This is a genomic window from Polaribacter sp. IC073 (assembly GCF_007997075.1).
Taxonomy (GTDB): domain Bacteria; phylum Bacteroidota; class Bacteroidia; order Flavobacteriales; family Flavobacteriaceae; genus Polaribacter.
The window spans coordinates 57,672-115,342 of the sequence record NZ_VORS01000008.1; the positions used below are offsets into that span (position 1 = coordinate 57,672).

Below are 57,671 nucleotides of genomic sequence, written 5' to 3' on the forward strand. Positions count from 1 at the left end.
GTAGCTTCTTTCGATAATCCTCATAGCATTTGCGAGTGGGCAAGAAATCAACCATTACCGTATGGTAATATTCCAAAAGTTTCTTTGGATAAAACGCCTGAATTACCCATAAATTTTGAAAAGTCAAACACGTTTCCAGAAGCTTTAGAAATAGAACAAACAGCAAATAAAAAAGTATATCCTACTCAAAATTTCACCAAAGAAGATTGGCGAAAATACAGGTATACCTATTATCAATTAGTTGAAAAAGTAGATGCAGAGATTGGTAAAATAATTGATGCGATAGAAGCTTTAGGCTTGAGAGAGAGTACCATCATTATTTTTACAAGCGATCATGGAGATGGAAATGCTTCTCATGGCTGGAATCAGAAAACGGCGTTGTTTCAAGAAAGTATCAATGTGCCTTTTATTATCAGTTATAAAGACGAAAACTCATCCGAAGGAAAAATAAATACGTCTCTAATTTCAAGCGGATTAGACTTATTTCCAACTATTTTAGATTTTGCAGAAATTGAAATTCCGAAAGAACTATTAGGGAAATCCATCAAACCAACCATCAACAATCCACAACATAATTTTGAAAGAGATTTTGTGGTTACCGAAACAAAATTTGCAGGAAAACAAGCCTACGGAACTACAGGAAGAGCGTTAATCGGTAAGGAATACAAGTATGTTTTATACAGTTGGGGTAAAAACAGAGAACAATTTTTCGATTTACAAAAAGACCCATTAGAAATGATTAATTTAGTTGCATCCCAAAAATACCTACCTGAACTAGATCAATATCGAAAAAAATTAATAGATTGGTGCATTAAAACAAACGATACTAAATTTTTAAGAAAGATTATTTTACCAAGTAACAGCAAAATGTCGTCAAGTAAATTGTTTGACAAACCCTATTAAAATTACTATTAATCAGATAAATTATGACTTTAAAAAACAGCACTTTCTTAGTGTACATCTTAACTACTTTTGCAATAATTAGTTGTAAAAACAAGACATCAGAAGAAAACACAGCTACAAAAAAAAACCAAAAACCAAACATTGTTTTTATTTATACAGACGATTTGGGTTATGGAGATGTTAGTGCGTATGGCGCAACAGAAGTTAAAACGCCAGCTATTGATAAATTAGCAGAAGAAGGTATTTTATTTGATAATGCGTATGCAACGGCAGCAACTTGTACGCCCTCTAGATATTCTTTATTAACAGGAAATTATGCATGGCGAAAAAAAGGAACTGGCGTTGCCAATGGAGATGCAGGCCTATTAATTGATACAAAAAGCACCACGTTACCAGGTGTTTTACAAGCTGCAGGGTATACAACAGGAATTGTTGGGAAATGGCATTTAGGTTTAGGGGATAAAACGGGTCCAAAATGGAACGATAAAATTAGTCCTGGTCCTTTAGAAATTGGTTTCGATTATTCGTATTTAATTCCTGCAACTGGAGATAGAGTTCCGTGTGTTTTTGTAGAAAATCATCATATTGTAAATCTAGATCCTAATGATCCTGTAACTGTAAATTATCAAAATAAAATTGGCGATTGGCCAACAGGAAAGGAAAATCCTGAGTTGTTAACCATGAAACCCTCTCAAGGTCATAACAACACTATTGTAAACGGGGTGAGTAGAATTGGATATATGACTGGTGGAAAAGCAGCTTTGTGGGATGATGAAACGATACCAATGGAATTGGTTGATAAATCTAAAAAATTCATCAATTCAAATAAAGACAAACCTTTCTTTTTGTTGCTTTCTACTCATGATATTCACGTGCCAAGAATTGCGAATAAAATGTTTCAAGGGAAAAGTGGTTTAGGCCCAAGAGGAGATGTTATTTTACAATTAGATTGGACGGTAAACGAGATTGTAAAGACTTTAAAAGAACAAAATTTATTAGACAATACCATTATTGTTTTTTCTAGTGATAATGGCCCCGTTATAGATGATGGCTATCAAGATCAAGCAAAAGAATTGTTAGGAACTCATAAGCCAACAGCAGGTTTACGTGGCGGAAAGTACAGTGCATACAACGGTGGAACTAAAATACCTTTAATTATTCGTTGGCCAAACGGAAAAGGCAAAGGAACTGTTTCGAATGCGTTGGTTAGTCAGGTAGATTTTTTAAGTTCTTTTGCAGCGTTAACAGGTGTCGGAAAAGTAAAAGAAGATGTAATTGATAGTCAGAATGCTTTAGATGTTTTTTTAGGAGATAATAGAACCGGAAGAACCTCTATAGTACAAGAAAGTTTTATGGGACCCGTTTCTTATTTAGAAGGAGATTGGAAATTTATTGCCCCATTAGACGGACCAAAATTAGTGCCTTGGGGACCAATTATTGAAACTGGTTTTAAAACAGAACCACAATTATTCAATATTAAAAAGGACCCTAACGAACAAGAAAATGTAGCTTCAAACTATCCAGGAAAAGTAAAAGATTTAAGCGATAAGTTATCAAATATAAAGAAAGATGGTTTTACGAATCAGCATGAAGTAAATTTAAATTAAAAATAGTTCAAGTTAATAGCATTCAGAATATTACTTACAATCAAAATATTTTGATTGTAAGTATCTAGCGAATTCAACGAGGAGAAATCTCATCATAATAATTCTATTTGATGAGGTTTTTTTCTACCGCAGAAATGACACTTTAGATTCAATGTCAATTATTTTATAATAATGAACATTGGTCATTTAAAAATAAAATTTATGTTTAAAATAATTCGTTTATCAACTTTTGTATTGCTTCTTTTTTTCTTTGGATGCAATTCGTCGTCAGAAAAAATAAGCTATAAAGATGTTTTAAATACTTCTGAAAACTGGGTTGTAGAGCAACAACCAAAAGGAACATCTATCTTTAAAAATAATAAATTAGAAATTATTGATGCAAAGGGGTGTAGTATTTGGTTTAAAAATAAATTAGAAGGAAACATTAAAATTGAATATGATGTTACCATTATTGATGAAGGTGGAGAATATGATCGGGTTTCAGACATGAACTGTCTTTGGATGGCAAACGATCCTAAAAATTTAGATGATTTCTTTGCAAACTCAAAAAATAGAGCGGGTCATTTTCCTAATTATCATCATTTTACTGCCTACTATGTTGGTTATGGTGGGCATCATAATACAAAAACAAGATTCAGAAGATATAATGGAAATGTGAACAGACCGTTATTGGCAGAGCACGATTTGTCTGATAAAAAATTTATGATTACTGCTAATAAAAAAATGCATATCGAAATTGTGGTAAGAGATAACTTTACAAGTTATGCTAGAGATGGAGAAATTATCTATAAAGTAAATGACTCTGATGCTTATAAAACTGGCTATTTCGGATTTAGAACGGTGAACAATCACATGTTAATTGAAGACTTTAAGGTGATTCAACTCTAGTTAATGAATGGTTTTGGTTCTGAACGTAATTATATAAAGTATCGCTAAATATTTGTTATAATTTGTTTATTATTTTCTAATAATACTTTTTTTGCATCTTAGCCTTTGTATTCATAAAAAAGTGCTATTTTAATAGCGATGAAATTACACTTATTAGATCGTAGTAATACAACAGCTTCTATTTTCGTAAGAAAAAATAGCTATGCTAATTTTCTAAAAATTTGGCATTACCACCCAGAATTAGAATTGGTAACAGTTTTAAAAAGTAAGGGCACAAGATTTATTGGAGATAGTATCAAAAAGTTTCAACCCAAAGATGTTGTATTAATTGGTAAAAACTTGCCTCACATGTGGTTGAACGACCCAAAGTATTTTAATGAAAATAGCACGTTAAAAGCAGCAGCAATTTCTATTCATTTTAAGGAAGATTTTTTAGGAAATACTTTTCTACAGTTACCAGAAATAAAACCTATTGTGGCACTTTTTAAGAAAGCAGAACAAGGCATTCAGTTTAAGAATGTTCCAAAATCTTTACGTCAGGCGATTGTAACCTTAAATTCTGAAACAGATTTTAATAAAACACATCAATTTATAGGAATATTGCACCAGTTGGCTTTACACGATGATTTTAAATTATTGGCAAGTGCTGGTTATGTATCATCATTAAAACTAGAAGAATCGAAACTATCAAACAAAGTGATTGCTTATATTTTTAAGAATTTTAATAATGATATTAATCTTATAACTGTTGCAGATATTGCCAACATGAATCCATCAGCATTTAGCAGGTCTTTTAAACGCGTGCATCGAAAAACATTTTCAAAATACGTGAATGAAATTCGGGTTGGATTTGCTTGTAAATTATTGCAAGAAAACGAATTAAATGTTGCTGCAGTTGCGTATGAATCTGGTTTTAATAATCTTTCAAATTTTAACAGACAGTTTAAAATAATAAAGAAAATGTCACCTTCAGGGTATGTCAAAAAACATAGTAATTATACAAAATAAGTTATAATAATAAGTTAAGTGCAAAAATAGTATTAGTTTAGGTGGAATATTTAGTTGACTTCATAGAATTCTTCTCATAGATTTGTAAGGTTATGAAATGAGATGATAGGAAATCGTTCCTGATTTTAAATAGTCTCTAAACCAATACCAATTTACAAATGAAACAAACAATTACTATAACCGAAATTTTAACCAAAGATGTTCGTTTTCCAACGAGCGATTCTTTAGATGGTTCAGATGCTATGAACCCAGATCCAGATTATTCGGCAGCTTATGTCATTTTAAAAACGGATCATCCAGAATTTGAAGGTCACGGATTAACCTTTACTATTGGTAGAGGAAATGAACTATGTGTGGCTGCTATTGAATCACTTTCTCATTTATTAGTGGGAAAAACTTTAGAGTCTTTCACAGAAAATATGGGAGATTTTTGGAAGATGATTACAGGCGATAGTCAATTGCGATGGTTAGGACCAGAAAAAGGGGTTATTCATTTAGCAACGGGTGCGGTTGTAAATGCCGTTTGGGATTTATACGCTAAAGTTGAAGGGAAACCGCTTTGGAAGTTAATTGCAGACATGTCTCCAGAAGAATTTGTTAAATGTGTTGACTTTACCTACATCACAGACGCAATTACGCCAAATGAAGCTTTAGAGCTTTTAAAAAATAATGAAGCTACAAAACAAGAACGTATCAACACTTTATTAGAAAGTGGATATCCTGCTTATACTACATCAGCTGGTTGGTTAGGTTATGGCGATGATAAAATGCGTAGATTATGCCAAGAAGCGAAAGCGGATGGTTTTAAGCACATGAAAATAAAAGTGGGATCTGATTTAAAAGATGATATGCGTCGTGCGCAAATTATTCGTGAAGAAATTGGAGACGATTTACAGTTGATGATGGATGCCAACCAGAAATGGGATGTAGATGAAGCGATAGAAAATATGGCATCACTTAAGAAATTTAATCCGTATTGGATTGAAGAACCTACAAGTCCAGACGATATTTTAGGACACGCAAAAATTGCAAGAGCAGTAGCACCTATAAAAGTTGCTACCGGAGAACATTGCCAGAATAGAGTAATGTTTAAGCAATTAATTATGGCAGATGCTTTACAAATTTGCCAAATTGATAGTTGCAGAGTTGGTGGGGTAAATGAAATTATGGCTATTTTATTAATGGCTGCAAAATATAAAGTTCCAGTATGTCCGCATGCTGGTGGTGTTGGTTTGTGCGAATATGTGCAACATTTGTCTATGATCGATTATATCTGCGTAAGCGGAACAATGGAAGATAGAATTATTGAATATGTAGATCATTTACACGAACATTTCTTTGAACCAGTTGTCATTAAAAACGGTGCATACATGCCACCAAAACAACCAGGATATAGTATTACAATGAAACCAGCATCGTTGGAGAAATTCAGTTTTCCAAACGGAGAAGTTTGGACTAAAAAATCACAAAAAGCATAATATGATATTTAGTTTAAAAGGAAAAACAGCAATTATTACAGGTGGTGGAAGTGGTATAGGAAAAGCAATTTCTACCACATTTGCAAAACAAGGTGCACACGTTTGTATTTTAGATTTTAATGAAGATAATGGAAATGCAACTGTTTCTGAAATTGAAAACGACAACGGTTCGGCTAGTTTTTATAAATGTGATGTAGCAAATCAAGATAGAATGGAGGAGATTTTAGGTGAAATCTCTAAAAATAATTCTATAGATATTTTGATAAATAATGCAGGAATTGCACATGTAGGAAATATAGAAAACACGAACTCTGAAGATTTAGACCGTTTATACAACGTAAACATAAAAGGTGTTTATAACGGAATAAAAGCCGCAATTCCGTATTTTAAAAAGCAGAAGAGTGGTGTGATTATTAATATGGCTTCGATTGCATCTTCAGTTGGTATTAATGACAGATTTGCGTATTCAATGACAAAAGGAGCCGTTTTAACAATGACGTATTCTGTAGCAAAAGATTATGTTGCAGACGGAATTCGCTGTAATTGCATTTCGCCAGCAAGAGTTCATACACCTTTTGTAGACGGATTTATCAAAAATAATTATCCAGACAATCAAGAAGAAATGTTTGGAAAACTTTCAAAAACACAACCGATCGGGCGTATGGGAAAACCTGTAGAAATAGCAAATCTTGCATTGTATTTATGTAGTGATGAAGCCTCTTTTATCACAGGATCAAATTTTCCAATTGATGGAGGTTTTGTCACGTTGAATGGAAATTAATTAAAACACTTTTTATGAAAAATATTTTTTACGCTGTCTTTTTAATAGGATTAACAGTTTCTTGTTCCAATACAAATGGGCAATTGATGCAAACAAATTCTACGATTAAAATAGACGTGGATGATACCAAAGATTCCATTATTGTAAAAGCGGCGCATGTGGTTCCTACAAAAAATCAATATGAAGCTTTAAAAGATGAATTTATTGCATTTATCCATTTTGGTCCAAATACATTTACTAGAATGGAGTGGGGTAATGGTTTTGAAGATCCTAGTGTTTTTGATCTAAAAAACATAGATACAGACCAATGGTGTAAGGCGATGAAGGCTGCTAACATGAAAAAGGTAATCTTAACGGTAAAGCATCACGATGGTTTTGTACTTTGGCAAAGTCGCTATACAAAACAAGGTATCATGTCTACCGATTTTCAAGACGGAAAAGGTGATATTTTAAAAGATTTAGCTGCTTCTTGTCAAAAATATGGCTTAAAGTTAGGCGTATATTTATCACCAGCAGATTTATTTCAAATTGAAAATAAAGAAGGTTTGTATGGTAATTTAAGTAGTTATTCAGACCGCGTTATTCCGAGACCAATTGAAGGAAGACCTTTTGAAAATAAAACAACATTTACTTTTAATGTTGATGATTATAATGAATATTTTTTAAATCAGTTATTCGAATTATTAACAGAGTACGGGCCAATTCACGAAGTTTGGTTTGATGGTGCGCACCCAAAACGTAAAGGCGGACAAAAATATAATTATTTAGCATGGAAAGAGTTAATATCTGCGCTTGCACCAGAAGCTGTTGTTTTTGGAAAGCAAGATATTAGATGGGGTGGTAATGAAGCTGGTGCAACAAGAGCTACAGAATGGAATGTGATTCCGTATAAAAATAATCCACTTGAAATGAACAGTTTTGCCGATATTACAGGTGAAGATATTGGTAGCAGAGAGAAACTATACAAGGCAGATTATTTACATTATCAGCAAGCAGAAATTAATACCTCTATTCGAGAAGGATGGTTTTATAGAGACGATACTTCGCAAAAAGTACGAAGTGTTGATGATGTTTTTGATATGTACGAACGTTCGGTAGGAGGGAATACGACGTTTTTGCTAAATATTCCACCAAATAGAGAAGGTTTGTTTTCACCAGAAGATGTGCGTGTTTTAGAGGAAGTAGGACAACGAATTAATGAAACTTATACCACCAATTTATTTGCGAATGCATCTGGAGCTAAAAATGTATTAGATGCTGATGTTGCTACTTTTCAATTATTGAATGCTGACGTAAAAGAATTGGTTATTGAAACTGAAAAACCTGTAACAATTAATAGATTAATCCTTCAAGAAGCCATTGCAACACATAGTGAACGTGTTGAAAAACATGCGGTAGATGCCTGGATAAATAATACTTGGAAAGAAATAGCGTCTGCAACAAATATTGGTTATAAACGTATTTTACGTTTTCCAGAAACGACGTCAAATAAATTTAGAATCCGTGTTTTAGAATCTCGACTTATGCCTGCAATAGCAAACATTACAGCGCATTTTTATAAAACGAGACCTCCACAGTTAAGTATTATAAGAAATATTGATGGGTACGTAACGATTCAACCAAAGAAACACGATTTTGGATGGAAACCTCATGGAGAAGATAGTGCAGGTAATATCAATTCTGGTGTAGAAATTCGCTACACAACAGACGGTAGTACCCCAACAAAAGACTCGAAACTATTTGAGGAATCTTTTAAAATAGAATCTGGTGAAATTAAAGCGAAAGCTTTTTCTAAAAATAGTATCGGAAGTGAAGTGTCAAGAAAAGTAGGGATTCTAAAAAAAGATTGGAAAATTACACAACAAGATAGTTGGACGCTTACTAATAAAAGTGATTTAGCTATTGACGAAAATCCAGATACATATTGGCTATCTAATGACAAAAGGAATTTACATTATTTAGAAGTAGATTTAGGAAAATTATATACGTTAAAAGCTTTTGCTTACACGCCGCAAAAAGAAAATGGAAACGGTATGATAGAAGAAGGTGTTTTAAAAGGAAGTAAGGATGGTAGAAACTGGTCAACTATTAGTAACTTCAAATTTGGAAACTTAATAAACGATCCAGTAACTAGAAACCACCAATTTGAGAAAGCAATTACTACAAGGTATATTCGTTTAGAGGCGAAAGTAATTGCAGGTGGAAACAAAGCAGCAGCGATTGCTGAATTAGATTTTTTTGAATAATTAAATAATATAAAATGAAACTTATAAGATTCGGAACAGAAGGCCAAGAAAAACCAGGACTTCAATTAGAAAATAAACGTATAGATGTTAGTGTTTTTGGTGAAGACTATAATGAAAAATTCTTCGAAACGAATGGATTGAACCGTTTAAAAGATTGGTTGAAATCTAATGAAGCAAAGTGCCCAACGGTTGCTAATTCGGTGCGCTTAGGTTCGCCAATTGGTAGGCCATCAAAATTGGTTTGCGTTGGTTTAAACTACGCAAAACATGCTGCTGAAGCAGGAATGAAAGTACCAACAGAACCTGTGTTATTCTTTAAATCTACGACTGCTATTGTAGGACCTAATGATGATGTTATTATTCCGAAGAATAGTGAGAAAACCGATTGGGAAGTAGAGTTGGCAATTGTTATTGGTAAAAAAGCTTCGTATATTACATTAGAAGAAGCAGATGATTATATTGCAGGTTATGTTTTACATAACGATGTTTCTGAACGCGCTTTTCAAATTGAAAAAGAAGGACAATGGTGTAAAGGAAAAGGGTGTGATACATTCGCTCCTTTAGGACCTTTTTTAGCAACAAAAGAAGAAATTAAAGATCCAAATAACCTAGAACTTTGGCTAGAAGTTAATGGCGAAAAATTACAAGATTCTTCAACATCAGATTTTATCTTCAACGTACAAGAATGTGTGTCTTATATCAGTCAGTTTATGACGTTATTACCTGGAGACGTTATTTCTACAGGAACACCATTTGGTGTAGGTTTAGGGTTTAAACCAGCAAGATATTTAAAGCCAGGAGATACCATGCGTTTAGGTATTGAAGGTTTAGGTGTTTCAGAACAAAAAGCGGTAGCATATTCAAAGTAATTTAGATGAAAATAGACGCACATCAACATTTTTGGCAATTTAATCCGCAAAGAGATGCGTGGATTAATGAGGAAATGGCTGTGCTAAAAAGAGATTTTTTACCTGAAGATTTACAGCCAATTTTAAAAACCAACAATATTGATGGTTGCATCGCTGTTCAAGCAGATCAATCAGAAAAAGAAACGGAATTTTTATTGGGTTTAGCAAAAGACAACAGCTTTATAAAAGGTGTTGTCGGTTGGTTAGATTTGTGCAGTGATACTATTGATGAGCGTTTAGCTTATTATTCAAAATATGAAAAATTAAAAGGATTGCGGCATATTGTACAAGCAGAACCAGCTGGTTTTATGCTTCGTAAAGATTTTCAACGAGGAATTAAAGCATTAGAAAAATACAATTTAACGTATGATATTTTGGTGCACTATAATCAGCTAGAAGAGGTGGTTGAGTTCGTTCGGGAATTTCCAAATCAGAAATTTGTGTTAGACCATATTGGAAAGCCCTCAATAAAAGTAGGTGAAATTGATACTTGGAAAATACAAATTGAAGCTTTAGCAACATTTCCGAATGTGTATTGTAAAGCATCAGGGTTAGTGACAGAAACATCCTTTAATAATTGGAGTTATACTGATTTCGTTCCCTATTTAGAGGTGGTTTTTAATTCCTTTGGAGTGGATAGAGTTCTATTCGGATCCGATTGGCCTGTGTGTTTATTATCTGGGAATTATGAGAAAGTATTAGCCATTATTGAGCGTTATATTTTAAAATTTTCAGTAACTGAAAAAGAACTAATCATGGGCAAGAATGCAGTCGCATTTTATAATCTTAAATACTATAAAAATGAATAAATATCTAATTTTAATACTCGTTGTTTTTGTATTTAATTCTTGTGGTTCATCAAAGGTAGAAACTAAACAAAAACAACCTTTAGCAAAGCACGTAATTCTTATTGGTTCAGATGGTTTTGGAGCTTATGCATTTGAAAAAGCAAAAATTCCTACCATAAGAAAAATGATGAATGCTGGCGCATATTCGTTAAAAGCGAGGTCGGTTTTACCATCATCAAGTGCAGTAAATTGGGCTTCAATTCTTATGGGCTCAGGTTCAGAATTACACGGTTATACAGAATGGGGAAGTAAAGTTCCAGAATTACCTTCTCGAGTGCTTGGGGAAGAAGGAATATATCCAACTATTTTTAGTTTAATTAACAATCAAATGCCAAATGCTAAAATGGGGGTTTCTTATACTTGGGGCGGCATTGGTTCTCTTTTTGAAAAGAAATTAGTAGATTTAGATTTTAATGGTAAAGAAGATCCAGAAACAATAGAAAAAGCATTGAATTTTATTGTAGATGAAAAACCGGTATTTACATTTATTCACTTAACGCATCCAGATAATGAAGGTCATGAAGTTGGACACGATACTCCAGCATATTATGCAGCTGTTGAAAAGGTTGATGACTTGGTGGCTAATTTATTAAAAAAATTAGAAAAAGAAAAAATGATGGATGATACAATTATTATTTTCACTTCTGATCATGGTGGAATAGGTAAAGGCCATGGTGGAAAAACACTTTTAGAAGTTGAAATTCCTTGGATAATTTATGGAAAAGGTGTTAAAACGCAAGGAGCATTAAATACAAGTATTGTAACCTATGATACTGGGGCAACAATAGCGCACATTTTAGGACTAAACATTCCACAATTTTGGACTGGAAGACCTGTTTTAGATGCGTTTTAGAAGTAATTAAACCTACTAAATTTAATTAAATAAAGATTAAAATTATGGATTTAAAATTAAAAGATAAAGTAATTATAGTAACTGGTGGCTCAAAAGGCATTGGTTTAGGTATTGTTGAGTCTTTGATTAAAGAAGGTGCAAAACCAGTAATAATTACTAGAAATAAAGCAAGCGTTACAGATGTTGTTGCCAATTATAAAGAGCAAAATATTGAACTTTTTTATGCCATTGCAGAATTAACAGATCCAGCGCAATGTAAAGCTGCTGTGGCAAGTGTTGTTTCAAAATATGGAAAAATAGATGGTTTGGTTAATAATGCAGGTGTAAATGATAGTGTTGGTTTAGAGTCCGGTAATTATGAAGACTTCATGTTGTCTATAAAACGTAATTTGGCACACTATTATTTGATGGCGCATCATGCTTTGCCAGCACTTAAAAAGAGTAAAGGCGCTATTGTAAATATAGGTTCAAAAACCTCAGTTACGGGGCAAGGTGGAACTTCTGGATACGCTGCATCAAATGGTGGACGAAATGCATTAACAAGAGAATGGGCAGTAGAATTATTACCTTATAGTATTCGTGTGAATGCTTTAATAGTTGCAGAATGTTATACTCCATTATATGAAAAGTGGATTAGCACTTTTCCTGATAAAGAAGAAAAATTAGCAGCAATAACAAAAAATATTCCTTTTGAAAAAAGAATGACTACGGCTGAAGAAATTGCAGATACTGTGGCTTTCCTGCTTTCAGAAAAATCTGGTCATACTACTGGTCAGTTGCTTTTTGTTGATGGTGGTTATACACATTTAGATAGAGCCATAGAATAACAAAAATCAATTAAACCAACCAAGTATGAGCAATACACAAAAAACACCCATAGTTTCTAAAAGTATATTAGTCCCTTTTATTTTAATCACTTCGTTATTTGCACTTTGGGGAATTGCCAACGATTTAACAAACCCAATGGTTTCAGCATTTAAAAAAGTAATGCCAGAACTTTCGAATACAGAAGCCTCTTTGGTACAATTTGCCTTTTATTTTGGGTACTTTTTTATGGCATTGCCAGCGGCATTATTTATTAGAAAATACAGTTATAAATCTGGAATTATTGTTGGACTATCATTGTACGCAATAGGTGCGTTTTTGTTTTTTCCAGCGGCACAATTTGAAACCTTTACATTTTTCTTGATTTCACTTTGGATAATGACTTGCGGATTGGCATTTTTAGAAACCACCTCAAATCCGTTAATTTTAGCTTTAGGAGCTAAAGAAACAGCAACACAACGTTTAAATTTAGCACAAGCATTTAATCCTTTAGGGTCACTTACAGGAATGGTTGTTGCACAGGTTTTTATTATTGATGCATTGCGTTCAGATGATTATTCTGCAGAAGCTTATCAAGCATTATCCTCTCAAGAATTAGCGGTTATTCGTGAAAATGATTTAGGGATTATTAGTGTTCCATATATTGCCCTAGGTGTTTTGGTCTTGATAATTATGGCTGCCATAATTATGGTGAAATTTCCGAAGGTAGAAGGGCAAACTAAAATTGCATTGTCTGCTACTTTCAAAAAATTAGCGAAAAATAAAACATATTTAATGGGCGTTGTGGCTCAAATATTTTACGTGGGTGCACAAATTATGTGTTGGACATTCATTTTTCAATATGTAGATAATTTGAACGCAGCATTACCCGTAGCAGAACACCTTACAGCAACTTGGTTTAATGTAGCAGCAATGTTGTTATTTCTTTCAGGGAGATGGCTAGGAACTTTGTTGATGAAGCGTATCAATCCATCAAAGCTTTTATTAATTTTTGGTATTGGCGGGGTAATTACAACAGCAATTACCGTTTTTATTGGCGGTCATATCGGTTTGTATAGTTTAGTTGGAACCTCTGTTTTTATGAGTATTATGTTTCCTACCATTTATGGAATTGCGTTAAATAATATGGGAGACGAAGCCAAAATTGGTTCTGCCGGATTGGTAATGGCAATTGTTGGTGGTGCATTTTTACCCGTAATACAAGGTCGTATTTTAGATATAGGAGGTTCTGGTTTTAATGATGCAAAAATATTAGGGTACATTCCAGAAATCAATTTTTCTTTTATACTGCCATTAATATGTTTGGCAGTTGTAGCAATTTTCGGATTTAAAACCATGAAGCATGAAAACGCATAGACACTGTTTTGCACTTGATTTAATAAATGATGGTGAATTAATTTCAGGGTATAAAAAACACCATGAAAACGTTTGGCCAGAAATTTTAAAGAGTATTAAGGACAGCGGTATAGTTGCTTTGGAAATTTACTTAGTTGGAAATCGTCTGTTTATGATTATGGATGTTTCTGAGGAGTTTTCTTCGGAAGCAAAAGCGGAATCAGATGCTACTAATCCGAAAGTTCAAGAATGGGAAACCTTAATGTGGAAGTATCAACAAGCGCTTCCTACAGCCAAAAAAGGCGAAAAGTGGTTGTTGATGGAAAATATTTTTCAATTAAAAGCATCGTATTAAATTATGGAATTAACAATAAACCCGAAATATCCTTCAGTAACCGATCTAAGAAAAAGAGCAATGGTAAAAATGCCAAAGTTTGCTTTTGAGTATTTAGACGGTGGCTGTAATGAAGATATAAATCTAGATAAAAACAGAACAGACCTTCAAAAAATAGAGTTAAGACCTCAATATTTGTCGAAGTTTGATACATCTGATTTGAAAACAGAATTATTTGGTAAAACCTACGACGCACCTTTTGGTATTGCGCCCGTTGGTTTGCAAGGATTAATGTGGCCAAATGCACCAGAAATACTAGCGAAAGCAGCATTTGATCATAATGTTCCTTTTGTGCTAAGTACCGTTACAACCTCTAGTATAGAGCGTATTGCAGAAATAACAGAAGGAAAATCTTGGTTTCAACTGTACCATCCAACGGATGAACAAGTGAAAAGAGATTTACTAGATCGAGCAGCATATGCGGGTACAGATGTACTAGTAATTTTAGCAGATGTGCCTACTTTTGGTTACAGACCGCGTGATGTTAGAAATGGTTTGGCAATGCCACCAACGATGAGTGTAAAAAATATTTTAGAGGTTTTTACAAAACCAGATTGGGCAATTCAAACTTTAATTCACGGGCAACCTGCGTTTAAAACCATGGAAAAGTACATGCCAAAAGGTTTAAACTTAAAAAAGCTAGGCGAATTTATGGATGAGACTTTTTCTGGTCGATTAAATACAGATAGAATAGCAGCTTTAAGAGATCAATGGAAAGGAAAATTAGTCATAAAGGGTGTTGTAAGTGAAGAAGATACGCAAAAGGCAATTGATTTAGGTGTGGATGGTTTAATTGTTTCAAACCACGGTGGACGACAATTAGATGCGGGTCAATCTACAATTGTACCAATGACAGAGTTGGCTAAAAAATACAAGCATCAAATAAAAATTATGGTTGATTCTGGTTTGCGTGGTGGACCAGATATTGCAAGAGCCATGGCAAGTGGTGCAGAATTTACGTTTATGGGTAGAAGTTTTATGTATGGTGTTGGCGCTTTAGGAAAACAAGGTGGCGATCATACTATCTCTTTAATGAAACGTGAATTTCAGCAAGTAATGGAACAAGTTTGTTGTGAAAAGGTAGAGGATTTACATAAATTTATAGTGAAGTAAATAGGTTCTCTAGAATTTTATTATAGAGAGAAATAAGTTTAACGAATTGATAATTAATTAGTAGGTAATTTCTATTGCAATTTTAATTATATTTTTAGTATTGATTTATAGGCACATAAAATACTCATAAAATAAAGTAAATACACATGAAAATAAACTCTTTTCTTCTGCTTTTAGCAATGTCGGTTTGTCATATTTCTGCTCAAAATAAAAATGAAACGCTCTATAGTAAACTTGATTTTAAGCAAACAAAATTAAATGCTGTAGAGAAATTAATTTTAAATAATAAAGAACCTCAAGCTTTACAACGTTTACTTGATTTATACAGAGAAAAAGACAATTTATATCTACAAGTTGATAAAAAGGATGTCGCTTTCATTAAAAATAAGTATCCAGAGGATGTAGAAACAACCATTGAAGTTGCAAATCAGATTTTAGATAAGTTTTTCTTATTTCGATACGATTGGGATATGGAAAAAACAAATATTCCACATCAATTTGAGGGTGAAATTGATTGGACTGCAATTCCGAATGGAGATGAAGAATGGTGTTATATGCTAAATAGACACCGATTTTGGATAGATTTAGGGAAAGCATACTTACTAACAGAAGATGAAAAATACGCCAAAGAGTTTGTAGAGCAGGCAACACATTGGATAGATAATAATCCATTAAAGGACAGTTTAAAACGTTTGTCGTGGAGAAGAATAGAAGCTGGAATTCGTTGTGAAAACTGGATAAAATCTTTCGAGTATATTAAAAACTCGAAACATGTAACTCCTGCATTTTTATCTAAATTTTTAAATAGTTTAGAGGAACATGCTAATTATTTAAATAGCGATTTTAGTAATTTTTCTCAAACGAGTAATTGGGGTGTTTTAGAACTTCAAGGCTTGTTTAATGTTTCCCTTTTTTTAACCGAATTTAAATCGGCAAAAAAATGGCAAAAGGATGCAATAGATAAATTAACTACGTGTATAAATTTACAAATTCTACCAGACGGAACGCAATGGGAACAGTCACCAATGTATCATAATGAAGTTTTTCATTGCTATATGAATGTTAATTTGTTGGCGCAACAAAAAAACATACAACTTCCCAAAGCGATTGTGCAAAAAACCAAAGACATGGCTTATGCCAATGTAAAATGGCAGAAGCCTAATTTTCATCAACCTTTATTGGGGGATAGTGATGACACAGATATGAGAGGAATACTAACACTTGCAGCATATTTGTATTCAGATTCTGTTTTAAAATCGAGAGGGTTTAAAGAGTTAGATTATGAAACTTTCTTTTTATTGGGAAGTGAGAAAGCGAATCAATACAAGAATATTAAAAGTGTAGCTCCAGATTTTTCTACAACATTTCAACAAAGTTCTGGCGATTTATACATGAGAACTTCTTGGGAGCAAGATGCTACTTATGCTAGTTTTCATCTAAAAAAGTTAGGATGTGGGCACGGGCATGATAACCTTTTACATTTCACAATTTTTGCAAATCATACAGATTATTTGGTAGATGGAGGCAGATTTTCTTATGTAGATAATAATTGGCGTGAATTCTTTAAAAGTAATAAGAGTCATAATACTTTAGGGGTAGATGATTTACCAAATACCATTTATAAAGATTCTTGGATAAATAGTTATGAAGCGCGTTCTCAAGGAATTTACACAAAAATTACTGATGATTTTGATTATGGGGAAGCAGAAAATACGGCTTATAAAAGATTAGATAATCCTGTTTCTTTAAAAAGAAGATTGTTGTTTTTAAAACCAAATGTTTGGTTAGTTTTTGATAGTTTTTCTACCAGTGGAGAACATAAGTTTTCACAATACTTTAATTTTCCCAACAAAGAAGTTGAAGTTATAAATGATGGGTTAACGACAACCTATGCTAAAAATAACTTAAGAATTCAACCTATAAAAAAGGTAGAAATAGCATTAGAAGATTCTTGGTGGTCGCCAGAATACAACCTAAAGGAAGAAAGTAAAAGAGCAGAATTATTTAAAAAAGCGAAAGGATTTACCTCATTTATATCCGTTTTATATTTCCCCGAAGAAACTACTTTAAGCTACAAAAAAGTGCCCGTTTATAATAGAAATAACATTTTATTATCAGACGAAGTTGTAGAAGCAGTAACCCTTACTATAAGTGAAAAAGAATACACTTTTGTAGTTGTTCATAATTCGCCAGCACCAGCATCTCATTTTTTTAAAGTTCAAAATCAATTTGTTAGTGGAGAAGTTATTTTAATAGAAAAAAGTAAAAAAGACACACGTATTCATGTTATTAAGGAATAAGTGGTCATTACTACCGCTTCTTTGAACAGTATTACCCCTCTTTATTCTTTATGACATTAAGAACTTTATCATTCAATTAAATCTTTATTTTAAGTAAGGAAAACACTCGTTTTTTTTACTGAAATATCAAAATGATTTAAAAAATTTATTGAATGAAAAATATATATAAATTGATTGTGCTTGCTTTAGTTTTAATCATTTTTAATGCTTGCAATAATTTCAATCAACAAAAAACCATAAAACTAGCTCATGGTTTAGATATAAGTCATCCTGTTCACAAAGCGATGCTTTTTATGGGGAAAGAATTAGAAAAAAACTCAGAAGGAACTTTAAAATTAGAAATTTATCCGAATCAGCAATTAGGTTCAGAACGCCAATGTTTAGAATTATTGCAAATAGGAAGTTTAGATATGACTAAGGTTTCTGCAGCTGTTATGGAGAACTTTTCTCCGAACATGAAAGTTTTAGGATTGCCTTTTTTATTCAAAAATAAAGAACACACTTTTAATGTTTTAGATGGAGAAGTCGGTAAGAAATTATTAGATGGAGGTATAAAATATTGGTTAAAAGGTTTGGGCTATTATGATGCAGGAAGCAGAAGTTTTTATACAAAAGAAGCCCCTATTTTAAAACCAGAAAACTTAGAAGGTTTAAAAATTAGAGTGATGGAAAGCGTTACAGCCATGAACATGGTAAGTAACTTAGGCGGTTCTCCAACTCCAATTTCTTCAGGAGAATTATATACAGCTTTGCAACAAGGTGTTGTAGATGGTGCAGAAAATAATCCGCCAACATTTTATCTTTCAAGACACTATGAAGTTTGTAAGTACTTCTCTTTAGATGAACACACAACCATACCAGATGTATTAATTATGAGTACTCATTTGTGGGATAAATTATCGCCAAAAGAACAAGTTTGGATGCAAAGTGCAGTAGATGCTTCTGTAAAATATCAAAGAGAATTATGGGGGAAAGCAGAAACAGAAGCTTTAGAGGCTGTAGAAAAAGCTGGTGTAACAGTAGTAAGACCAGAAAAGCCTGCGTTTCAAGAGAAAGTTTCTAAGATGTATGAAGATTACAAAGACAATAAAGAAATATATGATTTAATTACAAAAATTAAAGCCGTACAATAAATAGTTTGCAGTATTCAGTAGCAGTTTATAGTTACCTAAATAATATTAAAAAATGAAATTCAGAAAAAAAATTGATAAAATACTAGGAGCTACACTTGCCATTATTATGGGAGTAATGGTTATAAATGTTTTATGGCAAGTATTTACTCGCTTTGTCATGGGAACACCAAGTTCTTTTACAGATGAACTTGCGCGTTATTTAATGATTTGGGTTGGTGTACTTGGTGCTGCATATATTTCTGGAAGAAGAATGCATGTAGCCATAGATTTGTTGCCAACAAAATTGAATAAAGAAGGACAAGTGAAATTGAAGATTTTCATTAATTGTATCATCATCTTATTTTGCTTTTTTGCTTTAGTTGGTGGCGGATTTAGATTGGTGTATATCACATTTACTTTAGGTCAGTTTTCACCAGCATTACAAATTCCTTTGTCAGTAGTTTATTTAGTAATTCCTATTAGTGGAATGTTGATTATTTACTATAAAATTTCTGATATTATATACAAACAATTATAATTATGATGGAATATTTACCCATACTCGTTTTAGTTTTTAGCTTTTTAGTTCTTTTATTAATAGGGGTTCCTGTTGCTTGGAGTATCGCGATATCATCCTTATTAACAATGATGGTGAGCATTCCTTTTGTGCCAGCATTAACTACGGTTTCTCAAAGAATAGGTACAGGTTTAGATAGTTTTGCACTACTTGCCATTCCGTTTTTTGTACTATCTGGTCAGCTCATGAACAAAGGAGGAATTGCCCATCGTTTAATAGATTTTGCCAAAACACTGGTCGGTTCACTTCCTGGAGGTTTGGCATTGATTAATGTAATTGCAGCGATGTTAATGGGATCTATTGCTGGTTCTGCAATGGCATCTGCTTCTGCAATGGGAAGTATTTTAGGTCCAGAAATGGAAAAAGAAGGATATTCTAAAGAATTCGGTGCAGCAGTAAATATTACTTCATCTACTGTGGGTTTAATTATTCCGCCAAGTAATGTGTTAATTATTTATTCTTTAGCAAGTGGAGGCGTTTCTATTGCAGCGCTTTTTATTGCTGGTTATATCCCAGGAATTCTAACAGGATTGTTGTTAATGGTTGTAGCTTCTTTTTGGGCAAAAAAGAAAGGTTATAAAGTAGGTGAAAAAAGCACACTAAAACAAGTAGGGAGTACTTTTGTGAAGGCTTTTCCTAGTTTAACATTATTGTTTGTAGTAATCGGAGGTATTGTAGGTGGTATTTTTACAGCTACAGAAGCTTCTGCAGTGGCTGTTTTATATACACTTATTTTAGGCTTTTTCTACAAAGAAATTAAGGTAAAAGATCTTCCCGAAATATTATTAGATTCTTGTGGTACAACAGCAATTGTAATGTTACTTATTGGGGCTTCTATGAGCATGTCTTGGGTAATGTCTTATGAAAATATTCCGCAAGATATTAGTAATTTATTATTGTCTTTAAGTGACAATCCGATTATTATTTTATTAATAATTAATTTAATATTGTTGTTTGTAGGTATTTTTATGGATATGACGCCTGCAGTTTTAATCTTTACACCAATATTCTTACCAATCATTGTAGCATTAGGAATGGATCCTATTCAATTCGGAATTGTAATGGTCTTAAATTTATGTGTAGGTTTGTGTACACCGCCGGTTGGCTCCGTCCTTTTTGTAGGGGTTGGCGTTGCCAATACCACCATAGAAAAAGTAATAAAACCATTATTACCGCTTTTTTTAGCCATGATTGTTTCGTTATTTTTAGTAACTTATTTTTCAGAATTAAGTCTTTGGTTGCCAAGAATGTTCGGATTGTTGTAAATTGATGATTAAAAAATGACAAACAAAATTTATCTATCGGAAGATAAAATGTCTAATCAATTAAAGGAGAAAAAAGAACCAATAACCACGTTTGACAAGTATAGTAATACCACTAAATTAATTGAGGTTACGCACCCATTAATAGAAATATTTGAACCCGAAGAAAATAACAATAACGGAAAGGCGATTTTAATTTGTCCTGGAGGCAGTTATAAAATACTCGCGATAGACAAAGAAGGAACAGAACCTGCGTTGTGGCTAAATACGTTAGGGTATACTACGTATGTTTTACAATACAGTATTCCAGATCAAAAAGAAGACGCTTTTAACGACATACAAAATGCGTTTAAAATTATAACAAAGAAGTTCGATCATACTAAAATTGGCGTGTTGGGTTTTTCTGCTGGTGCCGATTTATGTGCACAACTAAGTACTCGTTTTCTTGAAGTTTCTAAAACGTATGAAGATAAGGTGTGTCATTTTAAACCAGATTTTTTACTTTTAATTTATCCAGCGTATTTAGATTTAGGAGAAAATAAAACTATTTCACCTAATTTGTTGCAGGACAAAAATGTTCCACCTACTTTTATTTTTGGGACAGAGGATGATGCCTATTTTAATAGTGCACGTACTTTTGCAAACTATTTAAAATCATTAAAAAGTAATTTTGAATTACAGACTTTAACTTCTGGCGGTCACGGATATGGTTTAAGAAAAGGAAATAAAGCCGCAGAAACTTGGCCCGTTTTAGCAGAAAAATGGTTAAGATCTATAACAGAATAATTGATAAATATGAATAGCTACAAAGTAAATAAAATAAAAGATAAAGAAGTAATTATTTTAGGTGACGGAAATAACCCAATCTGGAAAAAAGCAAATAGTTTAACTGATTTTTCTTCTCCTTGGGATAATGAACCCGTTAAAAAAATAGAATTTAAGGCAATTCATAATTCAGAAAAGATATTTTTTCAATTTAAAGTTGATGATGATCAGACGCACATTCATCTTTCAGAAGATAAAAACGATAGTATTAATAGCTCTGATAGAGTAGAGTTGTTTTTTAGAAGTGATGCTTCTCTAGACCCCTATTATTGTTTAGAAATTGACACCACTGCTCGAATTATGGACTTTAAGGCACGACCAAATAGAAAATTAGATTTTAATTGGAATTGGCCAAGTAAAGATATTGAAGTAAAATCATCCGTAAATAAAGATTATTTTGTTGTAGAAATTGCAATTTCACTTCAATCTTTAAAAGATTTAAACTTGCTAAAAGATCGTTTTATTGAAACAGGAATTTATAGAGCAAAATACAATCAACAAAAAGATACTTCTTTCGAGCCAACTTGGATAACTTGGGTAAATCCGAATACCGAAACACCTGATTTTCATACGTCAACATCATTCGGGCTTTTAGAATTGGAAAACTAAATATTTAGATGCTGAAAATATAGACTAAAAAAAAAGGAAGCGTTAATCATTGGATTTCAAACCTAAAGGAAAATAGTAAGCATAAAAAAAGCCAATGAAATGAAGTTCATTGGCTTTTTACTTTTCTAAGATTTCATTAAAAAATCCTTTAAATCTTGATAATTAGCAGCTTTTATAGCCACTTTTTTATTGTTGATTACTTTCTTAATCTGCGCAGGAATTTCCACTTTAACAGGCAATGTTTCTTCTACAACATCTAAAAACTTTACTGGATGTGCAGTTTCTAGAAAAACGCCAAATTCGTTTTCTTTTAACCCATGTTTTTTCAAACCTAAATAACCAACAGCACCATGAGGATCTGCAACATACCCAGAATTTTTATAGATTTCTTTCATCGTTGCACGCGTTTCATCATCTGTAAAACTGTACGAAGAAAAAGCACTTTTAAGAGTTTCTAAGTCATTGTTAAATAATTCTTGTATTCTAATGAAATTACTCGGATTTCCAACATCCATTGCGTTAGAAATGGTTGCTTTAGATGGTTTGGGTTTGTAAACTCCGTCTACTAAATAATTAGGAACCGTATCGTTTACATTGGTAGCAGCTACAAAATGTTTAATTGGTAAACCTAATTTTTGTGCCATAATTCCGGCACAGATATTTCCAAAGTTTCCACTAGGAACAGAAAATATTAACTCTTTATTTTTTTTGTGTAATTCTTTATAAGCAAAGAAAAAGTAAAACATTTGTGGTAACCAACGCGCAACGTTAATTGAATTTGCTGAGGTTAATGTTTTTGTAATTTCCTCATCTAAAAAAGCAGTTTTCACCATTTCTTGGCAATCATCAAAAACACCATCGATTTCTAAAGCCGTTATATTCTGACCTAATGTTGTTAATTGTTTTTCTTGCACATCGCTTACTTTTCCCGAAGGATACAAAATAACCACATTTACACCTTTTGCACCTAAAAACCCGTTGGCAACAGCACCTCCAGTATCTCCAGAAGTTGCCACTAAAACCGTTATTTCTTCTTTGCTTCCTTGGTTGAAATACTCTAAACATTGTGCCATGAATTTTGCGCCAACATCTTTAAAAGCCATTGTGGGCCCATGAAATAATTCTAAAGAAGCAATATTATCATCGACTTTTACCAAAGGAAAATCAAAAGAAACAGTTTCTGCAATAATTTCTTTTAGTTTTTCAGTCGGAATTTCGTCACCTACAAACTGTTTAATTACTTCGTAAGCAATTTCATGGTTTGTATAGTCAGAAATATTTTCAATGAAATCTTTTGAAAGTTTCGTAATATTATCAGGGAAATAAATTCCTCTATCTTTTGCAAGACCTTGTACAACTGCGTTTTTAAAAGTTGATACTGGCGATTTATGGTGTAAACTGTAGTAGTTCATTTTGTGATTATTAGTCATTGTGAGAGAAACGAAGCAATCTGTTTGTTTGAAAGAGATTACTTCAGTCATTCTTCTTTCGTAATGACGGTTAATTTATAGTCTTTATTCCTTCGTGATTCACTTTTGAAATAAACATTTCAAAGTCAATTCCAGTCTTTTTATAAGTTTCTTCGATACTTTTGTAAACCTCTTTTGCAATTTTATCACCTTTACAAAGTGCGAAAATTGTAGGTCCAGATCCACTAATTCCAGCTCCCAAAGCACCTGCTTTTGTTGCGCTATTTTTAACATCATCAAAAAACGGAATTAAACCTTTACGAGCAGGTTCTACAATAATGTCTACCAAAGAATTACTGATTAAATTGTAATTGTTGGTATATAGACCGCTAATTAATCCACCAACATTTGCCCATTGTGTAACGGCATCTTTTAATGCAATTTCTGTTGGTAAAACATCTCTAGCATCTTTTGTCTTTATTGCTATTTGCGGATGAATGGCAACAACTCTCAATTCATTAGGAACCGGCAATTTTATGATTTCTAAAGGACTGTAGCTTCTTACCAAAACAAAACCGCCATAAATTGCAGCAGCAACATTGTCTGCAATCGGGGTTCCACAAGCAACTTCTTCGCCAAACATGGCAAATTTTGTCAATTCTAAATCAGTATAAATATTTCCTAATAACTTGTTTGCGCCAAAAGCAGCACCAGCAGCACTAGCCGCAGAACTTCCTAATCCGCTTCCTGGAGAAAAACCTTTGTGAATTGTTAATTCTATTCCGAAATCTGCATTTGCTTCATTTAGTATTTTTTTAACAACGGCACTTGCAGCATTTTCATCAACGTTATAGGTCAAGTTTGCCCCTGTAATATTGGTGATTTTAACACCTTTTTCTGTTGTTTTTGTAAAGGTCATTTCATCTCCAATTGCATCCACAGCAAAGCCTAGAGAATCAAAACCACAAGAAACATTAGCAACAGTAGCAGGAGCAAATATTTTTAAATAATCCATTTTTATTAGTTTGCAGTCTACCGTCTTCAGTTGGCGGTCAGTAAATAACTGAAAAGTGCCCATTGAATACTTGACTTTTTTATTTTTAGTAACAAATTTTAGCTAGTTTTTGATTGCTAACTGTGGACTGCCTACTGCCCACTGAAACCTTATTTATTAGCGATTCTAATTACATCAGCAAAAATACCAGAAGCCGTAACATCTGCACCAGCACCAGCACCTTTTATAATTAAAGGATTTTCTGGATACCTGTCTGTAAAGAACAATACAATATTATCACTTCCTTCTAAATTATAAAAAGGATGATCTGACGGAATGTGTTGCAAGCCAACATTTGCTTTTCCATCTACAAATTCAGCTACATATTTTAATCTGCAATTTTTGTCATTAGCTTCTTTAAAGATGTTTTGAAAATGAGCCTCGTTTTTAGTTAATGATGCGTAAAAATCATCATTATTGGTTGTTTTTAAACTGTCTTCAGGTAAAAAAGCATTGTTTTTAATGTCTGCTAATTCTAATTGATACCCACTTTCTCTAGCTAAAATTAAAATTTTACGAGCAACATCAACACCGCTTAAATCAATTTTTGGATCTGGTTCTGTATACCCTTCTTTTTGAGCAGCAGCAACCACATCATGAAAAGTTGAATCTGCATTAAAGTTATTAAAAACAAAGTTTAAGCTTCCAGATAAAACAGCCTGAATTTTATGAACGCTATCGCCAGAATTAATTAAATTTTTAAGAGTATCTATTATTGGTAAACCTGCGCCAACATTTGTTTCAAACAAGAAAGAAGCATTGTATTTTCTAGAAACTTGTTTTAAAGTTTTATAATTATCAAAACTAGACGCACATGCAATTTTGTTACAAGTTACTACAGAAATGCTATCGCGTAAATACTTTTCATATACTTCAGAAACTTGCTTATTTGCAGTATTGTCTATAAAAACGCTATTTATAAGATTAGATTCTTTTACTTTTTTATGAAAACTGTCTAAAGTAGTTGGTTCTCCTTTTTCTAATGCATCTTTCCAATTTTTTAGGTCGATACCGTCATTATTGAAAGCCATCTTTCTAGAATTCGCAATTCCGATAACCTTTATACTTAGTTTTAAGTTCTCTTTTAAGAATTTATTTTGTTGTTGTAATTGCGCTAAAAAGCGTTCACCAACATTACCAACACCTGTTACAAATAAGTTTAATTGTTTTGTTCTTTCTTCAAAGAATTGCTCATGTAAGGTATTTAGAGCTTTTTTTGCATCGTGTTTGTTAATAACAGCAGAAATATTTTTTTCGGATGAACCTTGTGCAATTGCTCTCACATTCACATTATTTCTTCCTAAGGCGCTAAACATTTGTCCGCTTAAACCTTGGTAATTTTTCATGCTCTCACCAACCACTGCAATAATTGCCAAATCACTTTCTACAATAATTGGTTTTATTTTTTTTCTATCTATTTCTGCGGTAAAAGTTTCGTCTAAAAGTTCTTTTGCTTTTGCAGCATCATTTTCAAAAACACCTACACAAATTGAATGTTCTGAAGAAGCTTGTGTAATAAAAACGACATTTATTTTTGCAACAGAAAGCGTTTCAAATAAACGTTTAGAAAAACCAGGGATTCCAACCATTCCTCCGCCTTCTAAAGTAATTAAGCTAACGTCTTCAATATGAGAAATTCCTTTAACATCATCGCTGTTGTTAGGGTTTTTACAAATTAAAGTTCCGGCACTTTCTGGGTCAAATGTATTTTTAATTCGAATAGGAATTTCTTTTCTTAAAGCAGGTTGAATTGTTGGTGGATATAAAACTTTTGCGCCAAAATGAGATAATTCCATAGCTTCTTCATACGAAATTTCTGAAATAGGATATGCCTGTTTTACAACTCTTGGGTTCGCTGTAAACATTCCAGGTACGTCTGTCCAGATTTGTAATTCAGTTGCATTTAAAGCTGCGGCATAAATAGAAGCAGAAAAATCTGATCCTCCTCTACCTAGCGTAGTTACTTCACCATTAATATTAGAAGAAATAAAGCCACCTAAAACAGTAACTAGGTGTTTGTTTTGGTCAAAAAATGAGGTAATATTTTTATTTGTAATTTTAAAATTCACTTGCGCGTTTAGGTAGTCATTATTCGCAATTATTAAGTCGCTACTATCTTTATGCGCAGCGTCAAATAATTCTTTTGCAGCGTTTGCAATGATAAAAGAAGAAAGTCTTTCGCCAAAGCTAGAAACTTTTGCAAGTGTTTTGTTAGACAATTCTTGCAGTAAAAAAATACCTTCGTAAATAGCATTTACTCTGTCAAATAAATAGTTAATTTCTTCTGAAACTGCCGTTTTATCTTCAGAAATCAAAGCATCAATTATTTGATAATGCAATTCTTTAATGGTTTCTAAAATTTCTTTAGCAGCATTAATATCTTCCAAAGCAATATTAGCAGCTGCCAATAATTTGTTTGTGGTTTTACCAAAAGCAGAAACTACCACTGCTATTTTTTGATTTTTAGATTCATTAGCAACAATGGCTAAGACCTTTTGTATGTTTTCTGAGTTTGCGACAGATGAGCCGCCAAATTTTAATACTTTCATTGGTAATGAATAGTTTGTGTAATTTAATTTTTATTGAATTAATTTCGATGTTATTCGAAATTATAGATGCCCTAGATTGATATGAATATATAAAACCCCTAAAGGGTAATAATTGTAGAAGAAATGCGCGTAATTGTATCCATAGAAATACCAACTATAGAAATAGTTTGAATGGTTTTTATATTTAAATTGGAAATACTCACGAAGTAAAAGTATTATTTATATTTAATTTACGCTCATTTAATGTGAACTATTTTTATAAATAACAGCATTAATGTGATATTATTATAATTAACAAGTTAAATTTATGAATTTAAAATTACTTAGTAAGCAGTTTTGCTTTTTCTTTAATAATTAAAGCAATAGGTTTGTTTTCTATTTTACTTTCTAACCAAGATAATATATCTAAATATAAAAAGGCTCTTTTTTCATACGGATGATTTTCGAACGTTTTTAATTTTGTATGAATTTTCTTGAATTCGTTTTTAATTTCATGTGGAAAAACATCACTTAAGTCTCTAATAGAAGTTAGAAAAACTTTCTGCACTTCTTGTAGATTTTCCATTTTTAGTAAGAATTTATAGGTGTCTACAAATTGTCTTTCTAAATCATAATCTAAACCACATTCATAATGTGCAATCAAATTTAAAATACGTGCAAAACATTGTAAATCTTCTGCGGAACTTAAATTTTTAGATTTGATAATTTTTTGCAGGTACGCAATACATTCTCTGTTTTTTCCCATTCCGAAATACAAACAAGCAATCTTGTAGTATAATAAAACTACATAATGATTGTCTAGTCTATTTCTATATTTTTCAATTTTAGCATTAATTATAGCGACTAAATACTCTCCTTTTTCAAAAGTACCCTCTAAAAAGTGTAAGTGCAATTTATTAGAGTACAAATACAAGAAAATAAGAAGTTCTGTATTGGTATTTAAAGGAATTTCTTTGTTCTCGATTTCGGTCTCAAAACCTACTAATTCTTCTTTAAATGTTGACAATTTTTTTACTAAAAAAGAAGCTTCTAATAAGTAATTTTTAGATTTTAAATAGAAAACAGGGTGGGAATGAATTAACTTAGAATTGTCGAATAAATAAACACATTTTTTAGCATATTTATAGCTCAGTAAAAAATCTTGAATTAAAAAACTATGCCATAAATGTGCTTTGTATAACCATAATTTCTCTCTAAAACCTAAAGTCTGATAATCGTATTTAGGCATTCTATCATTAAAATAAGTTTCTACAAATTGTACCTCTTTTTCGTTTTTCACATAACCGTTCTGTAATAAATGGCTATAGAGTTGTAAGGATAAATTAGAGAGTTTGCTGGCAATTACGTTTTGCTGACTTAATTCTTTTGCTTGTATAGATAGTTGGTCTGCTCTATTACTTATACTTCTAGTAATGTATTGTGTTTCTATAACTTTTTCTAATTCTACAATTTCATAAGCAACGTTTTTTTCTTCATGATCTAAAGCCATGTTTTTGGCTTTTTCTAAGAGTTTTAAACTTTGTTTATACAATCCTTTTTGATATAAAACGGTTGCAAAATCTAATTGTTCTCGAATCTGAATACGAACATTTTTATGCGCAGGGTTTAACCGTAAACTAATTAATATTTGTTTGTATAAATGTGCTTTTAAATTAGACAGTTGCTGTTTAGAAACAATTCCGCTTCCTATAATTACTTTTTCATCATAAATTTTAAGTTTTTCTAAAAACTTAAATAAAGAGAAGAATTTTGCATCAATATTGCCACCTAATCTTCCTACATAAAGATTAAATTGTCTCTTTTCTGACTTTGTTAAAGACTTAATAAGAACAAAAAGAGCATCATTTTGTTGATTGGCGGATGTAATGATTTTACTCATAATATATTGATAATCAAATTATTAATTATTATTGATTTGCTTTAGAAATCGTGTGTAACTAAATGTTAACTAATGTATTGAAAAGGCAAGGTATATATTTGATTTATAATAAGTACAATCTTTATAGAAATTATGCAAGACAATCAAGTACAAATTTTCGACACAACACTAAGAGATGGAGAGCAAGTTCCTGGGTGTAAATTAGATACACATCAGAAATTGGTAATTGCTGAACGTTTAGATTTATTGGGAGTAAACGTTATTGAAGCCGGTTTTCCTGTTTCTAGTCCTGGAGATTTCAACTCGGTTTCGGAAATTGCAAAAATTATAAAAAATGCAACAGTTTGTGGTTTAACCAGAGCTGTAGAAAATGATATAAAAGTAGCTGCAGAAGCTTTAAAATATGCAAAGTATCCTAGAATTCATACAGGTATTGGTACGAGCGATTCTCATATAAAATTCAAATTTAACTCCACAAGAGAAAAAGTAATAGAGCGTGCTGTAAAAGCAGTTGCTTATTCTAAATCTTTTGTAGAAGATGTAGAATTTTATGCAGAAGATGCGGGTAGAACAGACAATGAATATTTAGCGAGAGTTTGCGAAGAAGTTATTAAAGCTGGTGCAACTGTTTTAAATATTCCAGATACAACAGGGTATTGTTTGCCGGAAGAATATGGTGCTAAAATAAAATATTTGCGTGAAAATGTAAGAGGAATTGAGAATGTAATTCTTTCTTGTCATTGTCATAACGATTTAGGTATGGCAACTGCAAATTCGATTGCAGGAGTTATAAATGGCGCACGACAAATTGAATGCACCATAAATGGTATCGGAGAACGAGCAGGAAATACAGCCTTAGAAGAGGTTGTAATGGTGTTAAAACAACATCCTTATTTGAATTTAGAAACTTCAATCAATACAAAATTATTGTATGACACAAGTATCTTAGTTCGTGAAAGTATGGGAATGCCTGTGCAACCAAACAAAGCAATTGTTGGTGCAAATGCATTTGCACATAGTTCTGGTATTCATCAAGACGGAGTTATAAAAAACAGAGAGACCTACGAAATTATGGATCCTGAAGACGTTGGTGTTACTGAAAGTGCCATTGTTTTAACCGCTAGAAGTGGTAGAGCAGCATTGGCTTACAGAGCAAAAAAAATTGGTTACGAGCTAACCAAAGTACAGTTAGATATTGCTTATGATGCATTTTTGAGTACTGCAGACCAGCAAAAAGAAGTAAAAGATGAAGATATTCATTGCATAATGACAGAAGTTAACAAAACATCAAAAATAGCAATCGCTTAAAAAATATAACAATTTGTCTTCATTGGTAGCTATGTGTTTTTAAATGTAAAGATTTAGAATTATAGCTACCTTTGTTAACTACAAAAAAGAAACTCGTATGAAATATTCAATTGCTGTAATTCCAGGAGATGGTATTGGACCGGAAGTAACTAATCAAGCAAAAAAAGCATTAGATGCTGTTGCCGAAATTTACGATCATGTTTTTTTGTATAAGGAAGCTCAAATGGGCGCATGTGCAATAGATGCAACAGGAAATCCTTTACCAGAAGAGACTATTGAGATTTGCAAAAAAGCAGATGCTATTCTATTTGGTGCAATTGGCGATCCAAAATACAACGATCCTTCTTTAAAAATTAGACCAGAGCAAGGTTTATTAAACTTAAGACAAGAGTTAGATCTTTTTTGCAACATAAATCCTGTTAGAGCCTACGATCAATTAATAAAAAATTCTCCATTAAGAAGAGAAATTATCAAAGGAACAGATATTGTTATTTTTAGAGAAATAACTGGCGGAATTTACTTCGGAAAAAAAGAAGTAAGTAAAGATGGTAAATCTGCTTTTGATGTTTGTTCATATACGGTAGCTCAAATTTCTAGAATTACACATTTAGCATTTAAAGCAGCGCAAAGTAGAAAAAATAAAGTGACGCTTATAGATAAATCAAACGTGTTAGAAACATCACGTTTATGGAGAAAAACAGTTACAGAAATAGCAAAACAATACAAAGATGTAGAATTAGAACATTTGTATGCAGACAATGCTGCAATGAAGTTAATTCTAAATCCTAAAAAGTTTGATGTAATTCTCACAGAAAATTTTATAGGAGATATCATTTCAGATGAAGCAAGTGTAATTTCAGGCTCCATTGGTTTGTTGGCATCTTCTTCAATAGGAAATGAGAATGCTTTATTTGCGCCGGTTCACGGAACTTTTCCAGAAGCAAAAGGCAAAGATATTGCAAATCCTTTGGCATCTATTTTGTCGGCTGCCATGATGTTAGAGCATTTAGGTTTGCATGAAGAAGCAAATGCAATCGAGAGAGCTGTAGAAAAATCTTTAGATTTAAATATTACCACAGAAGACATCAAAGGGAAAAATAAATATGCTGCACCGACTTCTAAAGTGGGAGATTTTATTGCAGATTATATTCTAAATCAACAAGATAGTAATTTGAACTTTAAGAATATTCACATGGGACAAAGTACTATTATTTAAGAATAGCGAAGTTTTACTTGGAAAATTGAATTTAATTTCCAAATATTTGAATTATGAAAAAACAAGTATTAAATATTATTTCTGTCATTATTTTCATCGTAATTATTACGACGTGATAGGGAAGTGATATTTATATTTTTTATAAACGAACCTTCCATGAAATTGGAAGGTTTTTTTATGGAAATTTTTTAATAGTTGAATGTCATAATAAAAAACATTTAAACACTTGCATTTCAATATTTTAAACCATTTTTTTAACACGTGGATTTAAACACAAGCATTGAATTTTATTCAATGAAAATAGAGAAAAAGAGTAATTTAGTCAACAAATTGAAGAAAACAATAAATGGAATTAAATAAACACAGCAAAAGGTTAACACAAGATGAATCTCAACCCGCATCACAAGCAATGTTGTATGCCGTAGGTTTAACAGATGAAGACATGAGCAAAGCTCAAGTTGGTATTGCAAGTACAGGTTATGATGGGAACCCATGTAACATGCACTTAAACAATTTGGCTGCAGAGGTTAAAATTGAATCTAATATTGCAGGTTTGGTTGGTTTAGGATTTAATACAATTGGAGTTTCAGATGGAATTTCTATGGGAACTTCAGGGATGAATTACTCATTGGCTTCAAGAGATATTATTGCCGATTCAATAGAAACGGTTGTAAATGCACAAAGTTATGATGCATTGGTTTCTGTAGTTGGTTGTGATAAGAACATGCCAGGAGCAGTTATTGCAATGTTGCGTTTAAATCGTCCGTCAATCATGATGTATGGTGGTACAATTGCATCTGGAAATTATAAAGGAAAAAAATTAAATATCGTTTCTGCTTTTGAAGCTTTAGGTCAGAAAATGGCAGGAGAAATAGAGGAAGATGAATATAGAGAGATTATAAAAAGAGCCATTCCAGGAGCTGGTGCTTGTGGCGGAATGTACACCGCAAATACCATGGCTTCTGCAATAGAATGTATGGGTTTTTCGTTGCCCTATAATTCATCAATACCAGCAGAAAACCCGAATAAATTATCTGAAGCTGAGAGAACTGCTTTAGCAATTAAAAACTTACTAGAATTAGATTTAAAACCTTTAGACATCATTTCTAAAAAATCTTTAGAAAACGCAATTGCTATTGTAAATGCTCTAGGAGGTTCTACAAATGCAGTATTGCACTTTTTAGCAATTGCACATGCTGCAGATATTGAGTTTACTTTGGCAGATTTTCAAAGAGTTTCCGATAGAACTCCGCTAATTGCAGATTTAAAACCCTCTGGTAAATACTTAATGGAAGATGTTCATGGAGTGGGTGGTACGCCTGCAATTATGAAGTATTTATTGCAAGAAGGATATTTGCACGGAAACTGTATGACGGTTACCGGTAAAACATTAGCAGAAAATTTAGAAAGTGTACAGGCAATGGAATTTGATGAGCAAGATGTGATTTTTCCAAAAGATAAGGCATTAAAATCATCTGGAAACATTCAAATAATTTATGGAAATCTTGCCGAAGAAGGAGCTGTTGCAAAAATTTCTGGAAACGAAGGATTACTTTTTGAAGGAAAAGCGGTGGTGTACGATGGAGAACAAGCAGCAAACACAGGTATTGCTAACGGAGAAGTAGAAAGAGGAGATGTAGTCGTCATTCGCTATGTTGGGCCTAAAGGAGGACCAGGCATGCCAGAAATGTTAAAGCCAACTTCGTTAATTATGGGAGCAGGTTTAGGAAAATCTGTAGCTTTAATTACAGATGGTCGTTTTTCTGGAGGAACCCATGGTTTTGTGGTTGGACATATTACACCAGAAGCACAATCTGGAGGTACAATCGGAATTCTAGAAACAGGTGATAAAATTAGAATTAGTGCAGAAGACAATGCTATAAATGTTTTAATTTCTGATGAAGAAATTGCCTTAAGAAAATTGAAGTGGGTTGCACCACCATTAAAGCATACAAAAGGAATTTTATATAAATACGCAAAAACGGTAGCATCTGCTTCTAAAGGATGTGTTACAGATTTATAAAAAGAATAAAGAAATAAGAGAAAAGAAAATAGAAAAAATAGAAACTAAAATGTCTTTATTCTATTCTCTTTTTTCTCTAATCTAAAAGAGATACTATGGAAACACAAACCATAAACAAAAAACAAAAAACAACGAAAGTTACAGAAAGGATTTCCGGTAGCGAGGCAATCGTGAGGTGTTTAATCGCCGAAGATGTAAAAATAATTTATGGATATCCTGGTGGAGCAATTATGCCAGTTTATGATGAATTATATAAGTATCAAGATAAAATTCATCATGTTTTATCTCGCCATGAGCAAGGCGCAACGCATTCTGCACAGGGTTTTGCAAGAATCTCTGGTAAAGTAGGAGTCGCAATTGCAACTTCTGGCCCTGGAGCAACCAATTTAATTACAGGTATTGCAGATGCACAAATAGATTCTACGCCAATGGTTTGTATCACTGGTCAAGTAGCATCTCATTTATTGGGTAGTGATGCCTTTCAAGAAACAGATATTGTTGGTATTTCTACGCCAGTTACAAAATGGAACTGTCAAGTAACCAAAGCTGCTGATATTCCTGCAGTGTTAGCAAAAGCATTTTACATTGCAAGAAGCGGAAGACCAGGACCTGTTTTAGTAGACATAACAAAAGATGCTCAGTTCGAAGAATTCGACTTTTCATATGAAAAATGTACAAAAGTAAGAAGTTATAAACCAGTGCCTAAAACAGATGTAAAATCGGTTGAAGCTGCAGCAAAAATTATAAATGCTGCAAAAAAACCCATGATTGTTTGGGGGCAAGGAGTTATTTTAAGTGAAGCTGAAGAGGCTTTTAAAGCAGTTATTGAGAAGGCAGGAATTCCTGCTGCATGGACAATATTAGGCGCTTCTGCAATACCAACTTCTCATCCGTTAAATGTTGGTATGGTTGGTATGCATGGTAATTATGCGCCAAATATATTAACCAATGAATGCGATGTCTTAATTGCAATAGGAATGCGTTTTGATGATCGTGTAACTGGAGATTTAAACAAATATGCAAAACAAGCAAAAGTAATTCACTTTGAAATTGATCCTTCAGAAATAGATAAGAATGTAAAGACAGCTATTTCGGTTTTAGGCGATGCAAAAGCAAGTTTAGCCCTGTTATTACCGTTATTAGATAAAAAATCACATGCAGATTGGCATCAAAAATTTAAAGATTTGTATGCAATTGAATATGAAAAAGTAATTAAAAATGACATTCACCCAACCAAAGGAGGTTTAACAATGGGTGAGGTTATTAATGAAATTAATGTACAGAGTAAAGGTGAGGCTGCAATAGTGACAGATGTTGGTCAGCATCAAATGATTGCTTGTAGATATGCCAAATTCAATAAAACAAAAAGTAACATTACTTCTGGCGGATTAGGAACCATGGGTTTTGGTTTGCCTGCAGCAATTGGTGCAAAAATGGCCGCTCCAGAGCGTGAAGTAGTTTCTATCTCTGGTGATGGTGGTTATCAAATGACAATTCAAGAATTAGGGACTATTTTTCAGCAAAAAGCAGCCGTAAAAATTGTTGTTTTAAATAATGAATTCTTAGGAATGGTGAGACAGTGGCAGCAGTTGTTTTTTGATAAAAGATATGCATCTACAGAAATGGTGAATCCTAATTTTGTAGCAATTGCAGAAGGCTATTATATAAAAGCTAAAAAGGTTACAAAACGAGAAGAATTAGCAGCTGCAGTTGAAGAAATGATGGCTAGCAAAGAAGCTTATTTCTTAGAAGTTTGTGTAGAGAAAGAAAATAATGTGTTTCCAATGATTCCTTCAGGAGCGAGTGTTTCTGATGTTCGATTGGAGTAAAAATAGTAAGAGGTCTCCTCGAGAGCAGTCGAGAGGCTTTATTAGGTCTCGACTGCGCTCGACCTAACATTAAATTAGAAACAATGAGTACAGAAAAAAACCTATATACCATATCCGTTTACACTGAAAATAATATTGGATTGTTGAATAGAATATCGGCAATTTTTCAAAGAAGACACATTAATATAGAGAGTTTAAATACGTCTCCATCAGAAATTGAAGGCGTTTCTAGATTTACTATTGTAGTCAATATGACCGAAGAAAATATTAAAAAAATTATTGGCCAGGTAGAAAAACAAGTAGAGGTTATAAAAGCATATTATCATAATGATAATGAAATAATTTATCAAGAATCTTGTATTTTTAAAATGAGGTCAGATTTACTTTTTGATGAACGCGAAATTCAGAACATAATTAAAGAGAGCAACGCAAGAATAGTTACTGTAAATAAAGAATTTTTTGTGATTGAAAAATCAGGAAAAAAAGAAGAAATAGAATTGCTGTATAAGGAGTTAAGTAGTTTTGGGATTATGCAATTTACACGTTCTGGACGTATTTCTGTGACCAAACAAGAGATGAAGATTTCAACATTATTAGAAACATACAACAACTAAAAATAGATAAAAGAGTATAGATGTTAGGTAAAGGAAATAAAGAAATTATATAAATCTTTATTCTTTTATCTTTATTCTTTTCTCTGATCAACAAACAAAAACAATAAAAATGTCAAATTATTTTAACACATTAACATTAAGAGAAAAATTAGAACAATTAGGAAAATGTCGTTTTATGGATGCTTCAGAATTTGAAGACGGCGTAAGCGCATTGAAAGGGAAGAAAATTGTTATTGTAGGTTGTGGAGCTCAAGGATTAAACCAAGGTTTAAATATGAGAGACGCTGGTTTAGATATTTCTTATACATTAAGACAAGCCGCTATTGATCAAAAAAGAGAGTCGTTTGTAAATGCTTCTTCAAACGGATTTACAGTGGGTACTTATGAAGAATTATTGCCAAGTGCAGATTTGGTTATTAATTTAACACCAGACAAACAACACACGAATGTTGTGAAAACAATAATGCCTTTAATGAAAAAAGGAGCAACATTGTCTTACTCTCATGGTTTTAATATTGTTGAAGAAGGAATGCAAATTCGTGAAGATATAACCGTAATTATGGTGGCACCAAAATGCCCAGGTTCTGAGGTTAGAGAAGAGTATAAAAGAGGATTTGGAGTGCCAACATTAACGGCAGTTCACCCAGAAAATGATCCAGAAGGTAAAGGTTGGGCGCAAGCAAAAGCATATGCCGTTGCAACCGGAGGTAACAGAGCGGGAGTTTTAGAATCTTCTTTTGTTGCTGAGGTAAAGTCAGATTTAATGGGAGAGCAAACTATTTTATGTGGTTTGTTGCAAACAGGTGCAATTTTATCTTTTGATAAAATGGTCGCAGAAGGAATTGAGCCAAGTTACGCAGCTAAATTAATTCAATATGGTTGGGAAACAGTAACAGAAGCTTTAAAGCATGGAGGAATCACGAACATGATGGACAGACTTTCTAACCCTGCAAAAGTAGAAGCTTTTAGAATTTCTGAAGAATTAAAAGAAATTATGCGTCCGTTGTTTCAAAAACATATGGATGATATTATGACAGGTCATTTCTCTGAAACCATGATGGAAGATTGGGCAAATGATGATAAAAACTTATTAACTTGGAGAGCGGCAACAGGTGATACTGCTTTTGAAAAACAAGAAGTTACAGCGCAAGAAATCTCTGAACAAGAATATTTTGACCACGGAACTTTATTAGTTGCATTTGTAAGAGCTGGTGTAGAATTAGCTTTTGAAGCAATGACAGATTCTGGAATTATAGCAGCGTCTGCATACTATGAGTCTTTACACGAGACACCATTAATTGCAAACACCATTGCACGTAAAAAATTATATGAAATGAACCGTGTAATTTCTGATACAGCAGAATATGGGTGTTATTTATTTGACCATGCCTGTAAACCATTATTAACAGATTTTATGAAGAACATAAAAACAGATGTTATTGGGAAGAAATTTGCAGATGCTAACGATGTTGATAATCAAGAATTAATTAGAATTAATGCGATTATTAGAAATCACCCAGTAGAAATAGTAGGCGCAAAATTAAGAGCTTCTATGACAGCAATGAAAGTGATAAAATCGGCATAATTAATAAAATTTAAGCACTATAAAAAACCTGTCAGATTTTAAATCTAGAGAGGTTTTATTTTTATATTCGAACGATGCAAACAACACCAAATTATTACCCAAGTTTAGAAAATGTAGAAGCAGCTTCTAAAAACTTAAAAGGCGTTATTTCTAAAACTCCTTTAAGTAAAAATGTTAATTTATCAAAAGAACTAGCAGCAACTATTTTGTTTAAGAGAGAAGATTTGCAAGTAGTACGCTCTTACAAAATTAGAGGAGCATATAATAAAATGTCTTCTTTAAATGCGGATGAAAAACAGCGAGGAATTGTTTGTGCAAGCGCAGGAAACCATGCGCAAGGAGTTGCTTTGTCTTGTAAATTGTTAAAGATAAAGGGAACTATTTTTATGCCCTCTCCAACACCAAATCAGAAAATTGACCAGGTAAAAATGTTTGGTGAAGATTTTATTGATGTGGTGATTGAGGGCGATACTTTTGATGATGCTTTTAATGCAGCAACATTAGAATGTAATGCTAAGGAAAAAACCTTTATTCATCCTTTTAATGATGAAAAAGTAATTGAAGGACAAGCAACAGTTGGTTTAGAGATTCTGAATCAGACGGAAGAGAAAATAGATTATGTTTTTGTGCCTATTGGCGGCGGCGGTTTGTCTGCAGGATTGTCATCGGTTTTTAAACACTTGTCACCAGAAACAAAAATTATTGGCGTTGAGCCAGAAGGAGCTCCGTCTATGTCAACATCCATCAGAAATAAAAAAAATACAGTTTTAGAAAAAATTGATTCTTTTGTAGATGGTGCAGCTGTTAAAAAGGTAGGAGATTTAAATTTTGCTATTTGTCAGCAAAACCTAACAGCAGTAATTACAGTTCCAGAAGGTAAAATTTGTCAGACTATTTTAGATTTATACAATAAAGATGCAATTGTGGTAGAACCAGCAGGCGCTTTAAGTATTACTGCATTAGATTTTTTTGCTGATGAAATTAAAGGGAAGAATGTAGTTTGTGTGGTTAGTGGAAGTAATAATGATATTACAAGAACCGCAGAAATTAAAGAACGTGCGTTGTTGTACGCAAATTTAAAACACTACTTCATTATAAAGTTTCCTCAAAGAGCAGGTGCTTTAAAAGAATTTGTGGCAGAGATCTTAGGTCCGAATGATGATATTACTCATTTTGAATATGTGAAGAAAACAAATCGAGAGAATGGAGCCGCAGTAGTTGGTTTGGAATTAAAAGCATCAAAAGATTTAGCCCCATTAATTCAAAGAATGAAAGACAGAAATTTCTACGGAGAATATTTAAATGATAAACCAGTATTGTTTGAGTTTTTAGTGTAATTTTTTATTTTGGACTTAAAATAAATCACAAAAATTCGAAAACCTTTTCGTTTTTTAAGATAGAAACAAGGTGTTTTAATATTATTTTTAGTTAATTTTGATGGGTAAATAATGATTTAGGTGTTTTTCTAAATCATTTATTATTATACAATTTTAAAAATTCATTTTATGAAGAATACATTTAAAGAAATTCCGAACGAATATAAAATTACATCACTTGTCAACCAAAACACGTATTTAGTTGGTGGTGAATTAAAAGAATGGAAAGGTACAACTGCTGATGTTGTTTCTACCATTTCATCAACCAAAGAATACAAACCAACTTTATTAGGAACGGTTCCAAATTTAACAGAAAACGAGGCAATAGAAGCATTAGATGCAGCTTCTAAAGCCTATGATAGAGGGCAAGGTTTATGGCCAACTATGAAAGTAGAAGGAAGAATTGCTGCCATGGAAAAGTTTGTGGAGCAAATGAAAACCAAAAGAGCAGCCATTGTAAAGCTTTTAATGTGGGAAATTGGTAAAGCTTTGCCAGATTCAGAAAAAGAATTCGATAGAACTGTAGAGTATATCTATGATACTATTGAAGATTATAAACAAATGGACAGAGATTCTGCTAAGTTTGAGAAAAATAGCGGAGTGCATGCACATATTAGAAGAGGACCTTTAGGAGTTGTTTTGTGCTTAGGCCCTTACAACTATCCTTTAAATGAAACTTTTGCGTTGTTAATTCCTGCTTTAATTATGGGGAATACAGCTGTTTTTAAACCAGCAAAACACGGCGTTTTATTATTATCGCCATTATTAGAAGCATTTCAAACTAGTTTTCCTGCAGGTGTTGTAAATATTATTTACGGTAGAGGTAGAACGCTCGCAACTCCAATTATGAAAACTGGTAAAGTTGATGTTTTAGCATTGATAGGAAATAGTAAATCTGCAAATGCAATTCAAGCAAATCATCCGCAGAAAAATAGATTGCGTTTAGTGTTAGGTTTAGAGGCTAAAAACCCAGCAATTGTTTTACCAGATGCAGATTTAGATTTGGCAATTAACGAATGTATTTCTGGTGCAACTTCATTTAATGGACAACGTTGTACAGCTTTAAAGATATTATATGTGCACGAACATATTGTAGCTGAATTTAACAAGCGTTTTGCAGCGAAAGTAGATGCGTTAAAATTTGGAAATCCTTGGGAAGATGGTGTGAAATTAACGCCATTGCCAGAACCAGGAAAACCAGCATATATTCAAGAATTAATTGATGACGCTACAGAAAAAGGCGCGAAAATCATTAACAAAAAAGGAGGAGAAACTTCAGAAAATTATATTTTCCCAGCAGTTTTGTATCCTGTTTCTAAAGATTCTAGAGTTTTTGAAGAAGAGCAGTTTGGCCCAGTTACGCCAATTGTTTCTTTTAAAAACATTCAAGAGCCTTTAGATGATATGGCGGCTTCTAATTACGGACAGCAAGTAAGTGTTTTTGGTAGTGATGTAAAAACTTTAGCGCCGTTAATTGATACTTTGGTAAACTTGGTTTGTAGAGTAAACTTAAACAGTGCAGCACAACGTGGGCCAGATGTATATCCTTTCACAGGAAGAAAAGATTCTGCGGTAGCTACTTTAAGTGTACACGATGCTTTGCGTTCTTTTTCAATTAGAACGTTTGTAGCAGCAAAAGATACTGAATATAATAATGCTATTTTAAAAGAATTATTAGATAAGAAGACCTCTAATTTTATTAGTACAGATTATATTTTGTAGTAAAATTAGAAATATGTTATATTAAAAAACCTCCATTTTGGAGGTTTTTTAATTTTTATGAATGCTGTTGTACCTAAACAATTGTGGTTTTGTGTGGGATGGTCTTCTGAAGGAAAATAAGAACTCATGAAATAAATAACAAGCTTTATTTAAGTCTATTTATTTTGTTGCTCTTATGTTTGTATTTATTTTTTCGGTAGGATAAATAATTTATGACTTCTTTCTATGGACGTTAACTTTTTTGAGTTCCAATTTTATAGATCCTCTATTTTTAAACTTGTCTCTAGGAGTCTAAAATTTTTTAAAAGGTCACCATCACCATATTTTTTTTCATGAACTGTTTGTCGGATTAAGTAACTTTTTGAATGTAAGTAGTATCTGTTTTAGAAACTTCATTTCTTGTTTTCAATTTAGATACGTCTTGATTGGCAAAGTCATATTGAATTTCTCTTGCTTTTATATTTAAGTACTCGAATTCAAGCTTGTTAATTCGAGTACTTAAAGGATTCTTTTCAGAATTCACTGTCCTTTGACATCTTGAGTCTTTTTAATAATTATATCAATTTCTATGAAGGGTCACTTTCAATAATTTTATTTTGAGAAAACCCAAGGATAGGAAATAAAATTAGCATTAATAGTAAAATTATCTTTTTCATAAGGTTAAGTTTTATGTAATTCAGTTTTAACTTTAAACATAATTTTAACCTGATGTCATATTACAGACTTAAATAAGTAGTTATATTTTTAAAGGTATAAACAAAGTAAGACTCTAAACTCTCACTGTAAACATTGGTTTTAAGGCTTTTTTAGAGAGGCTTTTTGTAACGCTACCTGTAAATAAGTGAGAAATACCGCTTCTACCATGTGTGCTCAATGCAATTAAGTCTGCTTTTTTTTCTTTAGAAAAATTTAATATGCCTTTTTCTACAGAAAGGTCGCTATAAATATTTATAGAATATTTGGGTACGTTAAATTCTTCGATAAAATTTTTTATTTTTTGTTTTGCATTAAAAGTACTTTCGAATCTAGAAGGTGTATTTATTTTTAATAAAAGAATTTTACTATTAAAAGCATTCGCGAAATTTAGAAATTTTCTAAAAACTTCTTTGTTCTCTTTTTTGAAATTAGAAGCAAAGACCAAATCTTTCAATTTATTTTTTTTGTTATCTTTTTTCACAACAATAACAGGTCTTTTAGAGCTTCTTACAATCTTTTCGGTGTTAGAGCCAATCATGATTTCTTCAAATTCAGAATGCCCTTTAGAGCCCATAATTATCAAGTCGGCATCAATCTTATCCGCATATTTTTTTATGCCTTCAAATGGATTGTTCAATTTTATAAAATACTCTACTATAATTTCATCAGAAAAAAAACTTTTTTTAAATTCTAAAACTTTTTCTCTTGTTTTTCTTAAATACAACATGCTTTCAGGAATACTAAATTGGCTGCTCGAGGTCATGTCTACAACTCCAGAAGGAAGTTCTATTAGATGTATAAGATATACGGTAGCATTGGTTTTTTTAGCTATTTTGGCAGCCATTTTTGCAGCGTATTCAGACGGTTTAGAAAAGTCGATAGGAACTAAAATTTTTTTCATATGATAGAATTTTAAGTTAAAATATTGCGGCTATCTAAAGTTACAAAAAAATAATCAATTAGAGCTTGGTTTGGTAAATCATAAACAATTCGTATATTTGCACCGAAATTTATAGTAAATGAAGGAGGAAGGGGACTTAAAAGTCCCCTCTTTTTATACTTTATTTTAAGGTTTAATATGAATCAAACAACAGTTAAAGACTTAGTAGACGAAGCATTGGCACTTAATGAGTCTTTGTATTTAATAGAATTTTCAATATCTGAAAACAACAAAATTCAAGTTGTTGTAGATGGTGATAATGGCGTTCCTTTAAGCGAATGTATCCGCATTAGTAGAAATGTAGATGGTAATTTAGACAAAGAAGTAGAAGATTACTCTTTAGAAGTTACAACACCAGATATTGCACATCCGTTAAAGGTAAAGAGGCAATATATTAAGAATATCAATAGAATTCTTAAAGTAAAAACAGCAGAAGAAGAGTTGGAAGGTACATTAATAGCAGCAGATGAAGATAAAATTGTCTTACAATGGAAAGCTAGAGAGCCAAAGCCAGTTGGTAAAGGAAAGGTTACTGTAGACAAAACAGCAACTTTAGAATATAAGGAGATTAAAGAAGCAAAAGTGAAAATTGTATTTTAAGCAAAAAATGTAATGGAGAATATAGCATTAATTGATTCGTTTTCAGAATTTAAAGATAACAAGAGTATAGACAGAGTAACATTAATGTCTATTTTAGAAGAGGTATTTAGAGCTACTTTAAAGCGTAAGTTTGGTTCAGATGATAATTTTGATATTATTATTAACCCAGATAAAGGAGATTTAGAAATTTGGAGAAATAGAGTTGTTGTTGCAGATGGTTTTTCTGAAGATGATAATGAAGAGATTGAATTAGCGGAAGCTAGGTTGATTGAACCAGATTTTGAAATTGGTGAAGATGTTTCGGAAGAGGTGAAATTGATTGATTTAGGAAGAAGAGCTATTTTAGCATTGCGTCAAAACTTAATTTCTAAAATTTACGAACACGATAGCACAAACATATTTAAGCATTTTAAGGAATTAGAAGGTGAATTATATAGTGCAGAGGTACATCACATACGTCACAATGCAATTATTTTGTTGGATGATGATGGTAATGAGATTGTATTGCCAAAAAGTGAACAAATTCGTTCAGACTTCTTTAGAAAAGGAGATTCTGTTAGAGGTGTTATAAAAACCGTAGAATTAAGAGGGAATAAACCAGCAATTATTTTATCAAGAACGTCTCCAGCGTTTTTAAATAAATTGTTTGAACAAGAAATTCCAGAAGTTTTCGATGGTTTAATTACGGTAGAAAGAGTTGCAAGAATACCAGGTGAAAAAGCAAAAGTAGCGGTAGATTCTTATGATGATAGAATAGACCCTGTTGGAGCTTGTGTTGGTGTAAAAGGATCAAGAATTCATGGTATAGTTCGTGAACTAGGGAATGAAAATATTGATGTTATTAATTACACTAAAAATGAACAATTGTTTATTTCAAGAGCATTGAGTCCTGCAAAAGTGACTTCAATGGAAATTGAAATGTATGAAGAAGAGAAGAATGGTAAAAAAGGACGCGTAAGTGTACTTTTAAAACCAGAAGAAGTCTCTAAAGCAATTGGTAGAGGTGGTGTTAATATTCGTTTAGCGAGTGAATTAACAGGTTACGAAATAGATGTTAAGAGAGAAGGTCTTGAAGAAGAAGACGTAGAATTAACAGAATTTGGTGATGAAATCGAACCATGGGTTATTAAAGAGTTTAAAAACATTGGTTTAGATACTGCTAGAAGCGTATTAGAAGCGAGTGTAGATGAATTAGTTAAGAGAACCGATTTAGAAGAAGAAACTATTTTAGATGTTCAAAGAATTTTGAAAGAAGAATTCGAAGAGTAGTTTGTAGTTAAAGAGTAATCGTAAAAAAGTATATTTTTACAAAATTAAAGGCTAAAAAATAATATATGTCTGAAGGCAAAACAACGAGGCTTAATAAGGTCTTAAGAGAATTAAATATTTCTCTAGATAGAGCAGTAGAATATTTAGCAGGTAAAGGTCACGAAATTGAATCGAGACCTACTACTAAAATTTCTGGTGATGTCTATCAAGTCCTGCTAGATGGCTTCCAAACAGATGCTAGCAAAAAAGCTGCATCTAAGGAAGTTGGTGAGGAAAAGCGAAAAGAGAAAGAAGCTATTCGTGCAGAACTAGAAGCTAAGCAAGAGAGTAAAAGAGCAGAAGACGCTAAAAAAGAAGAAGTTCTTAAAGCTAAAGCCAAAAAACTAGAGTTAAAAACTGTTGGTAAAATAGATATCGACAATATTGGTAAGTCTGCACCTAAAAAAGAGGAGGTAAAAGAAGTTGAGACTAAGGTTGAAGCTCCGGTTACGAAAACTCCAAAAGTAGAAACACCAGTTGTTGAAGCACCAAAAGCTGAAGCTCCAAAAGTTGAAACTTCAAAAGAACCAGTTGTTGAAGCTGTTGTTCCTAAAGAAGAAAAACCAGTTCTTAAAGAAGTGAAGGTTGTGAAACCAATTTCTTTAGTAGAAAAGGAAGCTTCTAAGGTAGACAAGAAAGCTGATGGGAAAAAGGAAGTTTCTAAACCAGAAGGAAAAGTAGAGGAAGTTACTGCAGAAAATGCAGAAGCAATCAAAACTCAATATAAGAAATTAGACGGACCAAACTTTACAGGTAAAAAAATTGATTTAAAACAATTCGAAAAACCTAAAAAGAAAAAACCAGATCCTAAGAAAGATGCAGCTTCAGATCCTAGAAAGAAACGTAAGCGTATTGTAACTAAAGTAGGCGCTCCTGGAAGCAGAACTGCAAATAGAGCTCCAAATAGTAGAGCAGGTAACGGAAGAGGACCTTACAATAAAGGTAGAGGAAACGTAAGACCAGCAGCAAACGTTAAGAAAGAAGAGCCTACAGAAGCAGATATTCAGAAGCAAGTAAGAGAAACCTTAGAAAAGCTTCAAGGGAAATCTTCTAAAGGAAAAGGTGCAAAATACAGAAGAAATAAAAGAGATGCTCGTAGAGAACACTCAGATGCAGAATTAGAAGCACAAGCGTTAGACAATAAGATCTTAAAAGTAACAGAGTTTGTTACGGTAAGTGAAGTTGCAACGATGATGGATGTTCCTGTAACAAACATTATTTCTGCGTGTATGTCTTTAGGAATGATGGTAACAATGAATCAGCGTTTAGATGCAGAAACATTAGTTATTGTTGCTGAAGAATTTAATCATAAAGTAGAATTTGTAGGAGCAGAAGTAGAAGAGTCTATCGAAGAAGTAATAGATAAACCAGAAGAATTAGAAACGCGTGCACCAATTATTACGGTAATGGGTCACGTAGATCATGGTAAAACTTCTTTATTAGATTATATTAGAAAAGCAAATGTTATTGAAGGTGAAAGTGGAGGAATTACGCAACATATTGGTGCGTATTCTGTAAACGTTGGCGATCAAAAAATTGCGTTCTTAGATACGCCAGGTCACGAGGCCTTTACGGCAATGCGTGCACGTGGAGCTCAAGTAACGGATTTAGTAATTATTGTAGTTGCAGCAGATGATGATGTAATGCCGCAAACAAAAGAGGCGATTTCTCATGCACAAGCAGCAGGAGTTCCTATTATATTTGCCATCAATAAGATTGACAAACCAAATGCAAATCCAGATAATGTAAAAACACAATTATCTGCAATGAATTTATTAATTGAAGAATGGGGAGGAAACATTCAGTCGCAAGATATTTCAGCAAAAGTAGGAACAGGTATTCCAGAATTATTGGAAAAAGTTTTATTAGAAGCTGAGGTTTTAGAATTGAAAGCGAATCCTAATAAAAATGCAATTGGTGCAGTAGTAGAGGCATTATTAGATAAAGGTAGAGGATATGTTTCTACGATATTAGTACAAGCAGGAACTCTAAAAATTGGAGATTACTTATTAGCAGGTAAACACAGTGGAAAAATAAGAGCAATGTTCGATGATCAAGGAAACAACTTAAAAGTTGCTGGACCATCAACACCTGTATCTGTTTTAGGTTTAGACGGAGCGCCACAAGCTGGAGACAAGTTTGTCGTATTTGACGATGAAAGAGAAGCAAAACAAATCGCTTCTAAAAGATCTCAATTACAACGTGAGCAATCTGTAAGAACTCAGAAAACATTAACATTAGCAGAAATAGGACGTAGAATTGCGTTAGGAGACTTTAAGGAACTAAACATTATCTTAAAAGGAGATGTAGATGGTTCTGTAGAAGCCTTAACAGATTCTTTCCAAAAACTATCTACGGAAGAAATTCAAGTAAATATTCTTCATAAAGGTGTTGGAGCCATTACAGAAAGTGATGTGTTATTAGCAACAGCTTCAGATGCAATTATTGTTGGGTTTAATGTGAGACCACAAGGAAATGCAAGAGTAGTTGCAGACAGAGAAGAAGTAGATATTAGAACGTATTCTATTATTTATGATGCAATTAACGACCTTAAAGATGCAATGGAAGGAATGTTATCTCCTGAAATGAAAGAAGAGGTTACTGGTAATGTTGAAATTAGAGAAGTTTATAAAATTTCTAAAGTTGGTAATATTGCAGGTTGTATGGTAATGTCTGGTAAAATCTTTAGAGATTCTCAAATTAGAATTATTAGAGATGGTATTGTAGTTCATGACGGAACTCTTACAGCTTTAAAGCGATTTAAAGATGATGTTAAAGAAGTTGCTAAAGGATACGATTGTGGGGTTCAAATTAAGAACTACAATGATATTGTAGAAGGAGACTTAATCGAAGCATACAAAGAAGTAGCAGTTAAAAAGAAGTTGAAATAAATCAATTTTTTATAGATAGTAAAAGCCGAAATTCGTGAGAATTTCGGCTTTTTTATTGCTATTAATTTAGTAGCTGAAAATATTTTTTTAGTTCTAAAAGCTAAATTATTTCCCCATAGGAATTACAATGGTTCCAGAGAATTCTTCAATAAATAGTAATTTTGCTCTATCAGCTTCTAGTTTTGTCTTATAATTACCTACCTGTACTTTCCATTCTGGGTTGTTATAAACAAGTTTAGAGAGAACTCTAGGGTATAGAATACCAAACTTAGCATTCTTGCTTTTAGCGGTTGTTTCATTTCCGTAATAGATCTGAATACTGTACCCAAAACCATTCGATTTATTGTAAATTCTCTTTTTTTCTAACAAATTTTGTACGCCTTTATCCTTGTTTGTTGTGTTTTGAGACCTTAAAGTTCCAATACTTGAGCATAAACAGAACAAAAAAATCTTTAAAAACAATGTATTTTTCATAATCTAAAATGTTTATGCAAAAATAACGACTTGCTAAAGAATAAATTGGGTGTTTTTCTTATTTAGAATAGTTATAAATTGACATTTAACATTCTATTAGCTTTTTAAAATTTAGCAATATGTAGTACTTTTGTAGAACTGTTCAAAACCTGTTTTTTTGAACGAATTTAGACACAATACTAAAATTATAGTTTGTAAATATGAAAAGTGTAGCATTGCATAGTAGACGAACCTCTGTACTTCTAAAAAGTCTTACATTACTTTTATTTTTTGCGTTTAGCATCTCTTCTTATTCTCAAGATGTAGATGAAGTACGTCAAAAAGAAGGTAAGAAACTATTCAAATCCTTATGTGCTTCTTGTCATAAGTTAGATAAGAAACTTGTAGGGCCAGCATTAGGTGGCGTAGAGGAGAATAGAGAGAATTCTTGGTTAAAATCTTGGATTAAAAATAACGCAGAATTTCAAAAAGTAAATGCAGAGGCAGCAGAAGCGGCACAATATAGTGCGACTGCTATGAATGCATTTCCTCAATTGTCAGATCAAAATATTGACGACATTTTGTACTATACAACTGTTGGTGAAATTAAAAAAGTTGCTGCTCCTGGTGAAGTTTTAGTGGGGGGGCAAGTATTAGAAGAAAGAGGTGCTCCAGATTGGTTAATTTATTTCTTAGCAGCAGCAATTGTGGTTGCGTTTTTAATGATTGCTAGTTTATTAAAACAAGTAAGCGAATTAAAAGGAGATAAAAAATCAGGTGTACAATCGAATTTAAGAAGAGATCTTCAAGAATTGTGGGTTGGTGTTAAAGAAAACACTTTCTTAAAAGTTTTAGGAACTATTTTCTTACTGTTGGTTGGTGCATACTTTCTTTTCGGAACATTATTTACTGTAGGTGTAGATCAAGGTTATCAACCCATTCAGCCAATCGCATTTTCTCATAAAATTCACTCAGGTGAAAATAAAATCGATTGCCAATATTGTCACTCTTCAGCAAAACATAGTAAACACTCTGGCATACCGTCTGTAAATGTTTGTATGAATTGTCACAAAGCGATTTCTGAAGTAGCAGAAGGTACAGAAATTCAATGGAATGGTCAAACGTACGGTAAAACACAATTAGACAAAGAGATTGCCAAAGTGTATGATGCTGCAGGTTGGGATCCGGAAGAATTAGTCTACACAGGTGAGGAAAAACCAGTAAAATGGATTCGTATTCATAATTTACCAGATTTCGCATATTACAATCACTCACAGCACGTCACTGTTGCAGGAGTAAAATGTCAGAAATGTCATGGTCCAGTAGAAGAGATGGATGAAATGTATCAATACTCTCCATTAACTATGGGCTGGTGTATCGATTGTCATAGAGAAACAAATGTAGATTTAAAATCAAACGATTACTATGCTAAAATTCACGATCAATTAGCGAAGAAATACGGAGTAGAAAGAGTTACTATTTCTCAGTTAGGTGGTTTAGAGTGTGGTAAATGTCATTACTAGTTAAGTAAATAAAATATTCAAAAATTAAAAGTTTTATAGAATTGTTTTCAATTTTCTGTATCTTTCAATCATTAAATAAAAAAGTATAAATGGCTTCAAACAAAAAATACTGGAAAAGTGTTGAAGAACTAAAAGGTAGTTCTGTTGTTGAAACGTTGGGTAAAAATGAATTTGTAGCGGATATTCCTACAGATGATTTTTTAGGTGATAAAGAAACACTTGAGAATTCTTCTACTTCACGTAGAGATTTCTTAAAATATGTAGGCTTTACAACAGCGGCAGCTTCATTAGCAGCTTGTGAAGGACCGGTTGTAAAATCGATTCCTTACGTAGTGAAACCAAACGATATTATTGCTGGTGTTGCAGATTGGTATGCTACATCTATGTCAGATGGTTATGACTTTGCAAATGTGTTGGTTAAAACACGTGAAGGGCGCCCGATTCAAATAATGCCAAATAAAGAAGCAAATGGAACAACAAGCGCAAGAGTACAAGCAGCGGTTCTTTCTTTATATGATGAAAAACTACGTTTAAAAGAACCAACTAAAAATGGTGATGCTATTTCTTGGAGTACTGCTGATAAAGAAATAGGACAGAAATTAAATAGCTTAAAAGAAATTGATGCACAAGTTGTTTTATTAACAGGAACAATGGCAAGCCCATCTACAGATAAAGTAGTTGGTGAATTTTTAGCTACATACCCAAATGCTAAACACGTTATTTATGATGCGGTTTCTGAGGCAGCAGCAGCAGATGCATTTCAAACAATGTACGGCACAAGAGCTTTACCAAACTATAAGTTAGAAAACGCAGAAGCAATTGTTTCTTTTGGTGCAGATTTCTTAGGAGATTTTCACGGAGGTTTTGAAAAAGCATATATTGCAGGTAGAAGACCTGAAACAGGTAAGATGTCTTATCATACCCAAGTAGAAAGTAACATGTCTCTTACAGGGGCAAATGCAGACAAACGTTTGGTTGCAAAGCCATCTGATGTTGTTTTTTCTTTATTGAATTTGTATAAAGAAATTACAGGGCAGTCAGTTGCTTCTAAAGCAACTCCTATTGATGGAGAGATTAAGAAATTAGCAAAAGCACTTAAAAAAGCAGGTTCGAAAGGGGTTGTAATGACAGGTGTTAATGATGTGAACGCTCAGCTAATCTCTTTAGCAATTAATAAAGCTTTAAATAGTGCTATTTTAGATGCTAATAATTCACTAAACATTCGTCAAGGAAATTTTGATCAAGTTCAGAATGTTATTTCAGATATGAAATCCGGACAAGTTGGTGGTATTGTAACAGTGAATGTAGATCCTTCTTATTCACTACCAAATGCGGGTGAATTTACAGAAGCATTAAAAAAGGTAGATTTAAAAGTTGCTTTATCAGTTGAGAATAACGAGACGGTAAATGCAATGGACTATGCATTACCAGCACCACATTTCTTAGAATCTTGGGGAGATACTCAGTTTTCTGCAGGAAATTATGGTTTAGTACAACCAACAATTCAGCCTTTATTTAAAACGCGTCAAATTCAAGATACGTTATTAAAATGGTCTGGAAATTCAACTTCTTACTATGACTATTTAAAATCTTTCTGGTCTACAGATGTTTTAGAGGGAGCTTCATGGAATAAAGCTTTACACAACGGGTTTTTCAAGAAGACAATTGCAGCAACTGTTGAAGGGGTAGCAGCAGTTTCAATTGAAGAAGTTGCATTAAAATTAAAGAATAGCACAGCAGCTTCAGCAATGGAGTTGAATTTATATACCAAAACTGGTTTAGGAGATGGTAAGCAAGCAAACAATCCTTGGTTACAAGAATTTCCAGACCCAATTACAAGAGCTTCCTGGGACAATTATTTAACCATGTCTATGGCAGATGCAAGAGAACTAGGTTTCTCAAACCCTGTAAAAGATAACGGAGCAATTAACGGAGATTACGCTAAAGTAACTGTAAATGGTAGCGAACTTGTAGTACCTGTTATGATTCAACCAGGTCAAGCAAAAGGATCTGTTGGTTTAGCATTAGGTTTCGGTAAAACATTTGCTTTAAAAGAAGAAATGCAAGTAGGTGTCAATGCATATACTCTATACAAAGGTGGCAATAACATTCAATATAATGTAGCAATAGAGAAAGTGTTAGGAACGCATAAGTTTGCATGTACACAAGTACAAAAAACAATTGCTGGACGCCATGATATTCTAAAAGTTGCTACTTTAAAAGAGTATAATACAGTAGCGCCTAAAGATCATCACAATGGCTGGAACAAGCCTGCGTATGTATCTTATGACCATAAAGAAGTTGAAGCAAAAACAATAGATTTATGGGATGAGCATAACCGAGAAATTGGGCATCACTTTAACTTGTCAATTGACTTAACATCTTGTACAGGTTGTGGCGCATGTGTTGTAGCATGTCACGCAGAAAACAATGTACCAGTTGTTGGTAAAAATGAAGTTAGAGTAGGTAGAGATATGCACTGGTTGCGTATTGATAGATATTATTCTTCAGAAGTTGAAACTCGTGAAGAGGCCAAAGAAATGGGCTTAAGTGGTGGAGATTTATACAAAGCTTTAGAAACTGAAGCTGAAAACCCTGAAGTTACTTTTCAACCAATGATGTGTCAGCACTGTAATCATGCTCCTTGTGAGACTGTGTGTCCTGTTGCTGCAACATCTCACGGTCGTCAAGGTCAAAATCAAATGGCATACAACAGATGTGTAGGTACAAGATATTGTGCAAACAACTGTCCATATAGAGTTCGTAGATTTAACTGGTTTAGTTATTCAAACAATAACGAGTTTGATTTTAACATGAACAACGAATATGGTAAAATGGTGTTAAACCCAGATGTTGTAGTTCGTTCTAGAGGAGTTATGGAGAAATGTTCTATGTGTATTCAAATGACACAAGCAACAATTCTAAAAGCTAAGAAAGAAGGAAGAAAAGTAAATGTTGATGAGTTTGAAACAGCTTGTTCTTCAGCATGTACTACAGGAGCTATGGTCTTTGGTGATGTAAATAATGAAGAAGACGAAGTTGCTGCATTAGCAGAAGACAAAAGAGCATACAATGTATTAGATTATCTTCAAACGAAGCCAAATGTAATATATCAAGTTAAAGTAAGAAACACAAACGAAGCGTAATTTAAATTTAAGATATCAGAATATGTCTCATTACGAAGCACCCATAAGGGAACCTTTAGTATTAGGTGATAAAAGTTACCACGATATTACCGAAGACATTGCAAAACCTATAGAAGGTGCCGCAAATAAAAATTGGTACATAGCATTTTATATTTCACTAGCAGCAATGCTCTGGGGATTTGGATGTATTTTCTATACCGTAGGAACTGGTATTGGAGTCTGGGGATTGAACAAGAACATTGGTTGGGCTTGGGATATTACCAACTTTGTATGGTGGGTTGGTATTGGTCACGCAGGAACATTAATTTCCGCGGTGCTTTTATTATTCCGTCAGAAGTGGAGAATGGCAATTAACCGTTCTGCGGAAGCCATGACTATTTTTGCCGTTTTTCAAGCAGGATTGTTTCCAATTATTCACATGGGACGTCCATGGAATGCATATTGGGTACTACCACTTCCAAATCAATTCGGATCATTATGGGTGAATTTTAACTCGCCTCTATTATGGGATGTTTTTGCAATCTCTACATATTTATCTGTGTCACTAGTTTTCTGGTGGACAGGTTTATTACCAGATTTTGCAATGATTAGAGATAGAGCTGTAAAACCTTTTCAAAAGAAAATATATGCTTTATTATCATTCGGTTGGTCTGGTAGAGCAAAGGACTGGCAACGTTTTGAAGAAGTATCTTTGGTACTTGCAGGTTTAGCAACACCATTAGTACTTTCTGTACATACAATTGTATCGATGGATTTCGCAACATCAATCAATCCAGGGTGGCACTCAACAATATTCCCTCCTTATTTCGTCGCAGGAGCAATCTTTTCAGGATTTGCAATGGTACAAACGTTATTAGGAATTATGAGAAAAGTAACAAACCTAGAAGATTATATTACACGTATGCATGTAGAGTATATGAATATGGTAATTATCTTAACAGGTGGTATTGTAGCTGTAGCGTATGCAACAGAATTCTTTATTGCTTGGTATACCGGTTCACCATATGAAAACTATACATACCTATCTGTAGGTGCGGCAACAGGACCTTATGCTTGGGCTTTCTGGTCATTAATTACCTTTAATATTATTACTCCACAGTTATTATGGATTAAGAAGTTTAGAAGAAGTTTTATGATTACTTTTATTATTTCGATAGCGATTAACATTGGTATGTGGTTTGAGCGTTTTGATATTATTGCAATTGTATTAAGTAAAGGTCATTTACCATCTACATGGTGGCGTTTTGAACCTACGTTTGTAGATGTAGGTATCTTTATTGGTACTATTGGGTTCTTCTTTGTATTATTCTTATTATATGCAAGAACATTCCCTGTAATTGCGCAAGCGGAAGTAAAAACAATATTAAAGTCTTCAGGTGAATTTTACAAGAAGAGAAGTGAACAAGGAATACCTACCAAACCTGCAATTGTTGTTACAAGTGCAGTAGTTAATGACAAGGATTCTGATAACAATTTAAACGGATAATTATGGAAGCATCAAAAGTTATTCATGCGTTTTATACTGATGACGAAGTACTGTTAGACGCAGTAAAAGCTGTGAAAGCAGAACATCATCATATCGAAGAAGTATTTTGTCCTTTTCCAGTTCATGGTCTAGACAAAGCAATGGGCTTAGCTCCAACAAGATTAGCGATTACAGCATTCTTTTATGGATTAACGGGTTTGGCTTTTTCAATTTGGATGACAAATTATATCATGATAGAAGATTGGCCACAAGATATTGGTGGTAAACCAAGTTTTTCATGGATGGAAAACATGCCAGCATTTGTGCCAATTATGTTTGAATTAACAGTCTTTTTTGCAGCGCATTTAATGGTAATTACTTTTTATATGAGAAGTAGAATTTGGCCTTTTAAAGATGCAGAAAACCCTGACCCAAGAACTACGGATGACCATTTCTTAATGGAGATTCCAGTTCATAATAATAATGAAGAAGCATTAACTTCTTTGTTAGCTAGAACAGGAGCTGTAGAAATTAATGTAGTAGATAAGCACTAATAGATTAGATGATGAAGAATTTTAAATTAATTATCGCATTAGTAGTCTTTACAAGTATCATTTCTTGTAATGACAAAAAAACAAGGCAATTGCAATACATGCCAGACATGTATGAATCCATACCTTACAATGCAGATGGCGCAGAAGGATTAGGAGGAGAACCTGTAAATAGCAAACCAGTTGCGGGGACTATTCCAAGAGGCGGCGCTCCTGCTTATGACATTCCTGACACTATAGAAGGATACGAGTTAGCAAAAACTACGTTAAAATCGCCTTTAGCTAAGGATGAAAAGAATTTAGACAATGGTAAAGAAATGTATACGATCTACTGCCTTTCATGCCATGGTAAAAATGGAGACGGACAAGGGTATTTAGCAACTTCAGAAAAGTTTGCAGGAATTCCTAATTATAAAGATAGAGATCTTACAGAAGGAAGTATTTATCATGTATTAATACACGGTAAAAACTTAATGGGTTCTCACTCATCTCAATTAACATACAAAGAACGCTGGCAAATAGTGCAATACGTAGAAGTTTTGCGCACAGATTTGTTAAAATAAAATACAAAAAGATAGAATACTAAAGATATGTATCAATTCTCAGGTAAATTAAAAACATTCTCATTAGCACTAATTATTTTTGGTGTTATAGGAATCGCATTCAGCTTTTATAATGGTTCTCAGAAAACCTTAGAAGATGCTAAACATGTAATTGAAGCTTCAAGTAGTGAAGGTCATGGTTCTTCTCATGGAGAAGCGGAAAAGGCTGCTCACGTTACAGAAGTTAAAAAAGTAGACAACATTGTTTCAGGTGTGCATGATAGTGGTAAAAATGTGGATAAAACAATGAGCGGACATGGTGCGCATGATGATGATTCTCACGCAGAACACGTTTTGCATCAATTACAAAACAGACCTTGGTCTGCATTTTATGTAGCATTGTTTTTCTCTTTGGGTATTACGCTGTTAGTTTTAGCTTTCTATGCAATACAAAGAGTTGCACAAGTAGGTTGGTCTGTTGTTATTTTAAGAGTAATGGAAGCGATAACAGGAAATTTATTACCCGTTTCTATTCTAATGGTACTTGTTGTTATTGCCTCAGTAATGCACCTCAATCATTTATTTCCATGGATGGCAGAAGGTACTTTCGATACAACAAGTGAGAATTATGATCCTATTGTAGATGGTAAGTCTTGGTGGATTAATTCTACAAGATTTGTAATAAGAAGTATTGTATACCTTTTAATTTGGAATGCATACCGTTTCTTTATCAGAAAAGGTTCTATAAAAGAAGATACTGCTAATGATGGAAACAAAACATATAAGAAAAACTATAATGCATCCGTTATTTTTCTATTCTTATTTATGATTACAGAAACAACGATGTCTTGGGATTGGATTATGGGGTTAGATCCTCACTGGTTCTCTACATTATTCGGTTGGTATGTGCTTTCAACGTTACTAGTAAGTGCTTTAACAGTAATTGCATTTTTTACAATTTACTTTCGTTCTAAAGATCTTTTACCTGGTATAAACGATAGTCACATTCATGATTTAGCGAAATTTATGTTTGGTTTTTCTATATTCTGGACATACCTATGGTTTTCACAGTTTATGTTGATATGGTATGCAGATATTCCTGAAGAAACTACCTATTTCGTAGCAAGATTTACAGAATATAAATTACCTTTCTTAGGTATGGTAGTCATGAACTTCGTTTTTCCAATATTGCTGTTGTTAAATAGTGATTACAAGAGTAAACCTTGGTTTGTGTTTATAGGTGGTGTTGTTATATTAGCAGGTCATTATATGGATGTATTCATCATGATTATGCCTTCTACTGTAGGAGCAAATTGGTATTTTGGTATTCCTGAAATAAGTTCTTTGTGTTTCTTTATCGGTTTAATGATTTATACAACATTAAGATCATTCTCGAAAGCAAATACAATTCCAAAAGGAAACCCTTTCTTAAAAGAAAGTGAACATTTCCATTATTATAATATTGAACATTCAGACGAAGGTTCAACAGATCATCATTAACAAATAATTGAATTTAAAATTAAGAAAAGATTAATATGCTAGCTCTATTTTATATTTTTATAGGTGTTGCAATCGGTGTAAGTGTTTGGCAGATTACTAGAATCATGGATTTTAGGAGTTCTATTGCAGACGACAAAGATAATGCTGCTCAAGGTAAATACGCCATTGGTTTTATGGCATTCTTTTACGCAATGATGATTTATTGTTTAATCTTCATGAACGTAGTACTTTTACCAGAATCTGCTTCTATTGAAGGAGAACATGACGACAATTTATTTAATATTACATTTTGGTTAATTGGTATTGTACAATTTATCATGCAATTTTTAATATTTTACTTCACGTTTAAATACAGAGGTAAAAAAGGACAGAAAGCAAAGTTTTATGCAGACAGTCATAAATTAGAATTTATTTGGACAGTGACACCTGCGATTGTTTTGGTTGTTTTAATAGGTTATGGATTATGGCAATGGAATAACATAATGGATTTATCTGATTTGGAAGACCCTGTTGTTATAGAAGTGTACTCGCAGCAATTTAGATGGGATGCACGCTATGCAGGAGCCGATAATACGTTAGGTTTTGGAAATGTAAACTTCATTAAGGGGATCAACACGATGGGTGTAGATATGACAGACAAAAATTCAATTGATGATAAACAAGTAACTGAATTATACCTGCCGAAAGGAAGGAAAATTCACTTCAAGTTTCGTTCTCAAGATGTTTTACATTCTGCTTATATGCCTCACTTTAGAGCACAAATGAATTGTGTACCTGGTATGGTTACAGAGTTCGGGTTTACACCTAAGTACACTACTGAAGAAATGAGAAATCAATCAGAAGTAATAGAGAAATCTATAGGTATTAATAAAATAAGAAGAGCAAAAGGAGAAGAACCTTATGTATTTGATTATTTGTTGTTATGTAACAAAATTTGTGGAGCATCTCACTACAACATGCAAATGAAAATTACAGTTGTAGAACAAGATGAATATGACAAATGGTTATCAGAACAACCAACATTATCAGAAGTTATTAAATAATTATATAATATAAAATACTACAAATAAGTAAGATTATGTCAGATCATCATCCTAAAGAAACTTTTGTAACAAAATATCTTTTTAGTCAAGATCATAAAATGATTTCTAAGCAGTTCTTAGTAACTGGTATGTTTATGGGAATTATTGGTGTGTTAATGTCTATGCTATTTCGTGTACAACTTGCGTGGCCAGATACGTCATTTACATTTGTTGAAGCTTTTTTAGGTTCTCACCAAACAGATGGCATCATGGACCCAGATATGTATTTAGCATTAGTTACAATACATGGTACTATCATGGTATTCTTTGTATTAACAGCTGGTTTAAGTGGTACATTCTCAAATTTATTAATTCCGTTGCAGATTGGGGCTAGAGATATGGCATCTGGTTTCTTAAACATGGTATCTTACTGGTTATTCTTTATTTCTAGTATTATTATGGTGATATCATTATTTGTAGAAGCTGGTCCTGCTTCTGCAGGATGGACGGTTTACCCTCCTTTGAGTGCTTTACCTCAGGCAATTCCAGGTTCTGGAATGGGTATGACACTGTGGTTAGTATCTATGGCTATATTTAT

General features: G+C 32.9%; 46 protein-coding genes (2 of these 46 cut by a window edge). 39 read left to right on the forward strand and 7 right to left on the reverse strand.

Translation table 11 applies throughout. The annotated features are described in order from the left end of the window. The 20 genes from ES045_RS12415 to ES045_RS12510 all read left to right on the forward strand — a co-directional run. Positions 1-903, forward strand: the 3' portion of a protein-coding gene (locus ES045_RS12415; RefSeq protein WP_147116612.1) for a sulfatase. 570 nt of this gene lie to the left of the window's left edge; the window shows 903 of its 1,473 coding nt (coding positions 571-1,473); its start codon lies beyond the left edge, outside the window; its stop codon occupies positions 901-903. Positions 904-926: 23 nt separating this feature from the next. Continuing rightward, on the forward strand, positions 927-2,510 hold the full coding sequence (locus ES045_RS12420; protein WP_147116613.1) for a sulfatase family protein: 1,584 nt from the start codon (positions 927-929) through the stop codon (positions 2,508-2,510). Positions 2,511-2,711: 201 nt separating this feature from the next. Further along, a complete protein-coding gene (locus ES045_RS12425) occupies positions 2,712-3,398 on the forward strand; it encodes a DUF6250 domain-containing protein (protein ID WP_147116614.1) in 687 nt (228 codons plus the stop codon). 138 nt (positions 3,399-3,536) lie between these two features. Beyond that, positions 3,537-4,406 (forward strand): AraC family transcriptional regulator, encoded by an 870-nt coding sequence (locus ES045_RS12430; protein WP_147116615.1) that lies wholly within the window; start codon positions 3,537-3,539, stop codon positions 4,404-4,406. Positions 4,407-4,564: 158 nt separating this feature from the next. Beyond that, positions 4,565-5,884 (forward strand): L-fuconate dehydratase, encoded by a 1,320-nt coding sequence (locus tag ES045_RS12435; RefSeq protein ID WP_147116616.1) that lies wholly within the window; start codon positions 4,565-4,567, stop codon positions 5,882-5,884. A gap of 1 nt (position 5,885) precedes the next feature. Beyond that, positions 5,886-6,665, forward strand: a complete 780-nt coding sequence (locus tag ES045_RS12440; protein ID WP_147116617.1) for an SDR family NAD(P)-dependent oxidoreductase — start codon at positions 5,886-5,888, stop codon at positions 6,663-6,665. A gap of 14 nt (positions 6,666-6,679) precedes the next feature. Then, entirely contained in the window at positions 6,680-8,911 is a 2,232-nt protein-coding gene (locus tag ES045_RS12445) for an alpha-L-fucosidase (protein WP_147116618.1), read from the forward strand. Positions 8,912-8,925: 14 nt separating this feature from the next. Then, positions 8,926-9,780 carry a fumarylacetoacetate hydrolase family protein gene (locus ES045_RS12450; RefSeq protein WP_147116619.1) on the forward strand — a complete coding sequence of 285 codons (855 nt, stop codon included), beginning with the start codon at positions 8,926-8,928 and terminating at the stop codon, positions 9,778-9,780. Positions 9,781-9,785: 5 nt separating this feature from the next. Further along, positions 9,786-10,628 carry an amidohydrolase family protein gene (locus tag ES045_RS12455; protein ID WP_147116620.1) on the forward strand — a complete coding sequence of 281 codons (843 nt, stop codon included), beginning with the start codon at positions 9,786-9,788 and terminating at the stop codon, positions 10,626-10,628. Continuing rightward, positions 10,621-11,520: an alkaline phosphatase gene (locus ES045_RS12460; RefSeq protein WP_147116621.1), complete on the forward strand. Its 900-nt coding sequence runs from the start codon at positions 10,621-10,623 to the stop codon at positions 11,518-11,520. Before ES045_RS12455 ends, ES045_RS12460 begins: the two co-directional genes overlap by 8 nt. A 44-nt stretch (positions 11,521-11,564) precedes the next feature. Further along, entirely contained in the window at positions 11,565-12,347 is a 783-nt protein-coding gene (locus ES045_RS12465; RefSeq protein WP_147116622.1) for an SDR family oxidoreductase, read from the forward strand. Positions 12,348-12,372: 25 nt separating this feature from the next. Then, positions 12,373-13,701, forward strand: coding sequence for an L-fucose:H+ symporter permease (gene fucP, locus ES045_RS12470; RefSeq protein WP_147116623.1), 1,329 nt, complete (start codon positions 12,373-12,375; stop codon positions 13,699-13,701). Then, positions 13,688-14,035: an L-rhamnose mutarotase gene (locus ES045_RS12475; RefSeq protein ID WP_147116624.1), complete on the forward strand. Its 348-nt coding sequence runs from the start codon at positions 13,688-13,690 to the stop codon at positions 14,033-14,035. Before fucP ends, ES045_RS12475 begins: the two co-directional genes overlap by 14 nt. Before the next feature lie 3 nt (positions 14,036-14,038). Continuing rightward, positions 14,039-15,187, forward strand: a complete 1,149-nt coding sequence (locus tag ES045_RS12480; RefSeq protein ID WP_147116625.1) for an alpha-hydroxy acid oxidase — start codon at positions 14,039-14,041, stop codon at positions 15,185-15,187. A 146-nt stretch (positions 15,188-15,333) separates the two neighbouring features. Beyond that, positions 15,334-17,487, forward strand: a complete 2,154-nt coding sequence (locus ES045_RS12485; protein ID WP_147116626.1) for an alginate lyase family protein — start codon at positions 15,334-15,336, stop codon at positions 17,485-17,487. Between the two features lie 152 nt (positions 17,488-17,639). Further along, positions 17,640-18,620: a TRAP transporter substrate-binding protein gene (locus tag ES045_RS12490; RefSeq protein WP_147116627.1), complete on the forward strand. Its 981-nt coding sequence runs from the start codon at positions 17,640-17,642 to the stop codon at positions 18,618-18,620. Between the two features lie 52 nt (positions 18,621-18,672). Next, positions 18,673-19,137 carry a TRAP transporter small permease gene (locus ES045_RS12495; RefSeq protein ID WP_147116628.1) on the forward strand — a complete coding sequence of 155 codons (465 nt, stop codon included), beginning with the start codon at positions 18,673-18,675 and terminating at the stop codon, positions 19,135-19,137. A 5-nt stretch (positions 19,138-19,142) separates the two neighbouring features. Next, positions 19,143-20,441 (forward strand): TRAP transporter large permease, encoded by a 1,299-nt coding sequence (locus ES045_RS12500; RefSeq protein WP_147116746.1) that lies wholly within the window; start codon positions 19,143-19,145, stop codon positions 20,439-20,441. Between the two features lie 15 nt (positions 20,442-20,456). Further along, a complete protein-coding gene (locus tag ES045_RS12505) occupies positions 20,457-21,224 on the forward strand; it encodes an alpha/beta hydrolase (RefSeq protein WP_147116629.1) in 768 nt (255 codons plus the stop codon). Positions 21,225-21,233: 9 nt separating this feature from the next. After that, complete coding sequence (locus ES045_RS12510; RefSeq protein ID WP_147116630.1) at positions 21,234-21,872, forward strand: carbohydrate-binding family 9-like protein; 639 nt, start codon at positions 21,234-21,236, stop codon at positions 21,870-21,872. Positions 21,873-21,997: 125 nt separating this feature from the next. On the opposite strand, the gene thrC is transcribed toward ES045_RS12510, so the two are convergent. From thrC to ES045_RS12530, 4 genes are all read right to left on the reverse strand, one after another. Beyond that, positions 21,998-23,284 carry a threonine synthase gene (gene thrC, locus ES045_RS12515; RefSeq protein ID WP_147116631.1) on the reverse strand — a complete coding sequence of 429 codons (1,287 nt, stop codon included), beginning with the start codon at positions 23,282-23,284 and terminating at the stop codon, positions 21,998-22,000. 88 nt (positions 23,285-23,372) lie between these two features. Beyond that, on the reverse strand, positions 23,373-24,296 hold the full coding sequence (locus ES045_RS12520) for a homoserine kinase (protein WP_147116632.1): 924 nt from the start codon (positions 24,294-24,296) through the stop codon (positions 23,373-23,375). Between the two features lie 149 nt (positions 24,297-24,445). Next, positions 24,446-26,884 (reverse strand): bifunctional aspartate kinase/homoserine dehydrogenase I, encoded by a 2,439-nt coding sequence (gene thrA / locus ES045_RS12525; RefSeq protein WP_147116633.1) that lies wholly within the window; start codon positions 26,882-26,884, stop codon positions 24,446-24,448. Between the two features lie 319 nt (positions 26,885-27,203). Further along, on the reverse strand, positions 27,204-28,763 hold the full coding sequence (locus ES045_RS12530; protein WP_147116634.1) for a hypothetical protein: 1,560 nt from the start codon (positions 28,761-28,763) through the stop codon (positions 27,204-27,206). Between the two features lie 132 nt (positions 28,764-28,895). Here ES045_RS12530 and ES045_RS12535 point away from each other — a divergent pair, with 132 nt between their 5' ends. The 8 genes from ES045_RS12535 to ES045_RS12570 all read left to right on the forward strand — a co-directional run bounded on the left by ES045_RS12535 (position 28,896) and on the right by ES045_RS12570 (position 40,436). Further along, the gene (locus tag ES045_RS12535) at positions 28,896-30,071 is read left to right on the forward strand and encodes a 2-isopropylmalate synthase (RefSeq protein ID WP_147116635.1); all 1,176 of its coding nucleotides are present in this window, start codon (positions 28,896-28,898) and stop codon (positions 30,069-30,071) included. 97 nt (positions 30,072-30,168) lie between these two features. Beyond that, a complete protein-coding gene (leuB, locus tag ES045_RS12540) occupies positions 30,169-31,287 on the forward strand; it encodes a 3-isopropylmalate dehydrogenase (RefSeq protein ID WP_147116636.1) in 1,119 nt (372 codons plus the stop codon). A 346-nt stretch (positions 31,288-31,633) separates the two neighbouring features. Further along, the gene (gene ilvD / locus ES045_RS12545) at positions 31,634-33,310 is read left to right on the forward strand and encodes a dihydroxy-acid dehydratase (RefSeq protein WP_147116637.1); all 1,677 of its coding nucleotides are present in this window, start codon (positions 31,634-31,636) and stop codon (positions 33,308-33,310) included. A gap of 95 nt (positions 33,311-33,405) precedes the next feature. Next, positions 33,406-35,139 carry a biosynthetic-type acetolactate synthase large subunit gene (ilvB, locus tag ES045_RS12550; RefSeq protein WP_147116638.1) on the forward strand — a complete coding sequence of 578 codons (1,734 nt, stop codon included), beginning with the start codon at positions 33,406-33,408 and terminating at the stop codon, positions 35,137-35,139. Between the two features lie 83 nt (positions 35,140-35,222). Beyond that, on the forward strand, positions 35,223-35,753 hold the full coding sequence (gene ilvN / locus ES045_RS12555) for an acetolactate synthase small subunit (RefSeq protein ID WP_147116639.1): 531 nt from the start codon (positions 35,223-35,225) through the stop codon (positions 35,751-35,753). Positions 35,754-35,862: 109 nt separating this feature from the next. Beyond that, a complete protein-coding gene (gene ilvC / locus ES045_RS12560) occupies positions 35,863-37,338 on the forward strand; it encodes a ketol-acid reductoisomerase (RefSeq protein ID WP_147116640.1) in 1,476 nt (491 codons plus the stop codon). Positions 37,339-37,412: 74 nt separating this feature from the next. After that, complete coding sequence (ilvA, locus tag ES045_RS12565; RefSeq protein ID WP_147116641.1) at positions 37,413-38,675, forward strand: threonine ammonia-lyase IlvA; 1,263 nt, start codon at positions 37,413-37,415, stop codon at positions 38,673-38,675. 168 nt (positions 38,676-38,843) lie between these two features. Further along, positions 38,844-40,436: an NADP-dependent glyceraldehyde-3-phosphate dehydrogenase gene (locus ES045_RS12570; RefSeq protein WP_147116642.1), complete on the forward strand. Its 1,593-nt coding sequence runs from the start codon at positions 38,844-38,846 to the stop codon at positions 40,434-40,436. 349 nt (positions 40,437-40,785) lie between these two features. Here the strand turns inward: ES045_RS12570 and ES045_RS16445 are convergent, their stop codons facing one another. After that, the gene (locus ES045_RS16445) at positions 40,786-40,959 is read right to left on the reverse strand and encodes a hypothetical protein (protein WP_189663100.1); all 174 of its coding nucleotides are present in this window, start codon (positions 40,957-40,959) and stop codon (positions 40,786-40,788) included. Positions 40,960-41,205: 246 nt separating this feature from the next. Continuing rightward, positions 41,206-42,033: a universal stress protein gene (locus tag ES045_RS12575; RefSeq protein ID WP_147116643.1), complete on the reverse strand. Its 828-nt coding sequence runs from the start codon at positions 42,031-42,033 to the stop codon at positions 41,206-41,208. A 177-nt stretch (positions 42,034-42,210) separates the two neighbouring features. On the opposite strand from ES045_RS12575, the gene rimP reads away from it, so the two are divergent. From rimP to infB, 3 genes are all read left to right on the forward strand, one after another. Continuing rightward, the gene (gene rimP, locus ES045_RS12580; protein WP_147116644.1) at positions 42,211-42,672 is read left to right on the forward strand and encodes a ribosome assembly cofactor RimP; all 462 of its coding nucleotides are present in this window, start codon (positions 42,211-42,213) and stop codon (positions 42,670-42,672) included. Between the two features lie 12 nt (positions 42,673-42,684). Next, entirely contained in the window at positions 42,685-43,941 is a 1,257-nt protein-coding gene (nusA, locus tag ES045_RS12585; RefSeq protein WP_147116645.1) for a transcription termination factor NusA, read from the forward strand. 65 nt (positions 43,942-44,006) lie between these two features. Then, positions 44,007-46,871, forward strand: coding sequence for a translation initiation factor IF-2 (gene infB / locus ES045_RS12590; RefSeq protein WP_147116646.1), 2,865 nt, complete (start codon positions 44,007-44,009; stop codon positions 46,869-46,871). 105 nt (positions 46,872-46,976) lie between these two features. Here infB and ES045_RS12595 read toward each other — a convergent pair whose 3' ends face one another. Continuing rightward, positions 46,977-47,345: an SPOR domain-containing protein gene (locus tag ES045_RS12595; RefSeq protein ID WP_147116647.1), complete on the reverse strand. Its 369-nt coding sequence runs from the start codon at positions 47,343-47,345 to the stop codon at positions 46,977-46,979. A 200-nt stretch (positions 47,346-47,545) separates the two neighbouring features. Here ES045_RS12595 and ES045_RS12600 point away from each other — a divergent pair, with 200 nt between their 5' ends. The 8 genes from ES045_RS12600 to ES045_RS12635 all read left to right on the forward strand — a co-directional run. Then, positions 47,546-48,847 carry a c-type cytochrome gene (locus tag ES045_RS12600; protein ID WP_147116648.1) on the forward strand — a complete coding sequence of 434 codons (1,302 nt, stop codon included), beginning with the start codon at positions 47,546-47,548 and terminating at the stop codon, positions 48,845-48,847. Positions 48,848-48,936: 89 nt separating this feature from the next. Next, positions 48,937-51,993, forward strand: coding sequence for a TAT-variant-translocated molybdopterin oxidoreductase (locus tag ES045_RS12605; RefSeq protein ID WP_147116649.1), 3,057 nt, complete (start codon positions 48,937-48,939; stop codon positions 51,991-51,993). Between the two features lie 22 nt (positions 51,994-52,015). Continuing rightward, a complete protein-coding gene (gene nrfD / locus ES045_RS12610) occupies positions 52,016-53,479 on the forward strand; it encodes an NrfD/PsrC family molybdoenzyme membrane anchor subunit (RefSeq protein ID WP_147116650.1) in 1,464 nt (487 codons plus the stop codon). A 2-nt stretch (positions 53,480-53,481) separates the two neighbouring features. Continuing rightward, the gene (locus ES045_RS12615) at positions 53,482-54,012 is read left to right on the forward strand and encodes a DUF3341 domain-containing protein (RefSeq protein WP_147116651.1); all 531 of its coding nucleotides are present in this window, start codon (positions 53,482-53,484) and stop codon (positions 54,010-54,012) included. Positions 54,013-54,023: 11 nt separating this feature from the next. Next, positions 54,024-54,572, forward strand: coding sequence for a c-type cytochrome (locus ES045_RS12620; RefSeq protein WP_223267250.1), 549 nt, complete (start codon positions 54,024-54,026; stop codon positions 54,570-54,572). 27 nt (positions 54,573-54,599) lie between these two features. Further along, positions 54,600-56,051, forward strand: a complete 1,452-nt coding sequence (locus ES045_RS12625; RefSeq protein WP_147116652.1) for a quinol:cytochrome C oxidoreductase — start codon at positions 54,600-54,602, stop codon at positions 56,049-56,051. 35 nt (positions 56,052-56,086) lie between these two features. Further along, positions 56,087-57,094: a cytochrome c oxidase subunit II gene (locus tag ES045_RS12630; protein ID WP_147116653.1), complete on the forward strand. Its 1,008-nt coding sequence runs from the start codon at positions 56,087-56,089 to the stop codon at positions 57,092-57,094. Between the two features lie 35 nt (positions 57,095-57,129). Continuing rightward, positions 57,130-57,671 carry the 5' portion of a cbb3-type cytochrome c oxidase subunit I gene (locus tag ES045_RS12635; RefSeq protein WP_147116654.1) on the forward strand. It continues 1,240 nt past the right edge of the window, so 542 of the gene's 1,782 nt are visible here — the first part of the coding sequence; its start codon is at positions 57,130-57,132; the stop codon falls past the right edge of the window.

Excerpts from the sequence above, each read along its gene's own strand:
- ES045_RS12460 (WP_147116621.1), top strand. The coding sequence starts at position 10,621 with ATGAATAAATATCTAATTTTAATACTCGTTGTTTTTGTATTTAATTCT.
- ES045_RS12485 (WP_147116626.1), top strand. The coding sequence starts at position 15,334 with ATGAAAATAAACTCTTTTCTTCTGCTTTTAGCAATGTCGGTTTGTCAT.
- ES045_RS12430 (WP_147116615.1), top strand. The coding sequence starts at position 3,537 with ATGAAATTACACTTATTAGATCGTAGTAATACAACAGCTTCTATTTTC.
- leuB (WP_147116636.1), top strand. The coding sequence starts at position 30,169 with ATGAAATATTCAATTGCTGTAATTCCAGGAGATGGTATTGGACCGGAA.
- fucP (WP_147116623.1), top strand. The coding sequence starts at position 12,373 with ATGAGCAATACACAAAAAACACCCATAGTTTCTAAAAGTATATTAGTC.
- ES045_RS12625 (WP_147116652.1), top strand. The coding sequence starts at position 54,600 with ATGTATCAATTCTCAGGTAAATTAAAAACATTCTCATTAGCACTAATT.
- ES045_RS12505 (WP_147116629.1), top strand. The coding sequence starts at position 20,457 with ATGACAAACAAAATTTATCTATCGGAAGATAAAATGTCTAATCAATTA.
- ES045_RS12435 (WP_147116616.1), top strand. The coding sequence starts at position 4,565 with ATGAAACAAACAATTACTATAACCGAAATTTTAACCAAAGATGTTCGT.
- ES045_RS12530 (WP_147116634.1), bottom strand. The coding sequence starts at position 28,763 with ATGAGTAAAATCATTACATCCGCCAATCAACAAAATGATGCTCTTTTT.
- infB (WP_147116646.1), top strand. The coding sequence starts at position 44,007 with ATGTCTGAAGGCAAAACAACGAGGCTTAATAAGGTCTTAAGAGAATTA.
- ES045_RS12615 (WP_147116651.1), top strand. The coding sequence starts at position 53,482 with ATGGAAGCATCAAAAGTTATTCATGCGTTTTATACTGATGACGAAGTA.
- ES045_RS12480 (WP_147116625.1), top strand. The coding sequence starts at position 14,039 with ATGGAATTAACAATAAACCCGAAATATCCTTCAGTAACCGATCTAAGA.
- ES045_RS12465 (WP_147116622.1), top strand. The coding sequence starts at position 11,565 with ATGGATTTAAAATTAAAAGATAAAGTAATTATAGTAACTGGTGGCTCA.
- ES045_RS12575 (WP_147116643.1), bottom strand. The coding sequence starts at position 42,033 with ATGAAAAAAATTTTAGTTCCTATCGACTTTTCTAAACCGTCTGAATAC.
- ES045_RS12495 (WP_147116628.1), top strand. The coding sequence starts at position 18,673 with ATGAAATTCAGAAAAAAAATTGATAAAATACTAGGAGCTACACTTGCC.
- ilvB (WP_147116638.1), top strand. The coding sequence starts at position 33,406 with ATGGAAACACAAACCATAAACAAAAAACAAAAAACAACGAAAGTTACA.
- ES045_RS12600 (WP_147116648.1), top strand. The coding sequence starts at position 47,546 with ATGAAAAGTGTAGCATTGCATAGTAGACGAACCTCTGTACTTCTAAAA.
- thrC (WP_147116631.1), bottom strand. The coding sequence starts at position 23,284 with ATGAACTACTACAGTTTACACCATAAATCGCCAGTATCAACTTTTAAA.
- ES045_RS12440 (WP_147116617.1), top strand. The coding sequence starts at position 5,886 with ATGATATTTAGTTTAAAAGGAAAAACAGCAATTATTACAGGTGGTGGA.
- ES045_RS12570 (WP_147116642.1), top strand. The coding sequence starts at position 38,844 with ATGAAGAATACATTTAAAGAAATTCCGAACGAATATAAAATTACATCA.
- ilvD (WP_147116637.1), top strand. The coding sequence starts at position 31,634 with ATGGAATTAAATAAACACAGCAAAAGGTTAACACAAGATGAATCTCAA.
- ES045_RS12500 (WP_147116746.1), top strand. The coding sequence starts at position 19,143 with ATGGAATATTTACCCATACTCGTTTTAGTTTTTAGCTTTTTAGTTCTT.
- ES045_RS12445 (WP_147116618.1), top strand. The coding sequence starts at position 6,680 with ATGAAAAATATTTTTTACGCTGTCTTTTTAATAGGATTAACAGTTTCT.
- rimP (WP_147116644.1), top strand. The coding sequence starts at position 42,211 with ATGAATCAAACAACAGTTAAAGACTTAGTAGACGAAGCATTGGCACTT.
- ES045_RS12595 (WP_147116647.1), bottom strand. The coding sequence starts at position 47,345 with ATGAAAAATACATTGTTTTTAAAGATTTTTTTGTTCTGTTTATGCTCA.
- ES045_RS12605 (WP_147116649.1), top strand. The coding sequence starts at position 48,937 with ATGGCTTCAAACAAAAAATACTGGAAAAGTGTTGAAGAACTAAAAGGT.
- ilvN (WP_147116639.1), top strand. The coding sequence starts at position 35,223 with ATGAGTACAGAAAAAAACCTATATACCATATCCGTTTACACTGAAAAT.
- ilvA (WP_147116641.1), top strand. The coding sequence starts at position 37,413 with ATGCAAACAACACCAAATTATTACCCAAGTTTAGAAAATGTAGAAGCA.
- ES045_RS12520 (WP_147116632.1), bottom strand. The coding sequence starts at position 24,296 with ATGGATTATTTAAAAATATTTGCTCCTGCTACTGTTGCTAATGTTTCT.
- ilvC (WP_147116640.1), top strand. The coding sequence starts at position 35,863 with ATGTCAAATTATTTTAACACATTAACATTAAGAGAAAAATTAGAACAA.
- ES045_RS12425 (WP_147116614.1), top strand. The coding sequence starts at position 2,712 with ATGTTTAAAATAATTCGTTTATCAACTTTTGTATTGCTTCTTTTTTTC.
- ES045_RS12450 (WP_147116619.1), top strand. The coding sequence starts at position 8,926 with ATGAAACTTATAAGATTCGGAACAGAAGGCCAAGAAAAACCAGGACTT.
- thrA (WP_147116633.1), bottom strand. The coding sequence starts at position 26,884 with ATGAAAGTATTAAAATTTGGCGGCTCATCTGTCGCAAACTCAGAAAAC.
- ES045_RS12455 (WP_147116620.1), top strand. The coding sequence starts at position 9,786 with ATGAAAATAGACGCACATCAACATTTTTGGCAATTTAATCCGCAAAGA.
- ES045_RS12475 (WP_147116624.1), top strand. The coding sequence starts at position 13,688 with ATGAAAACGCATAGACACTGTTTTGCACTTGATTTAATAAATGATGGT.
- ES045_RS12490 (WP_147116627.1), top strand. The coding sequence starts at position 17,640 with ATGAAAAATATATATAAATTGATTGTGCTTGCTTTAGTTTTAATCATT.
- ES045_RS12620 (WP_223267250.1), top strand. The coding sequence starts at position 54,024 with ATGAAGAATTTTAAATTAATTATCGCATTAGTAGTCTTTACAAGTATC.
- nusA (WP_147116645.1), top strand. The coding sequence starts at position 42,685 with ATGGAGAATATAGCATTAATTGATTCGTTTTCAGAATTTAAAGATAAC.
- ES045_RS12420 (WP_147116613.1), top strand. The coding sequence starts at position 927 with ATGACTTTAAAAAACAGCACTTTCTTAGTGTACATCTTAACTACTTTT.
- ES045_RS12535 (WP_147116635.1), top strand. The coding sequence starts at position 28,896 with ATGCAAGACAATCAAGTACAAATTTTCGACACAACACTAAGAGATGGA.
- ES045_RS12510 (WP_147116630.1), top strand. The coding sequence starts at position 21,234 with ATGAATAGCTACAAAGTAAATAAAATAAAAGATAAAGAAGTAATTATT.
- nrfD (WP_147116650.1), top strand. The coding sequence starts at position 52,016 with ATGTCTCATTACGAAGCACCCATAAGGGAACCTTTAGTATTAGGTGAT.
- ES045_RS12630 (WP_147116653.1), top strand. The coding sequence starts at position 56,087 with ATGCTAGCTCTATTTTATATTTTTATAGGTGTTGCAATCGGTGTAAGT.